This window comes from Vibrio gazogenes (assembly GCF_023920225.1).
Lineage (GTDB): Bacteria > Pseudomonadota > Gammaproteobacteria > Enterobacterales > Vibrionaceae > Vibrio > Vibrio gazogenes.
The window spans coordinates 2,306,860-2,364,530 of sequence record NZ_CP092587.1; the positions used below are offsets into that span (position 1 = coordinate 2,306,860).

Annotated in this window: 49 protein-coding genes and 2 tRNA genes (2 of these 51 only partly in view); 27 read left to right on the forward strand and 24 right to left on the reverse strand. The window is 42.8% G+C overall.

Annotated features, from left to right (window positions below; translation table 11 throughout):
• The 6 genes from fabG to yceD all read right to left on the reverse strand — a co-directional run.
• Positions 1–441, reverse strand: the 5' portion of a protein-coding gene (fabG, locus tag MKS89_RS10200; protein WP_072956901.1) for a 3-oxoacyl-ACP reductase FabG. 294 nt of this gene lie to the left of the window's left edge; the window shows 441 of its 735 coding nt (coding positions 1–441); its start codon is at positions 439–441; its stop codon lies off the left edge, out of view.
• A 23-nt stretch (positions 442–464) separates the two neighbouring features.
• Positions 465–1,394, reverse strand: a complete 930-nt coding sequence (fabD, locus tag MKS89_RS10205) for an ACP S-malonyltransferase (RefSeq protein ID WP_072956898.1) — start codon at positions 1,392–1,394, stop codon at positions 465–467.
• Positions 1,395–1,465: 71 nt separating this feature from the next.
• Positions 1,466–2,416: a beta-ketoacyl-ACP synthase III gene (locus MKS89_RS10210; protein WP_072956896.1), complete on the reverse strand. Its 951-nt coding sequence runs from the start codon at positions 2,414–2,416 to the stop codon at positions 1,466–1,468.
• Positions 2,417–2,421: 5 nt separating this feature from the next.
• Positions 2,422–3,447 carry a phosphate acyltransferase PlsX gene (gene plsX, locus MKS89_RS10215; RefSeq protein WP_072956893.1) on the reverse strand — a complete coding sequence of 342 codons (1,026 nt, stop codon included), beginning with the start codon at positions 3,445–3,447 and terminating at the stop codon, positions 2,422–2,424.
• Between the two features lie 9 nt (positions 3,448–3,456).
• Positions 3,457–3,627 carry a 50S ribosomal protein L32 gene (gene rpmF, locus MKS89_RS10220; protein WP_021019534.1) on the reverse strand — a complete coding sequence of 57 codons (171 nt, stop codon included), beginning with the start codon at positions 3,625–3,627 and terminating at the stop codon, positions 3,457–3,459.
• 40 nt (positions 3,628–3,667) lie between these two features.
• Entirely contained in the window at positions 3,668–4,189 is a 522-nt protein-coding gene (yceD, locus tag MKS89_RS10225; protein ID WP_072956890.1) for a 23S rRNA accumulation protein YceD, read from the reverse strand.
• A gap of 151 nt (positions 4,190–4,340) precedes the next feature.
• Between yceD and MKS89_RS10230 the strand changes: the two genes are divergently transcribed.
• Positions 4,341–4,922 (forward strand): Maf family protein, encoded by a 582-nt coding sequence (locus MKS89_RS10230; protein WP_072956889.1) that lies wholly within the window; start codon positions 4,341–4,343, stop codon positions 4,920–4,922.
• Here the strand turns inward: MKS89_RS10230 and rluC are convergent.
• Positions 4,917–5,861 carry a 23S rRNA pseudouridine(955/2504/2580) synthase RluC gene (gene rluC, locus MKS89_RS10235; protein WP_072956887.1) on the reverse strand — a complete coding sequence of 315 codons (945 nt, stop codon included), beginning with the start codon at positions 5,859–5,861 and terminating at the stop codon, positions 4,917–4,919. The two genes, MKS89_RS10230 and rluC, sit on opposite strands and share 6 nt — an antisense overlap.
• Positions 5,862–6,527: 666 nt before the next feature.
• Between rluC and rne the strand changes: the two genes are divergently transcribed.
• Both rne and MKS89_RS10245 read left to right on the forward strand, forming a co-directional pair.
• Positions 6,528–9,707 carry a ribonuclease E gene (rne, locus tag MKS89_RS10240; protein ID WP_072956886.1) on the forward strand — a complete coding sequence of 1,060 codons (3,180 nt, stop codon included), beginning with the start codon at positions 6,528–6,530 and terminating at the stop codon, positions 9,705–9,707.
• 335 nt (positions 9,708–10,042) lie between these two features.
• Positions 10,043–11,602, forward strand: a complete 1,560-nt coding sequence (locus MKS89_RS10245) for a SulP family inorganic anion transporter (protein WP_072956883.1) — start codon at positions 10,043–10,045, stop codon at positions 11,600–11,602.
• A gap of 247 nt (positions 11,603–11,849) precedes the next feature.
• Here the strand turns inward: MKS89_RS10245 and adhE are convergent, their stop codons facing one another.
• Positions 11,850–14,561 carry a bifunctional acetaldehyde-CoA/alcohol dehydrogenase gene (adhE, locus tag MKS89_RS10250; RefSeq protein ID WP_072956881.1) on the reverse strand — a complete coding sequence of 904 codons (2,712 nt, stop codon included), beginning with the start codon at positions 14,559–14,561 and terminating at the stop codon, positions 11,850–11,852.
• Between the two features lie 627 nt (positions 14,562–15,188).
• Here adhE and MKS89_RS10255 point away from each other — a divergent pair.
• Positions 15,189–16,043: an ion transporter gene (locus MKS89_RS10255; RefSeq protein WP_072956875.1), complete on the forward strand. Its 855-nt coding sequence runs from the start codon at positions 15,189–15,191 to the stop codon at positions 16,041–16,043.
• An 80-nt stretch (positions 16,044–16,123) separates the two neighbouring features.
• Here MKS89_RS10255 and asd read toward each other — a convergent pair whose 3' ends face one another.
• The 3 genes from asd to yejK all read right to left on the reverse strand — a co-directional run bounded on the left by asd (position 16,124) and on the right by yejK (position 19,879).
• Entirely contained in the window at positions 16,124–17,236 is a 1,113-nt protein-coding gene (gene asd / locus MKS89_RS10260; RefSeq protein WP_072956872.1) for an aspartate-semialdehyde dehydrogenase, read from the reverse strand.
• Between the two features lie 479 nt (positions 17,237–17,715).
• A complete protein-coding gene (locus tag MKS89_RS10265) occupies positions 17,716–18,510 on the reverse strand; it encodes a nucleoside-specific channel-forming Tsx family protein (RefSeq protein ID WP_072956868.1) in 795 nt (264 codons plus the stop codon).
• Between the two features lie 367 nt (positions 18,511–18,877).
• Positions 18,878–19,879 (reverse strand): nucleoid-associated protein YejK, encoded by a 1,002-nt coding sequence (gene yejK / locus MKS89_RS10270; RefSeq protein ID WP_072956865.1) that lies wholly within the window; start codon positions 19,877–19,879, stop codon positions 18,878–18,880.
• A gap of 84 nt (positions 19,880–19,963) precedes the next feature.
• On the opposite strand from yejK, the gene MKS89_RS10275 reads away from it, so the two are divergent.
• The 13 genes from MKS89_RS10275 to MKS89_RS10335 all read left to right on the forward strand — a co-directional run bounded on the left by MKS89_RS10275 (position 19,964) and on the right by MKS89_RS10335 (position 33,029).
• Complete coding sequence (locus MKS89_RS10275) at positions 19,964–20,188, forward strand: YejL family protein (protein ID WP_021019522.1); 225 nt, start codon at positions 19,964–19,966, stop codon at positions 20,186–20,188.
• 24 nt (positions 20,189–20,212) lie between these two features.
• Entirely contained in the window at positions 20,213–22,012 is a 1,800-nt protein-coding gene (locus MKS89_RS10280) for a DUF3413 domain-containing protein (RefSeq protein WP_072956863.1), read from the forward strand.
• 51 nt (positions 22,013–22,063) lie between these two features.
• Positions 22,064–22,140: transfer RNA gene (locus MKS89_RS10285), tRNA-Pro, on the forward strand.
• A 169-nt stretch (positions 22,141–22,309) separates the two neighbouring features.
• Positions 22,310–22,400: transfer RNA gene (locus MKS89_RS10290), tRNA-Ser, on the forward strand.
• A 76-nt stretch (positions 22,401–22,476) separates the two neighbouring features.
• A complete protein-coding gene (locus tag MKS89_RS10295; RefSeq protein ID WP_072956861.1) occupies positions 22,477–23,700 on the forward strand; it encodes a site-specific integrase in 1,224 nt (407 codons plus the stop codon).
• A gap of 150 nt (positions 23,701–23,850) precedes the next feature.
• Complete coding sequence (locus MKS89_RS10300) at positions 23,851–24,939, forward strand: tyrosine-type recombinase/integrase (protein ID WP_072956858.1); 1,089 nt, start codon at positions 23,851–23,853, stop codon at positions 24,937–24,939.
• Between the two features lie 421 nt (positions 24,940–25,360).
• Entirely contained in the window at positions 25,361–25,987 is a 627-nt protein-coding gene (locus MKS89_RS10305) for a hypothetical protein (RefSeq protein WP_072956856.1), read from the forward strand.
• A gap of 1,051 nt (positions 25,988–27,038) precedes the next feature.
• Positions 27,039–27,497 carry a hypothetical protein gene (locus MKS89_RS10310; protein ID WP_072956853.1) on the forward strand — a complete coding sequence of 153 codons (459 nt, stop codon included), beginning with the start codon at positions 27,039–27,041 and terminating at the stop codon, positions 27,495–27,497.
• A 4-nt stretch (positions 27,498–27,501) separates the two neighbouring features.
• Positions 27,502–28,203: a hypothetical protein gene (locus MKS89_RS10315; RefSeq protein ID WP_072956850.1), complete on the forward strand. Its 702-nt coding sequence runs from the start codon at positions 27,502–27,504 to the stop codon at positions 28,201–28,203.
• A 760-nt stretch (positions 28,204–28,963) separates the two neighbouring features.
• Entirely contained in the window at positions 28,964–29,197 is a 234-nt protein-coding gene (locus tag MKS89_RS10320) for a hypothetical protein (RefSeq protein ID WP_072956847.1), read from the forward strand.
• Positions 29,198–29,248: 51 nt separating this feature from the next.
• Positions 29,249–29,533: a helix-turn-helix domain-containing protein gene (locus tag MKS89_RS10325; RefSeq protein WP_072956845.1), complete on the forward strand. Its 285-nt coding sequence runs from the start codon at positions 29,249–29,251 to the stop codon at positions 29,531–29,533.
• Entirely contained in the window at positions 29,530–30,483 is a 954-nt protein-coding gene (locus tag MKS89_RS10330; protein WP_072956843.1) for a reverse transcriptase family protein, read from the forward strand. The genes MKS89_RS10325 and MKS89_RS10330 overlap by 4 nt, the downstream gene beginning before the upstream one ends.
• Positions 30,484–30,980: 497 nt before the next feature.
• Entirely contained in the window at positions 30,981–33,029 is a 2,049-nt protein-coding gene (locus MKS89_RS10335; protein ID WP_072956840.1) for a C39 family peptidase, read from the forward strand.
• Positions 33,030–33,588: 559 nt separating this feature from the next.
• Here MKS89_RS10335 and MKS89_RS10340 read toward each other — a convergent pair.
• Both MKS89_RS10340 and MKS89_RS10345 read right to left on the reverse strand, forming a co-directional pair.
• Positions 33,589–33,927, reverse strand: a complete 339-nt coding sequence (locus MKS89_RS10340; RefSeq protein WP_072956838.1) for a DUF2956 family protein — start codon at positions 33,925–33,927, stop codon at positions 33,589–33,591.
• 144 nt (positions 33,928–34,071) lie between these two features.
• A complete protein-coding gene (locus MKS89_RS10345) occupies positions 34,072–34,698 on the reverse strand; it encodes a TetR/AcrR family transcriptional regulator (RefSeq protein ID WP_072956836.1) in 627 nt (208 codons plus the stop codon).
• A 277-nt stretch (positions 34,699–34,975) separates the two neighbouring features.
• Here MKS89_RS10345 and MKS89_RS10350 point away from each other — a divergent pair, with 277 nt between their 5' ends.
• A complete protein-coding gene (locus tag MKS89_RS10350; protein ID WP_072956833.1) occupies positions 34,976–36,529 on the forward strand; it encodes an MFS transporter in 1,554 nt (517 codons plus the stop codon).
• 273 nt (positions 36,530–36,802) lie between these two features.
• Here MKS89_RS10350 and MKS89_RS10355 read toward each other — a convergent pair whose 3' ends face one another.
• The gene (locus MKS89_RS10355; protein ID WP_077316545.1) at positions 36,803–37,519 is read right to left on the reverse strand and encodes a class I SAM-dependent methyltransferase; all 717 of its coding nucleotides are present in this window, start codon (positions 37,517–37,519) and stop codon (positions 36,803–36,805) included.
• Positions 37,520–38,080: 561 nt separating this feature from the next.
• On the opposite strand from MKS89_RS10355, the gene MKS89_RS10360 reads away from it, so the two are divergent.
• Entirely contained in the window at positions 38,081–38,851 is a 771-nt protein-coding gene (locus tag MKS89_RS10360) for a substrate-binding periplasmic protein (RefSeq protein ID WP_072956830.1), read from the forward strand.
• Between the two features lie 188 nt (positions 38,852–39,039).
• On the opposite strand, the gene MKS89_RS10365 is transcribed toward MKS89_RS10360, so the two are convergent.
• Positions 39,040–40,536 carry a hypothetical protein gene (locus tag MKS89_RS10365; RefSeq protein ID WP_072956827.1) on the reverse strand — a complete coding sequence of 499 codons (1,497 nt, stop codon included), beginning with the start codon at positions 40,534–40,536 and terminating at the stop codon, positions 39,040–39,042.
• A 784-nt stretch (positions 40,537–41,320) separates the two neighbouring features.
• On the opposite strand from MKS89_RS10365, the gene MKS89_RS10370 reads away from it, so the two are divergent.
• Both MKS89_RS10370 and MKS89_RS10375 read left to right on the forward strand, forming a co-directional pair.
• Positions 41,321–41,665 carry a hypothetical protein gene (locus tag MKS89_RS10370; protein ID WP_072956824.1) on the forward strand — a complete coding sequence of 115 codons (345 nt, stop codon included), beginning with the start codon at positions 41,321–41,323 and terminating at the stop codon, positions 41,663–41,665.
• Positions 41,666–42,115, forward strand: a complete 450-nt coding sequence (locus MKS89_RS10375) for a DUF4234 domain-containing protein (RefSeq protein ID WP_072956821.1) — start codon at positions 41,666–41,668, stop codon at positions 42,113–42,115.
• A 125-nt stretch (positions 42,116–42,240) separates the two neighbouring features.
• On the opposite strand, the gene MKS89_RS10380 is transcribed toward MKS89_RS10375, so the two are convergent.
• Both MKS89_RS10380 and MKS89_RS10385 read right to left on the reverse strand, forming a co-directional pair.
• Positions 42,241–42,426, reverse strand: a complete 186-nt coding sequence (locus tag MKS89_RS10380) for a hypothetical protein (RefSeq protein ID WP_072956818.1) — start codon at positions 42,424–42,426, stop codon at positions 42,241–42,243.
• A 490-nt stretch (positions 42,427–42,916) separates the two neighbouring features.
• Positions 42,917–43,816 carry a LysR family transcriptional regulator gene (locus MKS89_RS10385; protein ID WP_072956815.1) on the reverse strand — a complete coding sequence of 300 codons (900 nt, stop codon included), beginning with the start codon at positions 43,814–43,816 and terminating at the stop codon, positions 42,917–42,919.
• Between the two features lie 165 nt (positions 43,817–43,981).
• On the opposite strand from MKS89_RS10385, the gene MKS89_RS10390 reads away from it, so the two are divergent.
• The 5 genes from MKS89_RS10390 (at position 43,982) to MKS89_RS10410 (ending at position 49,005) form a co-directional block, all read left to right on the forward strand.
• Positions 43,982–45,004 (forward strand): amino acid ABC transporter substrate-binding protein, encoded by a 1,023-nt coding sequence (locus MKS89_RS10390; RefSeq protein WP_072956812.1) that lies wholly within the window; start codon positions 43,982–43,984, stop codon positions 45,002–45,004.
• Between the two features lie 64 nt (positions 45,005–45,068).
• Positions 45,069–46,220, forward strand: coding sequence for an amino acid ABC transporter permease (locus tag MKS89_RS10395; protein ID WP_072956809.1), 1,152 nt, complete (start codon positions 45,069–45,071; stop codon positions 46,218–46,220).
• Positions 46,221–46,222: 2 nt separating this feature from the next.
• The gene (locus MKS89_RS10400) at positions 46,223–47,308 is read left to right on the forward strand and encodes an amino acid ABC transporter permease (protein ID WP_072956808.1); all 1,086 of its coding nucleotides are present in this window, start codon (positions 46,223–46,225) and stop codon (positions 47,306–47,308) included.
• Between the two features lie 24 nt (positions 47,309–47,332).
• Positions 47,333–48,067 (forward strand): amino acid ABC transporter ATP-binding protein, encoded by a 735-nt coding sequence (locus MKS89_RS10405; protein ID WP_021018834.1) that lies wholly within the window; start codon positions 47,333–47,335, stop codon positions 48,065–48,067.
• Positions 48,068–48,075: 8 nt separating this feature from the next.
• Positions 48,076–49,005 carry an isoaspartyl peptidase/L-asparaginase family protein gene (locus MKS89_RS10410; RefSeq protein ID WP_083571250.1) on the forward strand — a complete coding sequence of 310 codons (930 nt, stop codon included), beginning with the start codon at positions 48,076–48,078 and terminating at the stop codon, positions 49,003–49,005.
• Positions 49,006–49,118: 113 nt separating this feature from the next.
• On the opposite strand, the gene MKS89_RS10415 is transcribed toward MKS89_RS10410, so the two are convergent.
• The gene (locus MKS89_RS10415) at positions 49,119–50,258 is read right to left on the reverse strand and encodes an alanine/ornithine racemase family PLP-dependent enzyme (protein WP_072956803.1); all 1,140 of its coding nucleotides are present in this window, start codon (positions 50,256–50,258) and stop codon (positions 49,119–49,121) included.
• Positions 50,255–51,460, reverse strand: a complete 1,206-nt coding sequence (locus tag MKS89_RS10420) for an N-acetyltransferase DgcN family protein (RefSeq protein ID WP_072956801.1) — start codon at positions 51,458–51,460, stop codon at positions 50,255–50,257. The genes MKS89_RS10415 and MKS89_RS10420 overlap by 4 nt, the downstream gene beginning before the upstream one ends.
• 888 nt (positions 51,461–52,348) lie before the next feature.
• On the opposite strand from MKS89_RS10420, the gene MKS89_RS10425 reads away from it, so the two are divergent.
• Positions 52,349–53,380, forward strand: a complete 1,032-nt coding sequence (locus MKS89_RS10425) for an asparaginase (protein ID WP_021018828.1) — start codon at positions 52,349–52,351, stop codon at positions 53,378–53,380.
• Positions 53,381–53,567: 187 nt separating this feature from the next.
• Here MKS89_RS10425 and MKS89_RS10430 read toward each other — a convergent pair whose 3' ends face one another.
• From MKS89_RS10430 to rbsK, 5 genes are all read right to left on the reverse strand, one after another.
• Positions 53,568–55,055 carry a tripartite tricarboxylate transporter permease gene (locus tag MKS89_RS10430; protein WP_072956799.1) on the reverse strand — a complete coding sequence of 496 codons (1,488 nt, stop codon included), beginning with the start codon at positions 55,053–55,055 and terminating at the stop codon, positions 53,568–53,570.
• Positions 55,056–55,063: 8 nt separating this feature from the next.
• Entirely contained in the window at positions 55,064–55,501 is a 438-nt protein-coding gene (locus MKS89_RS10435; protein WP_072956796.1) for a tripartite tricarboxylate transporter TctB family protein, read from the reverse strand.
• Positions 55,502–55,622: 121 nt separating this feature from the next.
• The gene (locus tag MKS89_RS10440) at positions 55,623–56,576 is read right to left on the reverse strand and encodes a tripartite tricarboxylate transporter substrate binding protein (RefSeq protein ID WP_072956794.1); all 954 of its coding nucleotides are present in this window, start codon (positions 56,574–56,576) and stop codon (positions 55,623–55,625) included.
• 68 nt (positions 56,577–56,644) lie between these two features.
• The gene (locus MKS89_RS10445) at positions 56,645–57,574 is read right to left on the reverse strand and encodes a dihydrodipicolinate synthase family protein (RefSeq protein ID WP_072956791.1); all 930 of its coding nucleotides are present in this window, start codon (positions 57,572–57,574) and stop codon (positions 56,645–56,647) included.
• 49 nt (positions 57,575–57,623) lie between these two features.
• On the reverse strand, positions 57,624–57,671 hold the end of the coding sequence (gene rbsK / locus MKS89_RS10450) for a ribokinase (protein ID WP_072956789.1). 1,182 nt of this gene lie beyond the right edge of the window; the window shows 48 of its 1,230 coding nt (coding positions 1,183–1,230); the start codon falls outside the window, past its right edge; the stop codon is at positions 57,624–57,626.

The following is a 57,671-nucleotide window of genomic DNA, read 5'->3' on the forward strand; positions in this document are numbered from 1 at the left end:
CCCTGCATTCCCCATGGTTCCCACAACAGAGCCCACATTGACAATACGGCCACAACGTTTCTTCATCATGCCACGTAAAACAGCCTTTGAAAGACGATAGATAGAAGTCAGGTTAGTGTCCATGATTTCTAGCCATTCTTCATCTTTCATGCGCATCAGTAAGTTATCACGAGTAATACCGGCATTGTTCACGAGGATGTCGATCACCCCGAATTCTTCACCAATAGCCTTCAGAACTGACTCGATAGAATCAGGATCTGTGACATTCAGTTTGAAGCCTTTACCCTTTTCACCTAAATACTCACTGATTGCAACAGCACCATTGTCACTGGTTGCAGTCCCGATAACCGTTGCACCACGTTCTACAAGCAATTCAGCAATAGAACGACCAATACCTCGGCTGGCACCTGTAACCAATGCAATCTTACCGTCTAGACTCATGAAATTACTCATGTTTCTTTTCCCTATGATGACTGAACTGAATTCAATGAAGCAGTATCATTTACTGCCTCTGCAGCCAGTGTTTTAACAATTCGTTTTGTCAGGCCCGTCAGAACTTTTCCCGGCCCCACTTCAAATAATTTTTCAATACCTTGATCATGCATTTTTTGTACAGTTTCAGTCCACCGAACTGGATTATACAATTGACGAACAAGCGCATCTTTGATCTTTTCCGGATCGCTTTCAGCAATCACATCAACATTATTAATCACTGGGATTTCAGGTGAATTGAATGTCATCGCTTTCAATGTCTCAGCAAGCTTGTCCGCTGCTGGCTTCATCAATGCACAGTGAGACGGTACTGAGACTGGTAATGGCAGAGCACGCTTCGCACCCGCTTCTTTACAAAGTTCACCTGCCCGTTGCACGGCATCTTTTTCACCGGCAATCACGACTTGTCCCGGAGAGTTAAAGTTTACCGGAGATACAATCTGTCCATTTGCAGCCTCGATACATGCATTCGCAATAGCATTATCGTCGAGACCAATGATAGCAAACATCGCACCACTGCCGGCAGGAACAGCTTCCTGCATCAGCTGACCACGTAATTCAACTAATTTGATTGCTTGGTTAAAATCAATCACACCAGCACAAACCAAAGCAGAATATTCACCAAGACTATGTCCGGCCAATATTGTTGGCATCTCTAATCCCAAAGATTGCCACACCCGCCAGATTGCAACCGAAGCAGCAAGCAATGCAGGTTGAGTCCGAAAAGTTTGATTCAGGTCTTCGGCCGGTCCATTTCGCACCAGTGACCATAGGTCATATCCCAAGGCATCAGATGCTTCAGCAAATGTCTGTTGAACCACATCATATTGCTCACCCAGTTCGGCAAGCATCCCAACCGTTTGTGAACCTTGACCGGGAAACACAATAGCAAATTTGCTCATTTTTCATTCCTTTTGCCAAACAATCCCCGCCACGGAGCATAATCACGCCATGCTATGGATTGTTTTCAGTATTAAAATACGACGAGTGCAGAACCCCACGCAAAACCACCGCCAAAAGCTTCCAACAATAGTGTCTGACCACGTTGGATGCGACCATCCCGAACAGCTTCATCTAAAGCAGTGGGTACTGAGGCCGCTGATGTGTTGCCATGCCGGTCTAAAGTCACAACAACCTGGTCCATCGACATGGAAAGCTTTCGTGCCGTTGCAGAGATAATTCTCAGATTGGCTTGATGAGGAACCAACCAATCCAGTTCCGCTTTATCCATTTGATTTGCTGCCAATGTATCTTTAACAAGCTGCGACAATTGATTCACTGCCACTTTAAAGACTTCATTTCCAGCCATATAGACCCATTTATCAGAATCACCGCCAGATTGTGGCGTTTCCAAAGACAACAGCGAGCCATACTCACCATCGGAATAAATGTGAGTTGATAGAATTCCGGGCGTTTCACTGCGACCAAGCACAACAGCACCAGCCCCATCACCAAAAAGAATAATGGTTGAACGATCAGTCGGATCACAGGTTTTTGATAATACATCAGAACCAATGACAAGAATGTTTTTACACATCCCTGACTTGATATGTTGATCGGCCACTGACAGAGCAAACATAAACCCTGAACAGGCTGCCGCTATATCAAAAGCCGGGCATCCTTTGATACCAAGCTGTGCCTGAACCTGACAAGCTGATGAAGGAAATGAATGACTACCACTGGTGGTCGCAACGATAATCATATCGATATCATCTTTAGAAACAGCTGACATCTCCAACGCCTTTACCGACGCCAAATAAGCCATGTCGGCTACCGTTTCATCTTCTGCAGCAACACGCCGTTCTTTGATTCCTGTGCGTGTAACAATCCACTCATCACTCGTTTCTACCATTTTCTCTAAATCTGCGTTAGTTCGCACCTGAGATGGCAGGTAGCTGCCTGTACCTAATATTTTGCTATACATGAAGACTAATAATGCCTCTCGAGTAAAACTGCTTCTAATCGTTCGCTAATACGACTGGGTACTTGCTCTTTAATTTCGTGTACCGCTTCTCCTATCGCATTGGCGAAAGCGGATATATCAGCACTACCGTGACTTTTCACCACAATGCCACGCAATCCTAACAAACTTGCTCCGTTATAGTGGTCGGGGTTCAGGTTTTTTAATCCAATAAATAGCTCAGAAAATAATTTTCTTGCGATCCAACCCTTTATTGATGAACCAAACATTTTATTTCTTAGCTGATCAATAAATAGCTGGGCCGTCCCCTCACAGCTTTTCAAACAGACATTGCCAACAAAACCATCACAAACCACAACATCGGTCAGATCGTTGAATATTTGATTGCCTTCAACATTACCAATAAAATGGATTGACTGTGTTTGTCTTAGCATATCAGCGCATCGTCTGACAAAATCATTACCTTTAATGTCTTCTTCACCAACATTCAAGACAGCAACTCGCGCCTTATGTCCCAAATGCACTTCTGCCAAAGCACTTCCCATAACAGCAAACTGAAATAGAGAATCAGCATCACAGGAAACATTTGCGCCTAAGTCCAACATCCACAAACGCTTTCCTGACACTGTCGGAAGCGCGGAAATCAACGCAGGTCGATCAATCCCGGGAAGCAACTTCAAACGAAAGCGTGAAAGTGCCATCAGCGCGCCAGTGTTCCCTGCACTGACACATGCATCAGCAACTTGCTCTGTCACCAAGTCTATCGCCATTCCCATAGAGCTATGCATAAAACGTCGCAGAGCAAGAGAAGGTTTTTCTGAATTCGAAATGACTTGATCACTATGAACAATGCTCACGCGTGAGCTGTCAGAGTAACCTAACTGAGACAATTGAAAGGTGATTGCGTTCCGATCACCGACCAAAATCACTTTTAGCGCTGGGAAACGCGACAGTGCCTGCACGGCGGCAGGCACTGTTACGCGAGGTCCGAAGTCCCCGCCCATTGCATCAAGTGCAACGGTATAATATTGCAAAGGTCAACCTTACTTGTTGATTACCTTTTTGCCACGGTAGTAACCATCTGCGGTTACATTGTGACGTAGGTGAGTTTCACCTGAAGTTGCATCTACAGACAAAGCAGCTGTAGTCAACGCATCATGTGAACGACGCATACCACGCTTAGAACGTGTTTTACGGTTTTGTTGTACGGCCATGGACCCTACTCCTATGTTAATGAATGCTCAGCGATAAAAACTAGCGCTTCAAGCTCTTTAATACGTCAAATGGATTCGGTTTATCTTCCGGAACTTCATCAGGAATATCACCAAATACCATATTGTCTGAATCAACACGACAGTCTGATTGATCATGCATCGCGACTTGGGGTAAACCAATGATGAACTCGTCTTCAACCAATTGAATCAGGTCTACTTCACCGAACTCATTCCGATCTACCAAATCGTATGATTCCGGTGCATCTTCACTTTTCTTCCCTAAATTTGGGGTATAAGTGAAATCCACATCACAATGGTGTGGAAAAACCTCATTACAACGTTGACACTGCAAATCAACTTCGATGCTAGCTTTACCAGAGATAACAACGAGTCGCTGCTCATCAAACCCAAATGACAATGAGACGTCAGCGTCACATTTTACGCCTTCGACTGCTTCCTCTAAGCGCTTAAAAAGACCGACTTGAATGATACCATCATAGTCGAGTCGTTTCTGAGCCGCTTTTATCGGATCAACCGTTCGCGGGATTTTTACCTTTTGCATAGGGTGCGAATATTATCTTCCAAATTAAATTTAGTCAAAGAAAAAGGGAAAAAAGTTAGCTTTTTTTCGCCATTCCGATCCACTTACGGTGATCTCCATAGCATTATCATATATTCTCGGCACAACACCAAAGAATTCATTAAATATCTATATGAGCCATTACCAACTTATTTTAGCTTCTACCTCCAAATATCGGCGCCAGTTGTTGGAAAAAATAGCCATCCCCTTTCTTTCTATCGCCCCGGAGTGTGATGAAACACCATTGACTGATGAATCACCACAAGCACTGGTTCAACGTTTAGCACGACAAAAAGCACAAAGCTGTCCTCAAAAACAACCGAGTCTGGTCATCGGCTCAGACCAAGTGTGTGTTGTGCAAGGGCAAATCGTCGGGAAACCACAGACTAAAGAACACGCGATTCAGCAATTGATGGCACAATCTGGGGATAAAATCACCTTTTATACGGGGCTTGCGGTATACAACAATGTCACCGGGACAACCCAATGTATTGTTGATCAATTCCATGTCCACTTCCGGCAATTAACGCACAGTCAGATTGAACGTTATGTTGAAATGGAACAACCGCTTGACTGTGCCGGTAGTTTCAAAAGCGAAGGTCTGGGTATTGCTTTATTTAAGCGCTTGGAAGGCGACGATCCCAACGCACTGGTGGGATTACCTCTGATCAAACTCATCGACTTACTTGAAGCGGAAGGCATGACGGTGCTATGAACGTAGCTGTGCCAACACTCTCTCAAGCTTCTTCTCCATCGGTGCCACAATTTCCATCGTTTCACCGCTCGTTGGATGAATAAAACGTATCTGTGCCGCGTGTAAAAAGAGCCGATTCAGTCCTAATTTCCCGGTATAGGCATCAAAGCGGGGATCGCCATAGCGGTCATCCCAAGCAATCGGATGGCCTGCATATTGCGTATGCACTCGAATCTGGTGAGTCCGGCCAGTCACGGGACTCGCCTGAATTAATGTTGCCTGAGAAAATACTTCGATAACTTTAAAACGAGTTTCTGAAGCCTTCCCTTGCGGATTCACTCGAACAATACTATTGACTTCGTTTTTTAACAGAGGTGCATTGATTTTCCGGCATTTAGCTTCCCACCGCCCCATCACAAGAGCGTTGTAGTACTTCTGAACTGACTTATCCCGAAACTGAGCTTGTAAATGACGAAGAGCTGAGCGCTTTTTCGCGACCAACAGGATGCCCGAAGTATCTCGGTCAATTCGATGAACCAATTCCAGAAAACGGGCTTGCGGCCGAAGTGCCCGTAATGCTTCTATCACGCCAAACTTTAACCCACTTCCACCGTGAACGGCAGTACCCGAGGGCTTGTTCAGCACGAGTAACGCATCATCTTCAAATAAAATACACTGCTCTAATTCCGATACTTTTTCCAGTTTGGTACTCAATGGTTCTTGTGGCGTATCGCTCTGCGGTAATGTCACAGGTGGGATCCGGATAACATCACCGGGTTGTAATTTATATTCAGGCTTGATCCGTTTCTTGTTCACACGCACTTCACCTTTACGCAGAATACGGTAAACGACACTCTTCGGAACATCTTTCAATTTATTACGCAGGAAGTTATCAATTCGCTGGCCGGCTATATCTTCATCAATATTGACAAACTGGACTTGGGTTCTGATTTCGCTCATTTGTTCATTGTTTATAAAAATTTGCTTATTGTTTATAAAAAGAAGTTGCTGATACAGGCGATCCGATCAACCTAGCGCTTCATCACTGAGCATAGTAGTTTACTGGGATAGCAATATTGGCTTAAAAGCGCGCATCATACTATCTTGATGTTCGATATCATAGTGATAAATATTTTGCTATTCCTGCCTTCTCGTGCCTTAATCTCGAACAAACGCATGTCAAAACTGCAATTTATCAATGATCTCAGCTTCCATAGCCCATTTTTTTGGGTTTATTTTTTATAAAGCAGATTGCTGAAATACGTTGCCACTGCTATAGTCCATAGCTGCAATAGACAAACTGGCAACGTTTTAACTCACAGCGCCATGTTTTGAGCAATTTTGGGTAGAAACTTACGGTTCTTTGTATGCTGCAAATGGCGTAAGACAGACATGACCGTAACTTCTTATTGTTCTACTCATCGTCATTCATGTTGAGTATCTACCGCACACTGCGGCTTATCACTGGTGAAACAATCAGCGGGTGAGGACTGAAGTGCCTTTTTGAGCGTCCCTTCCAGCCGAGAGGCTGCAAGCAAAGCCATGGGATCAGGCACCATGAAGACGAAATACAAGCAATAAGAACAACAAATAATCAAAACAAAAGAAATACAACGAGATTTTTAAATGAAAAGAATGTTAATTAACGCAACTCAAAAAGAAGAGTTGCGTGTCGCGCTGGTCGATGGTCAGCGACTTTTCGATCTGGATATAGAAAGTCCTGGACACGAATCAAAAAAAGCTAATATTTACAAAGGAAAAATCACCAGAGTTGAGCCAAGTTTGGAAGCAGCATTTGTTGATTATGGTGCTGAAAGACACGGTTTCCTTCCTCTCAAAGAAGTGGCGAAAGAATATTTCCCAGCCGGATACACTTATCAAGGACGTCCTAGTATTAAGGAAGTTCTGAAAGAAGGTCAGGAAGTCATCGTTCAAATCGAGAAGGAAGAACGCGGTAGTAAAGGTGCTGCACTGACAACATTTGTCTCTCTGGCTGGTAGTTATTTGGTTCTGATGCCGAATAATCCTCGTGCCGGTGGGATTTCCCGTCGTATCGAAGGCACAGAAAGAACTGAGTTGAAAGAAGCACTCAGTACACTCGAACTTCCTCAAGGTATGGGCCTGATTGTCCGTACCGCAGGTGTGGGCAAAAGTGCTGAAGAGTTAGAATGGGATTTAAATGTTCTGCTCAATCACTGGGGTGCGATTAAACAGGCTTCCGACTCTAATCCTGCACCCTTTCTGATCCATCAGGAAAGTAATGTTATTGCACGTGCAATTCGCGATTATCTACGTCGTGATATAGGCGAAATCTTGATCGATAGCAATACCATTTACGAACGTGCACTAGAACATATTCGCCTCGTACGTCCCGACTTTGTTAATCGGGTGAAGAAGTATGAAGGTGAAGTGCCGCTATTCAGTCATTATCAAATCGAAAGCCAAATCGAATCCGCATTCCAGCGTGAAGTCCGTTTACCTTCCGGTGGCTCGATAGTTATCGATCCGACAGAAGCACTCACATCTATCGATATCAACTCTGCTCGTGCAACTAAGGGTGGCGATATCGAAGAGACAGCGCTGAATACCAATCTGGAAGCTGCTGAAGAAATCGCCCGTCAACTTCGATTACGAGATTTAGGTGGCCTTGTGGTCATCGACTTCATTGATATGACGCCGGTTCGTCATCAACGTGAAGTTGAGAATAAACTTCGAGAAGCCGTTCGTGTAGACCGTGCCCGAGTTCAGATTGGTCGCATCTCCAGATTCGGACTACTTGAAATGTCCAGACAACGCCTGAGTCCTTCTCTGGCAGAGGCAAGTCACCATATTTGTCCTCGTTGTTCTGGGACAGGCGTTGTTCGGGATAACGAATCTCTTGCACTCTCTGTGCTGCGATTGATTGAAGAAGAAGCACTGAAAGATAATACCTCACAGGTACTTGCAGTTGTTCCTGTACCGATTGCATCTTATTTATTGAATGAGAAACGTCGCTCGATCAATCACATCGAGCGAATTCAAGATGCCAAAATCACCATCGTGCCGAATTCTGATATGGAAACACCTCATTTTGAGGTCATCCGAGTCAGAGAAGGTGAAGAACAGGAAATGCTGTCTTACCTCGTACCAAAACGAATGGACAGCATTCGTGAGGCTGAAAATAAAGATGTTGTCGAACCTGAAGTGAAACAGCGACGAGTCGAAGAGCCTGTATTAAAAGGATTTGCTGCGCCAACGACATCAGCGCCTCAACCTAAAGCGCCTCAGGCTCCAGCCCAAGATCAAGACACACAGAAGAAAAGTGAACCGAAAGAACCAACACAACCGGGGCTGTTCAGTCGCTTTATGAAAGGCTTGACGAACCTGTTCTCCGGTTCGGAGTCGGCCCAGCCAGAAAAATCGGTCACTGAGACAGAAAAACCAGAACAGGAACAACGTACAGAGAACAGAAAACCTCGTCGTTCCCGTGAACGCAATTCTGAGCAACGTAGACGTCCACGTCAGCAATCTCAGGATAGCAACAAGTCCAAATCAGATAATGCGGACTCAGCAGAAGTAAAACAGCAAACTTCTGATGAGAAGAAACCGACGAAGTCTCAGCCTCGTAAACCAAAACAGGAAAAGCAGGATAAGCGCGGGAATAAAGATAAAAATTCTGCGACCAAGTTAGCCGAGGAAGGACAAAAAATTGCTCAGGATGCACAATCCGAAGCGAAGAAAGACCCGCGGGATACTCAAGAAAAAGCAGTGGTCGAGAAAGAGCGTCGCCAACGCCGCAAACTAACCAAACAGGTTCGTCTTCAGTCTCAATCGGCTGACGAAACGTTGGTAAGTCATGAGCGTGTGTCTGAACAGGATGCGTTGAACCAAGACGTTACCCCGGTGACTGTTAACGAACAGCCATCAGCATCACCTGTGCAGCCATCATCGGAAGAGATGCAACAGCATCAGACCTCGAATAATAATGATGCGAATGAAAACGCGAATACCGAAGAGCCTAAACAGCGCCGGAGTCGCCGTTCACCTCGCCATTTACGTGCAAATGGACAACGCCGTCGCAGAGGAAGAGAACGCAGACCAAACCCATTCCGCTTACGGAAAGGCGGTGTTGCATCTCCGGAAATGGCGATGGGCAAAGTGATGCCAAGCTACGGTTTGATGAAGAAATCCACACCACAGACGCAAACGGTTAAACCCGAGCAATCACTGGCTCAGCCGGAAGCACCGGAACAACTCAGCGGCGTTGCATTCCCAGAAATGGCAATGGGTAAAGTGATCATTCGTTCCGCGACTGAATCCACAACACCGGAAATTGCTACATCAGAGAATGCACCGAAAGTGACAACAGAGAACACCGCTTCTGAAACTGTCAGTGTTCCTGAAGTCGCGAATGTTGTGACTCAAGATGCGGATCAAACTTCAAGCGAAACCGTAACCATAACGGCAACAAGCACAGGCGATACACAACCATCCCCTGCGCCAGTTGAAACGGAAATCACCAGTGAAATCACTGCTGAACCAGCAGAACAGCAAGAAGTTCCGGAGAATAATAGCTCTCGTGAAATGCCAGAACAAACTCAGGAAAGCGTAGAGCAACCTGTACAGCCAGTACCAGCAAGCGTCATAGCAGTGAAAGGCCATGCATTTTCACCAATGACAAAAGCTCCCGGAAGCGGCGAACTCATACAGGTTCTTCTTGAAGCAGCACCTTTGCGAGAACAACGCTATCCATTAAAAGGCGCTGGTAGTCATGCTGCAACCGACCATGCAAGTTCGGCAATGGCAAAACCACTACCGTTATCCTGAATCGCGTTACGTAAACATTCATCTTCAAAGAGCTGCACTTAGCAGCTCTTTTTTTATCGAATAACCATGATAGCTGACAGATAAACCCATTCAGTCATGGGACACCAACCAATCACCAATATACAGAATTGTTGACCTCTATCACGTTTTTCTGTAGCATTCGCCAACTTATGCCCAAGTAAAACTCAGACCGAAATACCTTTCCAGTTATGAGAGCACTTGCGGTACATGAACCCGACATACTTAGTTCATATTGCTTGGTTAGAATACTTAGATCAAACCTATAAGAGCTATATCGGTTTTTGTTCAGCCACTAACAGAAAACAATCATACTCATGCTTGAATTCCCAAATCAATCAACATATTCAATTAAAAATGATGTCCTTTCCGGACTCACCGTCGCACTGGCATTGGTCCCTGAGGCCGTTGCTTTTGCATTTGTTGCAGGTGTTGACCCGATGGTCGGTCTTTATGCCGCATTCATTGTCGGTTTAATCACTGCTATTTTTGGCGGCCGTCCAGGGATGATTTCAGGTGCGACTGGTGCAATGGCTGTCGTCATGGTTAGTCTGGTCTCAGAACACGGCATCTCTTATTTGTTTGCCGCCATTCTATTGGCAGGCATTCTCCAAATCAGTGCTGGTATATTCAAACTCGGAAAATTTATCCGAATTGTGCCCCATCCTGTCATGATCGGTTTCGTCAACGGACTTGCTATCGTTATCTTCCTCGCTCAGCTAGGACAGTTCAAAGTCCCATCGTTGAATGGCGTGATGACTTGGCTACCTTATGATCAGATGTTACTCATGTTAGGCCTTGTCGCTTTAACCATGGCAATTATCTTTTTCCTACCGAAGATAACAACTGCGATCCCCTCCTCTCTGGCGGCTATCATTGTCGTCACTTTACTGGTTCAGGGACTCGGTCTAGAAACTCGTACCGTCGTTGACTTTCTACGCACCATGTCCGGGAATGATTCGGCAACGCTTGCAGGGACTCTCCCTTCATTCTCCGTACCGGATGTACCTTTTACATTTGAAACACTAAAAATTATTCTGCCCTATTCTATCATCTTAGCGGCCGTCGGATTGATTGAGTCTTTGCTGACACTGACCGTACTGGATGAAATGACCAATAGCCGCGGTCAGTCAAACCGTGAATGTATGGGCCAAGGTCTGGCAAACATCACCTGTTCATTCTTTGGTGCTATGGGCGGCTGTGCAATGATTGGTCAATCGATGATTAACGTAAACTCCGGTGGCAGAGGACGTTTGTCCGGTGTTGTGGCTGCGGTCATGCTACTATGCTTCATTTTGTTTACGTCTTCACTCATTGAGATGATTCCATTGGCTGCGCTGGTCGGTGTTATGTTTATGGTCGTGATAGGAACATTTGAATGGGCAACCTTTAAACTTGCCAGAAGAGTACCAAAGAAAGATTTCTTCGTGATTGTACTCGTGACCATTGTTACCGTATTTACCGATTTAGCGATTGCTGTTGCTGTGGGAGTCATTACATCGGCACTGATGTTTGCGTGGGATCATGCAAAACACATTTATGCAACCAGTCATACCAACGAAGACGGTTCCAAAGAGTATAAAATCCATGGCCCTATTTTCTTTGGGTCTGTGGCGAACTTTCTCGAGCTATTTGATGCGCACAAGGACCCAAAACACGTGATCGTTGATTTCGGTCAATCACGCGTCACTGATCACTCTGCCATTGATGCAATTGAAACGCTTGCCGAGCGTTATGCAGCGGTTGGGAAAACCCTTCACTTACGTCACCTGAGTCAGGATTGTCGTAAGTTGCTTCATAAAGCCAGCAGCTTGATAGAAACGAATGTGAAGGAAGACCCAACTTACAAAGTTGCAACCGACGTTCTCGCAGGGTAGAGCAAATACTATTGTCTCAATACTAACGCGATTGAAAAGCCGTTGTTTCATTCCAGAAACAACGGCTTTTTCTTATCTATCACTGCCTTATCATCACATTCTTATTTATAAATGAGTTGTATTGAACCGTCATTGTCTCGCATGAGCGTCCAACTTCCGCCTTAGAACCGATGACATTAGAAATATCTGCACATAAAAAAATGCCCCGACCAAAGGTCGGGGCATCGTTTATATAGAATGAATGCAATTAAGCTTCAGACTTCTCTTTTTTCGCTGTCCGTTTTTTTGGAGTTTCTGCAGCAGCTTCTTGATCCGCTTTCTTCTTGATAACGGTTGTGCCTTCAACAGTCTCACCTTCAACATAAGCGTGACCATAATAAGAGGCCAATAATACCTCTTTCAGCTCGCTGATTAACGGGTAACGAGGGTTTGCACCTGTACACTGGTCATCAAAAGCCTGAACAGACAAATCATCCAGTTTAGCAAGGAAATCAGCTTCGTTAATCCCTGCAGACTGAATAGACAGTGGGATATCAAGGTTATGTTTCAGTTCTTCCAACCAACCCAATAAACGTTCAATCTTCTGCGCGGTACGGTCGCCGGCTTGAGACAGACCCAAATGGTCGGCAATCTCAGCATAACGACGACGAGCCTGAGGGCGGTCATATTGAGAGAATGCAGTTTGCTTGGTTGGATTGTCATTCGCGTTATAACGCACAACGTTCGCAATTAATAAGGCATTCGCCAAACCGTGAGGTACGTGGAATTCTGCACCGAGTTTATGCGCCATTGAGTGACATACACCTAAGAAAGCGTTGGCAAATGCAATCCCAGCAATTGTTGCTGCATTGTGCACTTTTTCACGAGCAATCGGATCATTCGCCCCATTGGCATAGCTTGATGGCAGATACTCTTTCAACATCTTCAGCGCTTGTAAAGCCTGACCATCTGAGTATTCGTTAGCAAGGACAGAAACATAAGCTTCCAATGCGTGAGTCACTGCATCATAACCACCAAACGCAGTAAGAGACTTCGGCATGTTCATCACCAGATTCGCATCAACGATTGCCATATTTGGCGTCAGTTCGTAGTCAGCAAGTGGGTATTTAGCGCCGGTCTTGTCATCTGTTACAACCGCAAACGGTGTCACTTCAGAACCAGTACCAGATGTGGTAGTGATACATACCAATTCAGCTTTTTGACCCATTTTAGGGAATTTGTAGATACGTTTACGGATATCCATAAAGCGCATCGCCAACTCTGCAAAATGAGTTTCCGGATGTTCATACATCACCCACATGATCTTCGCAGCATCCATTGGAGAACCGCCACCCAGCGCCAAAATCACATCAGGTTGATAGCTCGCCATTTGTGCGGCGCCTTTTTCTACAACAGAGAGTGTCGGATCTGCTTCAACATCAAAGAATGTCTGAACTTCCATGCCTTGAGCTTTCAGTAGGCTCACAACATCGTCAGCATAACCATTGTTGAATAAGAAACGGTCTGTCACTAGGAATGCACGTTTTTTACCTTCAAGGTCGCCCAGTGCGATAGGCAGACTACCACGACGGAAATAGATAGACTTAGGTAATTTATGCCACAACATGTTTTCAGCTCGCTTAGCAACAATTTTCTTGTTGATCAAGTGTTTAGGTCCAACGTTTTCTGAGATGGAGTTACCACCCCAAGAACCACAACCCAGTGTTAAAGATGGTGCCACATTAAAGTTGTACAGGTCACCGATACCACCATGAGTTGTTGGAATGTTTACCAGAATACGAGCTGTTTTTAACCGGTCACCGAAGTAACGGATACGATCTTTATTCACATCCTGATTGGTATACAAACCAGATGTATGACCGATACCACCGATTTCTACCATTTTCACCGCTTGGTCTACTGCATTTTCAAAAGAACTTGCACGGAACATACCCAACGTTGGCGATAATTTTTCATGAGCAAACTCATCATCGTAAGACACCTCACCGATACCTTCACCGACAAGAATCTTTGTATCTGCGGGAACACTCACGCCTGCCATTTCGGCAATCGCTGTTGCTGGTTGACCAACGATTTTAGCATTCAGCGCACCATCGATAAGCAGCACTTTACGAACTTTGTCTGCATCAGACTTGCTCAATACATGGGCTTTATGCGTTGCAAAACGCTCTTTAACTTCGTCATAAACTTCATCCATAACAATGACAGCTTGCTCAGAAGCACACACAACACCATTGTCAAATGTTTTTGACATCAGAACAGAAGCGACTGCACGCTTGATATCAGCAGTTTCATCAATCACAACAGGTACGTTACCGGCACCAACACCGATTGCTGGTTTACCAGAAGAGTAAGCAGCCTTAACCATGCCCGGTCCACCCGTTGCAAGAATCAGTGCAATTCCTTCATGCTTCATCAGTGCATTCGATAACTCAACAGATGGCTGATCAATCCAGCCGATGATGTCTTTCGGTGCACCCGCAGCAACCGCTGCATCAAGTACAAGTTTCGCTGCATCATTGGTTGAATTCTTAGCACGAGGGTGAGGCGAAAAGATAATACCGTTACGAGTTTTTAGAGAAATCAGAGATTTAAAGATCGCTGTAGAAGTCGGGTTTGTTGTTGGGACAATACCGCAGATAATGCCGACAGGCTCTGCAATTGTCATTGTTCCCATGTTTTCGTCTTCTTCCAATACCCCGCAGGTTTTGTCATCTTTGTACTTGTTATAAATGTATTCTGATGCAAAGTGGTTTTTGATCACTTTATCTTCAACAATCCCCATACCAGACTCATCCACGGCTTGTTGGGCCAGAGGGATACGAGCTTGGTTTGCGGCTAGTGATGCTGCACGGAAAATTTTGTCAACTTGCTCCTGAGAGTAAGTTGCAAATTCTGCTTGGGCAGCTTGCACACGCGCAACAAGAGCATTTAGTTCCGCCATATTTGTTACAGGCATAGTGAATCTCCTAAAATTAAAAAAATGTTAAAAACTTTTTATTAAGACTGTCACCCGGTCTAAACGGTCAAAATCCAGATTTTCCTCAGAAACACACTTAGTAAATAGCTTTCATCTCTGAGTATAATCTTTCAGTATTTGAAAACATTGACCCAGATCAGTTCTAAAAAACAATTCCTTCACTTGTCGAAATATTACCCTAAAAACATATAACTCAATGAAATTAATACAAAAATAAATAAAGAGACCGGTTTCATAAAGAAATACTATCGAAGCATAAAATAAAAAAACTACAATTTTATGTAATAAATTTTCATGGCAATACCACATAGAAAGAACTAATCCGTCATTTTCGTGCTACTGGTAATTATATAGGCCATGGTTGAGAACACCATTTTTAAACTCTCTTTTTTACAATATCCCTACATGTGAGACACAAAACAGCCCACAGTTCTAAACACTTGTTCTGATTATATCCAATGTAAAAGGTTCCATTCCGATGCTATCCCATGACACCAACGCAAAAATCATTGAATAGATGACATCTCATTCATATCACGGGATAATCATTACTCGTATGTCGAATTGACGAACGATATTGCAGGATTTTCAACGGACGGGAAAGCGATGACTGAACCTTCAATAAAAACAAATCTTTATGTCATTATTTTCGGGACACATACTCGGGCAGGAAAAGTGTTTGATCTCTGTCTGATTGCGATAATAGTGAGTTCCCTATTGGTTTTAATTCTGGAGTCAATTCCGGAAGTGAATGCCCAATGGCACCAACAACTCCGTTACTTTGAGTATGGCTTCACCATACTATTTACAGCGGAATATCTCGTCCGACTCTATTGCTCTCCTCATCCCAAAGCCTATGCGAAAAGTTTTTACGGAATTGTTGATTTACTCGCAATTCTACCCACGTATATCTCGCTACTCTTTCCGACCATTTCATTTATGGCTGTGATCAGGCTGATCCGAGTGATGAGAATTTTCAGGATTCTCAAGCTGGTTCGTTATCTACAAGATTCCAATCTCCTGATGCGTTCGCTCTTCATGGCACGTCGGAAAATTTTCATCTTCTTTAGCTCCGTTTCAATCCTAGTTACGATTTTCGGCGTGTTGATTTATGTTATTGAGGGGCCAGAGCATGGATTCTCAAGTATTCCGAAATGTATCTACTGGGCAATCGTCACCATTACAACGGTCGGGTATGGGGATCTGGTACCTCAAACACCGCTTGGTCAAGGACTTGCTTCACTTACGATGCTATTAGGTTACTCAATTATCGCAGTCCCGACAGGCATTATTACCGCGGAGCTAAGTAAAGAGATGAACATTCATCGTCAATTGGTCAAATGCCCGAACTGTTCCCAAACCGGGCATGATAGTGATGCGCTGTTCTGTAAACACTGTGGCAGCCAGTTAGCCGATCCGGATAAACGCGTCGTATCCGGAAAGTCCTCGTCACACGGATAAAAAAAGAGTGCACCCTGTGCACTCTTTTTTTTGACCAAAACAACCACAAAATATCACATTGTGATCATTGATTGACGCCTTTACTTTTCGTTCAGAATGATTCGTAAAGTACGACGCAATGGTTCTGCCGCGCCCCACAATAGCTGGTCACCGACAGTAAATGCATTGAGGAAATCATCCCCCATTGACATTTTACGTAAACGTCCCACAGGAACAGATAATGTTCCAGTCACTTTGGTCGGTGTCAGTTCCTGAGCGGTAATATCACGCTCATTCGGAATCACTTTCACCCAGTCATTGTGAGAGGCGATAATCTCTTCGATTTCGTCCATTGGCACGTTCTGCTTTAATTTAATCGTCAGCGCCTGAGAATGACAACGCATAGCACCGATACGCACGCAAGTACCATCAATCGGAATCGGAGAACCTTGCAGATCGAGAATCTTGTTCGCTTCAGCACCGGCTTTCCATTCTTCTTTACTTTGTCCGTTGTCACGTTTCACATCAATCCATGGAATCAATGAGCCAGCCAACGGCGCACCAAAGTTATCACTTGGGAAAGAGCTTGAACGCATCGTTTCGACAACCTTGCGGTCAATATCAAGAATAGAACTGGCAGGATTCGCCAGCTCAGAGCTGACACAATCGTTAATCACACCCATCTGTGAAATCAGCTCACGCATGTTCTGCGCTCCGGCACCGGATGCAGCCTGATATGTCATGGCACTCATCCATTCCACCAGACCTTTCTCAAACAATCCGCCTAAGCCCATAAGCATAAGACTCACGGTACAGTTTCCACCGACGTAGGTCTTGGTTCCTGCATGAATGGCTTGTTGAATATGCTTCAGATTGACCGGATCAAGTGTAATGATCGCCTCATCAGCCATCCGTAATGTTGAAGCTGCATCAATCCAGTAACCCTTCCAACCGGCATTTCTGAGTTGCGGGTACACTTTTTCAGTATATCCACCACCCTGGCATGTAATAACAGCGTCCAACTGTTTCAAGCTTTCAACATCAAAAGCATCTTGCAGTAACCCGGCCTCTTTGCCGTAATCAGGTGCGGCAATACCAACCTGTGAAGTACTGTAAAATACAGGCTCGATATCATTGAAGTCACCTTCTTCGACCATCCGCTGCATCAGTACAGAACCGACCATACCACGCCACCCGACTAAACCTACTCTCATTGCACAAACTCTCCATGTGTTTCTGATTCAAATCTAATCCACCATCTATAAGCGGTTCAGAACGAAATCTCAAGATCAATTTGGATTTTCTCGACAATTTTTCCTATTTATACCCAAATGACCTCAAGATGCAGTTTCAGCGAGAATCACTGGGCTCAGAGGCAAGGCAGAGATTTGAGTCATAGCCATTCTATGGCGAGAATCTCTAACACAGTCTCTGAGTTCAGTGAACTCGCCCTTCGGGAGTGCTTCAATCGGCGCCTTTCTGCGTCAAATGCCATTGAAATGGGAAGGCCATTCCTGCCGACATTTTCCTTGAATGACGCCGATTGAAGACACTCTGAATCCTGCATCTTGAGGTTACTTGGGTATATTACTGAAATCTGCATATTTAGTCGGATAACTGACAAAAACCATCATTTCATTTCAAAAAAATGGCGCTCCTAAGAGCGCCATATCAATCCATTGCTTTGTCACAATCAGAATTTATAAGTGACATCAAAATAGTGACCGATACCGGTAGAACGGAGACTGTCCGAGTTCTCGATACCGTAGATGTCTTTATATAGTTTCATGCCATAACCGACTGCATAACGGTCTGAATGCCAGTAGATACCGTTGAACATTGCACCACCGGTTCCTGAAGTAGCGTACTCTCCCTGCATTCCGAATTGCCAGTCGATGTAACCCTGGTAAGAGATAAATGAACCGTTGTCGAATGTATAAAACGGCTTAAACCAGTTAGTCGCCAGATGATAGCCATTCCAGTCTTTTTCATTTCCGCGATAAGTGGCATACAGGTTCAGCCCAATTTTACCGAGCCAAGGAACTTCAACATCAGAACCCAGACCGATTTTCTGGTTGTTTACATCATATGTGCTACCGTTCGCACCATCCCATTCAATCAGAGATGCAATATACAGTTCCTTCACCGGACCAAAAGAAAGATCTTTCCCGGTTAATGCATCAAGAGACATACGCGGGGCAAATTTCATGAACATTTTGCTTCTTTTATCTGCTTTATCACTATCTGGATCACTGGTCAGGTTAAATACATCAACATAACCATACAGGTCAAACAGACCGGAACGGCCACCGAACTCCATTTCCATATAGTCGTGATTAGACTTACCAGGCAGTTCATTGACTGCTCCCATCAGATTGAATTGCAACCATTTATAATCATTTTTATGAATTCCATCTGAATAATTTTCAGCAAGTGCAGGTGTTGAAATTGCTGCTAATAAGCTAAGCGCCAGAAGTAATTTACGCATATTGAAATCTCTATTTTCTGTGTTGATAACAATTCATCAGTGCAATCCATGCACTAATGACATTTGAATTATTTATTGAAATAATATCGATTTATATCTCAAATAAAAGTGCAATTGTTGAAATATAGAAAAAATATAAGTGATCTTGATCTTATTTTAATTTGAAATATGGAACTTTTATTACAAGTAAGAACTGCATTTTATATGCACCAACATACAACCCATCATCTCAAAATCACCTTCTAACAGGTCTATTTCCTAAATATAACTAAGTCGATGAGATGTTCGGCAGAAGAGGGCAAGGGCAAGGTGAATTAAAACTCAAAAGGCTCCTGAGTAAGGAGCCTTCATTCTATATGACATTGTACTAACGGTTTCTCGTCAGTTGATCACGCAAGTTGGGAGGTGTCCCTTTGATGGTCAGTGTATCTGACTCCGGATCATAAAAAACGCGCTCACCAAGTAACAAACTATCGAAGCTCAGATTTAACCCACCACCGGAGCCAACATATTTTGTCAGTTTGCGAACTGTAGAGCGATCTGCCGGAAAACTCTCTTCCAACTCATAGCCATGACTTTGAGTGTAATCCCATAACGTCGTCCCGTTGGTATCATCCGGCAGCTCTTGCGATAAATCCTTCAACTGAACTTCATCGCCCGATTTAATCTGTTCATTACAGTAATCATAGACCTGCTTTTTGTAAGTAATCGTTTCATCTTTTTCAAACTGAGCATCACTACAAAAATCTTCCACAGCTTGCATCAATACTAAATTCTGCTGTTTTGAATCCAGACCGACATCGGCTTGAAGAAAATCGAGAAAAAAGTCGGCAACTTTGCGACCAACCCGCCCTTTAATATAAGTCAGATAACGATTGGAATCCGGGTCTGACTGGTAAAGCGAAAGATCGATACGGGCAGCAATATCCATTTGTCGGATATCCAGATAATCCGTAGCACTGATATCCAACCCTTCGGTGATTTTCAGGCTCTGATTCATCGGTAAAAGACCGATGAATAGGTATTGTGTCGCCAGTGATTGATACTCAGCCATGACCAAAATCCCTTCGTCAGCAAAAGGATACTTGATCAGTTCATCTTTGAGTTTTCTGGCACCGGACTGTGAGAAATCATAAAAACTTAAGTCCCCACTTTTGAGCTCACGCAACCAGTTTTGAAATTCACTGTCTGATTGGAAACAGCCAAATCCTTTCGAAGGCTTGGCATTAAAAACTCGGTGCAATTCAGCGACCAGATTTTCCGTCGAAGCATTGTTTTCTAAAGACTGAGAGCGATAGTTGACAACCAGTTCATCCGATTCATTTTTCAGTAACTGGTGTAGTATTACATTGGAGAGATCAAGACTCATAGCGAATTTATCATCGTTGTGGTTTCAGTTGACAGGTATAGTAGGTTATCATAAGCCGTTTTTACTATCATCGTTAGAGTCTATATGCCCATTACATCAAAATATAGTGATCAACAAATTGAAACGATCCTGACTGAAATTGCTGCCGTTTTTGATAAACATGATGCGTCTCCGGATCTAGTTCTGATGATCGCCGGAAATATCGCAACGAATGTCTTAAATCAAAACGTTGCAGAGAGCCAGAGAAAAGCCATTGCAGAGAAATTCGCTCAAGCGTTGATATCTTCAATCGACAGTACGATTCACTAACAGAACGGATAAAACGAAAAGAACATGGTAGAGAGTGAAAACACCTACGGAGAGCGGGTATCCCGCCTAGTTGGCTGGGGACACTGGTTTGCGTTTTTTAATATCATCGCAGCCATGCTGATCGGTACACGTTATATATCCCAGTCCCCATGGCCAGAAACATTGTTGGGACAATTTTATTTGGCTGTTTCATGGGTCGGGCATTTTGGTTTTCTTGTTTTTGCCCTCTACCTGTTGGTGCTGTTCCCGCTGACGTTTCTTATCCCCTCACGTAAGCTATTCAGGTTTTTTGCGGTCTGTTTTGCAACGATTGGACTCACCGTCCTGCTCATCGATACGCAGTTGTATTTCAAACTCAATCTCCATTTAACCCCCGTCGTTTGGGAGGTACTGTTTAGCGATAACTCCAAAACAACGACCAACGATCTTCAGCATCTGTTCGTCTTGTTACCACTGATTTTTGCCATGGAAATCGGTTTATCCGAATGGGTATGGCGAAAACAGAGACGCTTGTCGCATAAGCACATTGGCCGACCACTGGCGACCATTTTCTTTATTAGCTTTATTACGAGTCACCTAATTTACGTCTGGTCTGATGCCTCTTTGTACACACCGGTCACCAGCCAAAAATCAAATTTCCCACTGTCTTATCCGATGACGGCAAAATCGTTTATGGAAAGACATGGTCTGTTTAATCGAGACGATTATCTCAAGCGTCTGCACGAGAAACAGACCCACAAATCCGTACTGGTTAACTATCCGTTAGATCCGATCAAATTTGATCGCCGGATTAACCCGCTCAATATTCTGGTCGTGAGTGTCAACAACCTACGTGCCGATATGCTCAACAAGAAATATATGCCGATGGCGACAATTTTCGCCAAAGATAATTTGAACTTCAGCAATCATTACAGCTCCAGTAATGACATGTTTGGTATTTTCGGACTATTTTATGGCCTTCCCAGCAGCTATGCATCGAGCATTAAAATCCAAGGCACATTGCCAGTTCTGCTCGATACTCTGGAAGATCAGAAATACAACTTTGGGCTTTTCAGTGGCAATAACTTCAGCGATCCACTCTATGCTGAGACCGTATTCAGAGGATTAACATTAAACCACACCCCATTTACGAAAGACGCCAGCAGAGATGAACAGACGATTGATGCCTGGTCAAAATGGGTGTCAAATCAATCAGGGCGCTGGTTCAGCTATTTAGAGCTGACGACGGTTCAGGAGTTTGATGCACCGGATAATTCATTCGGAAAATCCCAAGACAAACTCAAAAATAACTATGAACTGTCGGTTGAAGCCGCGGACCATGAGATTGGCCAACTGATTAAGAAAGCATATGAGATGGGAATCATGGACTCTACCATTGTTGTCATTACATCCAACCATGGCACTGAGTTTAATGAAACCAACACCAACAGTTGGGGCTCTAATACCAACTACAGTCAGTATCAGTTGAAAGTACCGATGATTATCCACTGGCCGGGCAAAGTCGCTGCTGACTATACCCAGCGCACCAGCCACCTCGATTTTTCAGTGACACTGTTGCAAGATTTACTCGGTGTTTCTTCAAATCCACATGACTACAGTAGCGGTCAGAACTTGTTTGACGAAAACAAAAGACGTTGGATTTTAGCCGGAGACGCCCGAGAATTGGCCCTAGTGACTAAGAATCAAACAACAGTCATTGATAAGTTTGGTAATTTCAAAGTCTTCGATAACAATTACCATCGATTACCCGATACCAATCCAACGCTACCAGTTCTCATGCAAGGGTTGACCGAACTGAAACGGTTCTACAGTAAAGACAATTAAATCAACCTATTGCTTGACTCGTTTCGTTAAAGGCGTTAGATTACAAACCATCGGACTGTAGCGCAGCTTGGTAGCGCACCGTCATGGGGTGTCGGGGGTCGGAGGTTCAAATCCTCTCAGTCCGACCATACACCTAAAAGGGAAGTTTTCTTATGAAAACTTCCCTTTTTTCATTCAGCTAAGCATAGAAAAAATACATTCACTGATAAAAGTCTAATCAAACTCGCATAATACTGATAAAAATCAATTTGAAGACTTTACAAGCAAACGAATCATGGTTATGATTTTTGCACTAAAGGAGAGATGGCTGAGTGGTTGAAAGCACCGGTCTTGAAAACCGGCGTACGTTAGTAGCGTACCTAGGGTTCAAATCCCTATCTCTCCGCCACATTCAAACCCTTGATTTATCAAGGGTTTTTCGTTTTTAAGGTGCTTTAATCGGTCATATAGGATTGACTGAGACAATGTATCTTTTAAAAACAGCCTCTAGTACATACTACACTCGAATTTGCCTACCAAAACTTTTAAAAGACAAAGGGTTCCCTTTTGACGTAAAAGTTTCTCTGTTCACCAAAAATCGCTCAAACGCTGTGCAACGTCATATCATGGTGCTTTCAGAGTTACATCCCTTTATCCATGATTTCGACCCTAGTCAGGGACTTACTCTTTTTCAAAAGTTACTATCTGAAAAAATTGAGAAAATCCGAGCAACTTTTCAGGACAAAGATGTCATCTCTATTCCAGCCAAAAAAACGAGCAAATCTCATCAAAAAGATAAATCAATAAATCACTATTTGGAGAGATTCATCGAGGTTAAAGCACTAGAAAAATTAACGGCACTCTCCGTTCATCAACTAAAAACTCGATGCCAACATTTCATCAAAACAATGTCGGTAAAAGTGGTATCCGATATGACCCCATCAACAGCAATACAATACCGAGAGCAACTATTAAAGCAGCAACGTTCTGACAAAACGAATCGCGATTATATTGCCGCCATCAGCCAATTTTGTTCATGGTGCATCGCACATGAACTACTCATCGTACACCCCTTTCAACACGTCAAATTACCCAGAAAAAATGGCCAATCAGCACGGGCACGTTGGACACCATCAGAATTAAAAAGAGTCTTTCGAAGTGGTGCTTTTAAAGATGCTACAGAGCAATTTCAGTTTACATGTCTTCTCATGTTGTATCATGGTTGTCGACCTGGCGAAGCGTGTCAGCTCTCAATAAATGATGTTTGTTTAAAGTCTAAAATTCTTAGATTTTCTGATCAACTGCCTGAACAACATTTAAAGAACCCTGCTTCTAAACGTGAAATTCCTCTTCATCAAGCAGTACTGCGAGAAGAATTCATTTCTTACATTTCAAAGCGTCGTGCGCAAGGCCATCGAATGCTTTTCGACTATAGACCTCTAGGAGACAGCCTTAACTGGAGTAAACAATTTACGACGCACTTTGGCCGTTTACTTAGCCAGCTCGGTTTCCCTTCGGGAAGTCGCCCAACCGCCTATTCCTTTCGACATACGTTTATTGATGAGATGAAACAAAAAAACATCTCGGAGCATATCACTGCACAAATCGTCGGTCATACCTATGACCGAATCACATATGGTCACTATGGAAAAACTCTGGATATAGAAACTCTTAGAGAATATATAAACCAAATATCCTACGACATATAAAGGTTTATAATATACAAACAATGATATAAGTATCTGTTTTTGTTAATAATTATAGAGAAAATAAGGATTTACAAGGCATAAAACTTCCGATAGATTTGCTCACAGATAACAAATACACAACCACAATTTTGTGGCAAAGGAAGAACATTTATGAAAGTAAAAAACATCGCCAAACAAGTTTTAAAGCTCATGCAAACAGAACTGGCTTATGCAACATTCAAGTCTGATAAAACAAAAATGAACAGAATAATAAGAGATCTCGGTGAACACGATATCCAAAACCTCAAATATTCTGATATACGTACGTATATTAACGGTCTTCACCAAAAATATTCTGCTAGCACAGTGAATGCGCATAAAAGCTTATTGAATAAAATCTATATACACGCGATTGCTGATGGTATTGTCAATACAAATCCTATTAATCAGATTTCATGTTTCAAACGAGATATTGAAGAACCACAGCCGTTTACTCTTGAAGAAATTGATGCAATTTTAAACTATCAATCAGTATCATTATCAGAAAAATTACTTTTCAAATTAGGTATATACACAGGTTTACGTATTAGTGAACTTTTAGCACTTTGTTGGGAAGATATAGATCTTAAAAAACGTATATTATTAGTGCGAAGATCTGTCATAGATTCTAAGTATCGTGTACCTAAAACAGCGAAATCAGCACGCTCGGTGGAATTGTCTGAAGATGCATGTGACGTATTAAAACAGTTAGAGCAACACACGGCATATCTCCGAGCAAGATTTATCTCTATCGTTCAATCAGATAATCACACAGTCAAAAAAGAAAAAGTCCGTTTTGTCTTTATGAATTCTAAAACGAAAAAGCCTTTCACTGGCTCAAAGCAATATGCTTACTCGTTCTTTACGCCATTGTTGAATAGGTTGAATATTAAACATAGAGGCCCTGGTCATTTACGGCATACATATGCAAGCCAAAGCCTCACCTGTGGGGCTCCAATCGGCTGGATTTCGACGCAAATGGGGCACACTAGCAGTCAGCTAACAGAAAGAAGATATGCACGCTGGATTACTCAAAATAATCGCGCAAATTATGCCGATCAGCTAGCCGCACACATTGGCACTGCAAACAACACTAAGCAAATAGTGTTACCTAATCGTTCTCAGTTTGAACAAGAGCACGATAGTGGTATTACAGACTTGTTGAATCTCTTGATTTCTAAGCCAGTCTTAGCCGAAGCACTACTTGGAAGCAGGAAGTAATAGCGGGAATTGACTAAATGGCCAGTAAACTTAATCCGCTGGCCTTACTGTTTGATATTTATGCTAAAAATTTTTAAAAATGTCAAAAATGCCTTTATTGATTTCAAACAAATTCTTTTTGTCCTTGTCATGCATGACAAGAGTTGCCCAGTAAGTCTGTGTCATACGGTAGTGAAAACGGTACAAGGAGTAAATTGCTCAAAAAGCAAGCAGGATAGCTAACAAATCAGTAGCTATTTATATAGAGAGAGAACTAAGAAAATGACGCATTTTGGCTTGATTCTCAGTTTATTATTTTTAGACTCAGCGTGTCAAGCTGACACTTATCTCGATTATTCATATAGTTAGTAAAAAACAATACATTTACATAGTGTTATCTAATTTGAATTTTTTTCATTATTTTTCCGAGGGGTTGATAGTCATGAACTCAAAGTCAGCTACATCAGTCATTCATTTTGATGCATTTCCAAAATATCCGACTCAGAACAAGTTAAGTGCAAGACAAGTCATCAAAAAAGATATGCGTCAGTTTGGTTACCCGGCCCGCATTTTGTTTCCTAAGCCGCCTACGCACTTGACTGGACTGACTCTTGATGAAGTTCTTGTCAAGGCTGAAAAACAAGCTGAATTAGCTCGTGATACCGTGGGGAGGAAGCTCAGAAAAGATGGTTTAATCTTACTGCGTGGATACGTTACTTATCCTACGCCAATCAAAAAATTGACACAAACTGATCCCAATTTTCGCCCTTGGGTTAAGTTAACTCATTCTTTTCTGCGAAAGCAATTTAATAAGCAGTTTGTTTCTTCTTTCGCGGCTTTGGACGAGGATTTTTATACTATCCGCTTTTATGTTTTGCCTACTCTTGACGATCAAAATCATCTTGATATTACTTCAATTCACCCTGCCCTGCGAGCAAGACAACTCGTTAGTAATATATCCAAGGCCAAAAAAGAAGAGGCGTATAACGTCGCGATGCGACAATTTCAAGAAAACTATTATCAAGAAGTCTCACGTAAGATAGGCTGTCACCGACCGGAGGTTGAGTAGCATTCATAGTATTAACGCCCTATGCCGAATGGCCGACTGTCGGGTACTTCGCACTACTTAAAGTCTCCAGAAAAGTTTTACCAAATTTTACTTTGTACGAGTTAAGTTAGTCGTTGTGTTGACAGTGAAAAAAAATTCCGATATGAACTCGAACACATCATAACTCCATCGTTAGATGAAAAATTAAAATCAGAAATATATTCCAATTGACTCGCAAAAATATGACTAATATTCTCATTAAAAATATGAATATTTTATAAATTAATTTTCATATTAAATAGTACATAATAACGGTGCAATGTGTGAATATATTAATAATTCTTATTATGCCAATTTATATATAGCAGAAATTTCATCCCTTTAAAGCCCCAGTAAAAAAGCAGTTATTTACATTGAGTTATAATTTAAAAGATAGTTTAAGGTTACTACTGCATCAAAAGCAATAAAATATTTTATATTATTGCTAATATAAGTAAATACAATTAATTATATAAAACAAACAAAACAATTATATAAATATTCATATAATCAATTAAATATATAAATATGTGTATTTGTTTTTATTTTTTAAGATGGTAATATTAATAAAATAAAGTTAATAGAGAAATAAGAATGAAAAATATACAAGGCTATCAATTTATTCATCTGGAATTATTTTCCAGAATTTCAAGTCGTACTCATAAACGACAGTCAGCAAAAAACATGGCAAAAGAATTATGTCGTAGTCCCTGACGCGTGCCCGCATGTTGCTTCCCCAAAAAAGCCAGTATTAATTTTTGGTCAAAGTCCATGAGATGCGATCAAGATAGCGGAGCAAAGAGCATCAACAGCAAAGGATGCGATCGGGCGTAAACTAAGGAAGGATGCTCTTGTTGTAGCAGCTGGTGTAGCTTCGTATCCGGGCAGAACGTCAGAGATACCTTGGGAATCACCTGAATTACAGAAATGGATTCAACTCAATCATAAGTATTTACAAAACAAATATGGTGACAAGTATGTATCTCTTATAGCGCACTGCGACGAAGAATTTTGGCATGTTCACTACATTCTCTTGCCTGAAATCAATGCTGAGGGTGTACTTGATGTAAGTTCAGTTCACCAAGGTGTTAAAGCGAGAAATACAGTTAAATACGGAAGCGCAAAAGAGAAAATGCGAGCATATAAAGCTGCCATGCGAGACTTTCAAACCGAATATTATGAACAAGTTTCAGTTCAGTGCGGATTGACCCGGGACGGCCCCAAACGACGACGACTATCTCGACGACACTGGATGATAGAGAAAGATGCAGCAAAACGACTAGCATCTGTGAACGATAAAAATCAGCGTATTGAATCCGCATTATCTTTTGCTAGCAATATAAGCGATAAGTTACAACAGCGTGATATTAATCTTCGTAAAAGAGAAAGAAAACTTGCTCTTATTATAAAGAATCTGTCTAAACGATTTGGCGGTTTAAAACAATTAAAAAAATATCTTAATCAAAAAAACAATAATGTAGGAATGAGATAAAATTATGAATATGAATCCTAGAGAATACCTCCCAATCCTTTCAGAAAGAGAACCTTTTTTTGATCAGCTGGACGATATTGAGATTAAGCACCAACACTACAAATTACTTCATGAAGAATTTAAGTTTTTGACAAATGATTTATTTACGATAATGAGCAAAAACAGAACGTTATCTAAATGTAATTTGGTAATTGAAAAATTAACTGAACTGCGTGTATGGCTAATATCAGTTATGTCAAATCATGACGAAGCAAAAATGCTTTCTCAGCAAATGCTATTCTCATTAAATCTAACTGTAGTAAGTGATTCAGATTCAATTAGTACTAAAAACGCTATGTCTGCGCGTTTATCACTTTTAACTCAACTAAACCGTGTTGATAGCAGACATCAGTATTTTCAAGCAATTCATGCAGAGTTTTGCTGTTTTGTTGATGATTTGTACATTATCATGAAAAATAACAATACATTGCTTATGTATAAACTCATAACAGAAAAGTTAGCTCAGGTTCGCAAATGGCTAGTATTAGTAATGTCGAACAAAGAGCAAGCTGCGGCTTCAATACAACCAATACCTGAAATAGCAAAAAAAGTAGTTCATAAATCAGAAACGGCTGACAGTGAAGATTCTGCTTCATCTGACACTACTGAACAAGAGCAGACTATTGATGAATTCTTAGAAGAGTTTGCTAATTTGATGAAATCCTAAACATGATAAAAGGCCAGAGCTAACTAACTTCGTGGTTGCCATACAACTGGCCTACTTCTCTGGAACAGAGGGCAAAGAATAAAAGTTAAAAAGGAGAAGATACTTGCAGGCTATAGCAATTATATTAAGCATAGGTGTAATCATTTTGCAGATTAAAATGTATCCCATTTTAGTTATCACATACTGTGTACCAATTGCTAAAGCCCCTGCGCCACGATGTCATTCTAATAGTGATATTTCCCTCTGATACGCGAATACTCAACAAATGAAGCAGCCATAAATAAGTAGGCTGTTAGTATCCCTAGCCTTTAAGCATTAGCCCCCTGAAATACTTAAAGTCTACATGCCCTATGATAATTTAGTTACTCTTTTAGAGTTATGACCCCATTGCCTCTTATTGTTTACAATATAATAGAAAATTTGACTGTCAGTAAAAAAATGTTGCGTTTAGTTTAAAAGTAGGTATTATTGTAAAGGTACAGAGTGAACCACTCTGATGCTCTTTAAAAGATATGACCTAAATCTGAACAAGATCGTGACTCATCAGAGTCGATTGTCTCTATTGGCAATCAACTACCCAGCAAATGTGTAACGTCACTGACCGATGACAGTGAGAAACGGAACCAAATATTCGACTGGAGGGGCTACAAAGTAGCCCCAAGAATGAGTGACCTGTGTTGTCCATAACATTTCTATTCAGTTCAGTATTGTTTTGTCGACTGGTGCAATATTGCACTGAATGACGAAAAGGTCTTTGATTATGAAGCATAAATCTAATCCCCATCTTTTAAAGAACTCCATCGAATCACTAAAACTGATGCGAGAGGAGATGCATGATGTTATGGACAGCAGTAAACGAGCCAAGCTAGACAAAATCATTAGCGACCTCGAACAACATGGAACAGAGAAGTCTTGTTCTCAACTACTTGAGATTATCGGGGCTGCGATTAAATTGATTCCTGCTGTAGAGGCACTTTTGAGAATGTGGTCCTAGCTATAAGGTTGTTATTTACAGCAGGTCACTTCTTTTCTTTGGAGATAACTGATGAATATTGGAAAAGCGTTGTCACTTTGTAGAACTCAAAAAGGGATGACGAAAACTCAACTTTCAAAAGCTGCTGACGTTTCTATTTCTTACTTAACTCTATTGGAACAAGGGAAAAGAGATCCTAACTTGTCTACGATTAACCAAATCTGTAAGGCAATGAGTGTTCCAACTAGTATATTTATGTTTCTTGCTTCTGATACAGAAGATAGGGACGGCATAAGTAATGAACTGTCAGAAAAATTAGCCCATACGGCACTTTCTTTAATGGAACAAGATTGTTGAACCTGCCTGTATACCCACATGCTTCAATAGCTAACTTGTCATCACTAGCTTTAGCGCTTGGTATGTCTTTAAACGAACTACATGAACTTGCCGCTAAATCTGATGACTATTATTTTCTCACGAAAAAGATTGAAAAACCTGATGGCTCACTTCGTCTAACTTATGACGTTCGGCCTATCCTCAAAACAGTACATAGTAAAATATCAGAAGTCTTTCTAAAAAAAGTTGATTACCCTCGATTTCTTCAAGGGAGTATCAAAAAACGAGACTACATCTCTGATGCTAAACAACATGTATCGTCAAAAATGCTTATTAGTGAAGATATCTCTAACTTCTTCCCAAGCATATCTAAGAAAGTTGTTCATGAAGTGTGGGTCGGAGTTTTTGGTTTCTCTAATGAAGTCGCTGATTTGTTAGCTGAGCTAGTGACGTATCAAGGATATGTTGTGCAGGGTTCAAAAACGAGTAGCTATATATGCAATCTAATTCTTTGGAAACGAGAAGCTGAACTTGTAAGTAAACTCGAAGCAAAAGGGTTCACCTACACACGTTATGTTGATGATGTTACAGTATCAACTAAACGCATTGTATCAAAAGCTGAAAAATCCGAGATTATCAATTCTATCTATTCACTATTTCGTAGCGTTGGCGCTAAACCTAACCGTAAAAAACACAAAGTAATGCCTAGGAATAATAGGCAAGAAGTTCATGGTGTAAACGTCAATAAGACCACCCCAACAATGCCCAAAAAAGCTAGAGATCAGATTCGAGCTGCTGTCCATCAATGTGAACTAGCGTTTGGTGATGACCCGACGACAAGCGAGTACCAATCCGCCTATAACAGTGCTATGGGAAGAATAAATACAATGGGGCGAATGCATGCAAAAGAAGCTAAAGACTTAAAAGCTAGGCTAACTGCGGTAAACCCCATAACTAGGGACTGTAACTGAATCTGTATAATTTCATATCAATTGTATATAAATCGATACACATAGTGACCGACTATGCTTATTCGTCCCTCATAAGTCGACGGTATAAGGCGCTAACGCCCTTATAAATCCAGTTTGAAAAGCCTTACTATTAATCAAATTAACGTGATAGAATGCAATAGATTTAAGCGCTCTTTGTTTCTCCAGATTGAGAGCACAGTATATATTTTGACACGTTAAACTTGTCTAAAGCATTGTCGATATCATATAATGACTACATTGTTTTAAAGGTACAGGTGAATTTATGAGCATTAAAGAACTGATCGCGGCAGCTAAAAGTACGCCGGTAACGTCAGAACAGGTTAAAAGTCTTCGTGTTCGCCTACAGCAACAAGATAATGAGCAATCATCAAAACGCTCATCTAGCTCGAAGCAGTTCCTAGCACGAACATACAGCCTTTAATTCAGATCCTCTTTCATATAGCAGCCAATGGCTGCTATTTTTTTGCGGAAAACTTATGAACTCCTATCTTGTCTCCAGATTTGCTAAAGGTGAACTGAGTAATCTTGTTAAAGAATGCTTTGGTACTGACTTTCCTGATATTTTTAGAAAATCACAGGTTGATTATATATACCGTTATCTTAAGGACTTAGACGCTAAGTCAGTACTACTCGAGCCAAAATATGTGGACAAAGATTATCTAGAAGACTTTAACCATTATTATGTAAAATGTTTTGGAAACAATGGCTTCATGACCGCTCGGTTGCACTTTTTCTCCGAAGAATTAGACCATCAAAAAATGACGGAGTACTTAGCTTTCGGAGATCAGAATGGGATTCAAACCTTGCAGAATTCGTATCTTGGTTTTGTTGTTATTAAACCGCTAGCTAAAACATTTATAGGTAAAACATGCTTAAAACCTTATCCAACCGTTAATCAATCTGATGACCGCAAGCGCTGTCTTGTAAGAGACTACTCGGTTGACTTGTTCGGTATCCCATTAAAAGTAACGTCTGTAGCCTTTCAGGAACAAGATAAAGTTGTTTCAGCATGTGCCACCACTGCTATCTGGTCATCATTACATGCGATGCACTGGAAAGATGTACGACAAATACCAGCATGCAGCGAAATAACTACAAATGCACTTAATCATATCAGTGGATCAAGTAATAGCTTTCCTAATCGTGATTTGTCAAATAAACAAATTCTTCGTGCGTTAGATTTTGAAAAGATCAAGCATCACACCGCTGACATTTCTGCATATTCAGCAGATACTTTTTTTACTACAGTCAAAACATACATTGACAGTAAGATACCCCTAATTCTCGGAGTTGATGTCTATTGTAAAAGCGATCAAGAACTAACCCGTTTGGATGGACACGCTATTACCATTGTTGGTTATAAATCTACAAATGAACCTGAAAATCAAGCGATATATGTACATGATGACCGTTTGGGACCTTTTGCAAGAGCTGGATTTGTCGAGATAGATAAGGAAAAAGTAGAGACTGAAGTGAGTTGGGGATTAGCGCTTCAAGAAAAAGACGATGATGGAAAATGGAAAGATCCACACGAAATCTTAGTTTTAAATAGTTTAATTATACCTGCACCACACAAAGTACGTTTACCATCAAGCTTTGCTCGCAATACATGTTCACATATAAAGTCCATTTATGACGATATATTGAATAACATAGCAGATACTCAAGGTGAGGCGGCAGTTAGGGATTACCGTAATAATCTAACTTTTGATGTATCATTGTCTGAGATTTCAGATATTCGGCAACAATTATTTAATGAAACATATACTGGTGAACATGCTGAATCTTTACAAAAAGAAAAAGTGAAATTTCTTACGGGTAGCTATGCCCGTTACCAGTGGGTTGCAAACTTTAAATCAAACTCCAAATGTATATTTAAAATATTGTTTGATGCTACAGATATCCCTCAAGGAAATGCAGTGTCTGCATTATTTGTACATGATAAGGATCTCACCGATCTTGTCCTCGAATGTCAAAAACAAGTACTTAAACAAGATAACAATTTAACCGATGTCGATATCAATAGCTTTTATGGTTCTTTCCTTAAATACCTTGAACCTGAACCTGATAGTTTGGCATCTTATCTTGATAGAACCTTTGGTGAATTGCGAGCACCAAAGTATATAAAAAATACTGAGATGAATGCAGGTGACATACTTAACTCAAAAGTTGATAAATACTATGCATCCACAGAAAAAACTTTAGAAGAACTGTATACCGACATTGTCAAAGATGACCAGAGCTCTTACTTGCTCTGGACGATATCTAGTGAAGGAGTTCTTTTAATTGGAAAAGAAGAAAATGGTAAAGGTCATCCCACACTAACCGGATTTAAACCTTCACGAATTGCTGGTGAGCTAAGAAGGTCTCAAAGCGGTTGGTTTATTAACTCAAAGTCTGGCCGATATAGTACTGATTACAGCAATACTGACGAATTACTCACCAATGCTCTTGAAAAGTTCAAGGACATTTTCCGCGAATCGAGAAAAACTATAACGGCTGATTTTTACAAACCAGAGAAGTAATTAGCTTTACTTTTTAAAATACATAATGATTCATATTAATTATTAGATATAGTCTAGCATTGTTATACTGAACATTTGAAACTTATCTAACCCATTGATTTGATATATAACATACTACAGTTGCGTACTTGCTTCCCTTTCGTTATAGTCTTTCCAATTGGTTCCATTTATTGCAACAAGACGGTTAAAGCACCAGAGTTAACTAGCTGATAAATATAGATTAATTTTAGGGTTTATTCGGAGTGGATAGCGTTCAAATCCCTATCTCTCCGCCACATTCAAGCCCTTGATTTATCAAGGGTTTTTCTTGTTTTAGACCCCGTCAAATATCACCGAGTTAAATCGACAGCCTACATGCTTCTATGCTTGCATGATTGACTATAGGTCGTTTCTCCCAACGAAGTACTGGCTGATTTCCACATCTTTTAAAATGGCAATGATTTGCTGTTCATTGAATCGTTCTCCATGTTCATCAATCTTCTTGGTTGAATGAACATAAAAAAGTGTAGCCGGAACTAAATAAAGGGGAGAGCGAGTCACTTACAACACTAAAGCGAAACTATCTCAAAAAATAGAACAATAAGAAACCGATCCATGACGCAATTAATAACACCCAAGGCAGTGGTGATACCTTTGTTTCAATCTTGGTTTCGACTAATGTCACTGGCTCATCGTCTTGGCGCCTCGCCTTTGATTTCGCTTCTTGCTTTTTGGCTTTGTCGGCAGCCCTTGCTTTGGCTTTCTGTTGTTTCTTGTAAAGCGCAATACCTTTTTCAATACCTTGAGCAATACGTTGTGTCTCCGCTTTCTTTTGACCCGGGAGCTGTGTCGCTCTAGCGATATCCATCGCCTCTTCCTTTGTTTTTTGTGAAGGTTCTACTGCTTGTTTTTTATGCATAACTTAATCTTTTCATATCGGAAAATTAACGCTTTAACAGCACACACATCCATTCGCTATATTTGGCATATTATGGCCTGTTTAGGTCACTGATATTTTAATAAAACAAACACAATACCAGTCTCGATTGTCTTTCGAAAGTCTTCATCGCTCCGAGACCCCGACCATCCGCAGGCAATCCGCAAGGACCACGCGGATAAAATGCTCCCGATCGGTTTCCGGAGAAGCAATAATGTCGTCGGTCACACCGTGTACACCGGCATAAATCAGGAGCGAGGTAATACGTGGCTCAGCAATCTGCCACACGCCAACACGGGTGCCGTTTTCGAGAATGAGCTGCAACTGCGCGAGAATCGCATTCTTCTCCCGGTTCGAGCGGTTATGGTGATGATGATTGGTGTAAACAATATCATGCAGGCGGTACGTGTCTGCGTAAGCCTTAATGCTTTCCTGAATCCAGACGCAAAGTCGGCCCAGCCAGTCATCTGCTTGACAAGTCTCGATTTTCTCTTCAAGCCGCTGTAAAAACTGGGCGGTATAGCGCTCCCCCATGGCGGCAAGCAACTCATTCTTAGAAGCGAAATAATGGTAAAAAGTACCTTTGGCAACCTGTGCCAACTCGACAATCTCGTTAATGGTCGTCGAATCGACCCCTTTGGCAAGAAACAGTTGTTCGGCGGCTGACATCAACTCACCCAGGCGAACTTCCGCAGGTTTGACACGCCTGACTTTCGAAGGAGCAGACGCCGTATGGTTCGTTTTATATCTCATCGTAAGCAGTGTTTTCCATTTCAAACTGTGCCGCTTGCACATTCGTGGCGCGTGAACTTGAGGTTATCGCGAATATCAAGCAACGGATTCAAAGTGATACGACCAAAGTTACCTTAGATTCATTCACCGGAAAGTTTTCGTAAGCATATCAAAAACGACAGGCCAAATCCTGCGATTATGGAGCTTTCCCATCCAAGTTACGACGTTATCTACATATTGACCGACCGACGGTCAATATGTAGTATTGAGATTCATTCTCACTTAATGGAAAGCGTTCATGCAACGATATCGAACTCATGCTCTGGTCATCGCGGCCTATCTGGGGACCTTTCTGTCGACACTGGACATCAGTATTGTCAACGTCGCGTTGCCGACACTTCAGGAGGCCCTCCATGCAGATATGTCAGGACTTCAGTGGATTATTAACATTTATGCTATCGCACTCTCTGCAGTGATGCTGTCCGCAGGCCCTCTGGGCGATAAATATGGGCACAAGCGGGTGTGGCTGAGCAGTGTTGCCCTATTTGTTATAGGCTCTGTGATTTGCGCCTTTTCCACCGATCTGAACACCTTGCTGTGGGGCCGTGGAGTACAAGGGGTTGCCGGTGCACTGCTGATCCCCGGCGCCATGCCTATCCTGACCCACGCATTTCCCGATCCCCGCCAACGTGCACGAGCCATCGGTGGATGGTCGGCTTGTAATGCCTTGTCATTGGTTTCGGGGCCTTTAATCGGTGGCTTGCTGATTGAGCATATTGGCTGGTCAAGCATCTTTCTGGTCAATGTTCCCATTGGTCTCATTGCGGCTTTACTTGGGGTCTGGGGAATTGTCGAGCGCAAATATCCTGAACATGCAGCGTTTGATCCGGTTGGCCAGATATTAAGTATGATTTGGCTTGGGATACTCAGTTATGCACTCATTGAAATTGGCGAACATGGCGCTTCTACGGAGAAAGTCCTGCTTCCGCTCTTCTGTGCCGTGGTGGCTTTTGCGGCTTTTGTCCGGACAGAATTGACCATCAAACGGCCACTGTTCCCCATTCAGCTTTTTCGCAATATCTCTTTGGCCGTGGCAAACCTAGCCTCTTTTGCTCTGGGCTTTTCGGCCTATGCCAGCCTCTTTTTCCTATCACTCTACCTACAGCAGGCTCGGGGCGACACACCATCGGTAGCCGGGTGGCACCTAATGCCTCAGTTCATGGTTATGGGGGTGTCATCGCTTCTATTTGGCCGAATGGCCCAATATATTGCGCTGAAAAAACTAATGGTCGGCGGATACGCGCTGATCGGTGTGTCTCTGTGTGCAATGTCGCTGTTTAGCACCGATACCTCCTACATTTTCGTCGCCGTTCCTCTGGTGTTCCTTGGTTTGGGAATGGGTATCACCGTCCCTGCGACTGGGATGATGGTTATGGGATATGCACCCGTCGAACGTGCAGGGATCGCATCTGCAACCATGAATGCCCTGCGGCAGGTAGGCATGACGCTGGCAATTGCCGTGCTTGGCAGCATCATGAGCCTCTATGCGATCCAAAACATGGCCGGGATCATCAACACCGATAACATGCCTGATGCCATTGAAGTTGCCCGCCGCGCAGTCGTCAGCAATGATTTCCCCGCAGGCCGTAAAGAACTCGTCTCGGCCTACCGAGCCTCTATAGCGGCGGGATTTGGTATGGTTATGTTCTGTGCGGGCTTACTCAGCCTGCTCGCCGCAGTCTTACTGGCAATTTTCACCAATGACAGACAAACCTCGTCTAGTCATGCTGGTGGTAAAGCTGGCAGCCACAAAGAAGTACATCAACACGCCCACGACAAGACAGCATCCTAGTGTAAACATCACCGAGCTTAGCAGTATGGTAGGAACGGGATTTAGATACGGCTCGATGCTGTTCATTATAAAGTAAAGGGTGGCTGCCAATGAAACCTGCTTGTTTAGATTGCTATCCGGGTACGTAGAAAGCCAGTGACAAGTGGACGCATTAGGTATAACACAGGAATCTGATATTGTCTCAGTTGAGCATCCGCTTCGAAGAAAGTACTTGGATTTATAAAAAAATAAGCCTGACACAGAATAATGAACAGCCTCTGATCGTGAAATGATCTAATAAGCTTTACACTTAATTTCATAGCTAAATATCTGTGGTGATGGTTTATGATAGGGACTATTAGTTACTTTATTCCAGAAAATTTTCTTACATATATATATTTTCAACAAGAATTTTACTATCAATTTTTTTAACTTTGAGCGAATCCCTAAAGTACAATCTATATCTAAAAATTCTACATTGTTAAAACCCGCTGCTTTCAAAACATAATAAATTGACCCAGAGGTAAACAGTGTCGTATGAGTCCAGTCCTCATAAGCCCAATATGCATCAGTATTTGCCTGTGCATTTGGAACAGCGATTAAAAACTTACCATTTTCAGATAAAAATGTATTTTTGATAAATTCTAATTTCTTAATTATTTTTTCTTTCGGCATATGTTCAATGACATGAGAAAAAATAATTACATCAAATTTAATATTGAATGGATTATGCAATTCATTTAAATCTAACTCCATGACATTTAAATTTTTACTATGACAGTGTGATATTGCACTTTTTTCTATATCCAAACCAAACACATTCATGTATTTTTCATTTAATAGAGCTTGCATCAGTTGTCCAAATCCACATCCATAATCCAATATATTAGCATTATGATCATCGATTTCTGATTTTATCCAGGCTGGCAGTACAACATTATCATATAGCGTAGGTTCTACATTTCTATAATTAAAATATCTGTTCTGTTCGATATATTTCTCATTGGTCATTCATCTCTCCGTTAGTATCGCATTAGTTTAAATTTTGATAGAAAGGGAGACATCTTTGACAATACTAGCGTTCAACACCCTTAAGTTTTCCAGTATAGTGTATAAACTGGACACTCGCCTTTATCAGTGTTTTGTCATCATAAAATGTCTATATCACCGACAAGAATAAATTTGAACTCACTCGAAATGATTGATTACACCTCTTCTCATCCCCCCTCCAAGCCAACGCATTCGACACGATAGTACAATCTTTTAAGAGTACGATTCCAGCCACAGACAACTACCCGAGCACCGCAAAGCTGTCCCGAAATGGCGCTTTATTATCACTGCGTTTCCCCGTGGTGTCCGTTGCCCATTTTTATGTGGATACGACCACTATAGGCTACCATTATAGCGGTCATATCCTATGGACATCACTGAATTGGGTTGAATCACCTCTCTTGCAATAAGCTGTATGCCCCGGTTATTCGTTTCCCTTTCGTCTTCTTACTCTTGGTTGATTTCAAGCTACACTGTACTAAATAGTCACTCGTTTTGTGCAGTTTCGAGGGAGGATGGAAGATGAAACGTAATGGTCATAAGATAAGCTTTTTCCTTCTTGTACTAGCGGTCGTGCTATCCAATAGCTCTGTTGCCGAAACAACCGATTTTTTGACCCACAGTACCCTCGGGAAAGTGTATGTTGACGAAAATGGTGAATTGCGCGGTCTAAAGCATGGTGGCAGACGAGCGTTTAATGTGGAACTTGTCCGTGAAATGATGCTTCTTGTCGGGCATCCGGTTCAATTTCATGTCATACCATTCAAACGTGGACAAATTGAACTCAAGAAGAAAAGAAAGGCTCTATTTAACATCGCAAGAACTAAGCTAAGAGAAAAATTGTATAAGTGGGTTGGCCCGCTGCAGGTTGATAATGTCTATTTTTATGAATCGGTGCATCAAACACCCCCTATCACCAACTTTGAGCAAGCTAAAGAGGTTCCGCGGATCTGCGTTCTTCGGGGAACGTCACAGCACGAAAACCTGATCGCTCAAGGATTCAATAACGTTTATGACGTCAATACCTGGAGTGCTTGCCTAAAAATGCTGGCAATTGATCGGATAGACTTAGTGCCTGTCAGTGACTCCTTAATCAAAGCGATGATGAGTCAGGCAGAAGTCACCTATAAACAAATTCGGAAAACGCCGATTTTGGTTCAAAAGAACGCTGGATATATCGCTTTTTCAAAAGACCACTCAGATGATGAGATTGATAAATGGCAACAAGCCTTAGATGAATTGAAGCGCTCTGGTAAGTATGATGAACTCGTTCACACCTATCTACACGAATAGCGTTTTTATCCACTTGCCGAACTTTAGTCAACTAGGTTTATTTACGCTATCTTGAGTGTCATTGTATGGTGCGCATTGGGTTCATCGATTTCTCCACGATTCGATGCTTGCGCCCCAGACACTTTTGCCTTGACCGCAAAAGTGTCCAAAAAGACCTGTTGATTCAAGCGTGTTATCGGGATGGTTCATCAATTCTTTTTGGGGTAGAGATAAGATGGCACGCCTATACTCAGTTTCAGTTCCTCAGTTTTTTGCTTATTCTCCAGAAAATCCCGATCCGATTTATCCAGATCAATAAATTGGGTATAGGCCCGATAGGAGGAATCCTGATGAACATCCTTGATAATTTGCTTCTCATTTTCTGAGTTCTCATCAACAAACAATTCAGCTGCAAGAAAGCACGCTAAACTGCTGGTTGGCCCAAATTGATTATCACTGGTCGTCGTGGCTAAGCGCCGATGACGGAAGGACTCATCCACCATCTTCCAGAGCTTATCGTCCGTCCTCTTGTTGGCGTATGTCTTATCCATCTCCAGTTTGTAGATCTGGAGATCTTTTCGGGGGGTTCCTGATGGCAGCGCATTCTCTTTTCGCTTAGCAATCAATTTTTTCTTATCAAGATATTGCCAGAATGAATTTGAGAATACCTGCGAGTGACTCAAAACATTTGGGGAATTCTCAAGCAGAGTCTCTGCCAGTATGAGTGTCGACAAACGCCTTTTATTCACGCGGGGAATATAGCTGCGGGCAATGTCGTTCAGATAGGTGATATAACCATGAATATTCAGCCGGACCATGCGCTGTTTCGCATTTCTCACCCCTGTTTTCAAGTCATTCAAATTGGGTTTATAGTTCGCATCATGCGCTGTCTTCTGCTTGGTCACCTCAGCAATTTCTTCAAATACCACAGCATTAATTAACTGTTCGACAATGGTCATCCGCCAACTTAATATTTCCAGAGGCATCAACAGCCTTTCAAGCGCCGATTCATGTGTTAATGTCTGAAACTTCAACCCGTTGCGGGTTCGATCACGCCAAGAGAAAAACGTACTCATTTTGTCTTTAATTTGTCCCAGTAGCGACTTGCTGACCTCACGTTCTATATCAGCATAAGCCGTATCGCCTATATCACTCAGAAGCTGACGGTAAAAAACATCAAAATTAATATCATTCACGGCTGTCCAAGGTTGGGCATGCCTTGTTTGTACATTACCCGAGCTGCCATCGGAAAAATGGACCTCTTTCATCTGTTTATTGAGTTCAAATGGTGAAGAACCATGCGTGTTCAAAACCTCATGTAAAGAGTCAAGAATGATGCCACCAATTGACTGAGAGGCCATATTCAACGCTACCTTCAATAAGGTTTCAGTGACATACCAGCCTAATTTAGCGCCAACAGATGCATTAGTCAGACGAATCTCTCCGACTTCACTATCAACAATATCGATAATGCATTCAGCTATATACTGTATAAATTCTTTCCGGAGCTGAATGACCTGACTGGTCGTCAGTGATTCAAGAATTTCCGGAATTTCCTGATATAACAGAACCCGAACTTTCTTCTGGAGCAATATCTGACTGCTGATTTCATCCATTTCCAGTTCATTTAAAGCAGAAGGAAGCGGCGCTTCTTGATTGGAAATTTCGCCACGTGGCTTGCCTTTTGTCATAGGATTACTTCGCATTTCTGTATCCTCATCCTCACTGATTGATGGTTACTAATATATGAGGGAGTCAAAAACAAAACGCTGGATATTTCATGAGAAAAACGGGTAAATCTCTTCAAGGCTTAATGACACAGATTGGATTATACTCTCTTCGTATCATCCAATCTGGAAAGATATTCGGGATGGTAGCTCAATTATTCTGATGATACTGCTCAGGGTATCATTCAGGGTCGAATTAACTCCCCCTACAGTTTTGCAAACTATGGGCCCGATTGGAATTCCCGAAATTCCGACAAACAGAGGGCTATCTTAACAACCGCCCCAAGTATTTGAAAGAATGTCCGTAGCATCCTCTAGATGGTGGCAGGTACGCCATCTTTATCTATATGAACAATATTGAATTACAACTAGATTTTTAATATGCAACATTATTTTAATAAACAAAATTCTTATTCTGTAACCTTATTTGTAGTGAATTGAAATTGATTACCTCAACAGATCGACTGGTTGAAATACAACATTTACTTGAGCTATTTATCTCAGTCCTCTGTATTTTCCTCTTATCAAAGATAGCTTTTCTAAGTCATTTAAAGACACTTTTGAAAAAATGGAGTGTCAGGAATTATCAATATCTCTATTGAAAATAATGCACCTTATTTCATATATTCTTACTTGACTGTTTAAAAGAAACATCGATTTTATATATAAAATTATCAAAATTATGATATTCAACACTACCCTAAGCTATTGAGTTAGTATAGTATAAAGTACTGATTATTAGGATGTAATAAGGTGTCTATATATGAGAAGAATATTATTGTGTCTGCCGTTAATAGTTTTTTTAGGCGGATGCTCGCCATCCGTTCCAAAGTGTGGGGATACTGAAACAACAGATTTGGTGAAAGAAATTGCAAATGATGAAATGGTTAAACAGGTAGGTGCAGAAGTAGCAAAATTATTTTCATATTCTGTGAGTGCTATTAGAACAACGGATGAAGATGATAAAACAGGTATGTTTGAATGTGCGGCACAACTCGAGATCCATGCGAGTAAAACGGGTGAATCTAATGAGATCCCAATTACTTATACAGTGGAAGTGACCGACAGTGGTGAAGAATTTTATGTAAGCGTATATGGGTTAAACTAAATGAAAGCGAATCTATTAAAAAATAAAGTAAATACTAAAACATCAAACTTTGTTCTACTATCAATTGCAACTTTAGGTATTTACAATGTAATGTGGTTATTTAAAAACAATAGTGTAATGGAAGAAATATTAGAAGATAAGTTTTTTGATTATCGAATTCTGATTGTTTTAGCTGCTTTTATTGGTTGGTCTTCGGCTTTATCTGCTGATCCTGAAGTATCTGCAATCGGTGGTTTGTTAAGTATTTTATCTTGTATATTCTATGTCGCTTGGGCATTTAAAGCTAAAAAAGCCATACAGAAGATGATGTTGAATAATTATAAGATAGATTATTCAATGAACTCATTTTACACTTTATTTTTTAATGTTTATTACATCAATTTTTGTATAAATGAGCTTGAAGACGAAGTAGAAAAATCAAATGTCCTTTCTGAAAAATCGACAGCTTAAAATTAATAAATGGTTTCAAAAGGCTACTCATTGGGTAGCCTTTTAATTTTTTAGTACAATCTAAAATTGTTTGCAATTAACTTTTATGTGGATTTGCAAGATCAAGACTCACCAACCCCACTCTTTTAATCCTCCTGCAAATATTCGGCTTCTGAAGCGGTAATCAAATTATGCAGAAAAGTCAGTACATGCCAGAGTTCACAGTAGTTGGTGCTCGGATCGGTACATGAGCCTTGCAGGAGCATCAGGTATTCGCGGGCGATAAGGTGTAAAGGCTTGTTAGTTTGTTGCTCAAGATCTGAATTTGTCATTGGAGACTCCACATGGCTTTACCATTCTGGTGATTAAATACATACATCAGCAATCGCTGACTCTTTTGTGCCACATGTAAATTGTCGGAAGTCCTAAATCCCGGCACCGGTTTTGTCGGTGCTTGTAAAGCATAATCGCTGTGGGGGTTTATGGCGATTGGCTGATTGCTGAATTTTGTGGTGTATCGGAAGGATTGATACTTTGGGTGACATAGTGGTTACTCACTTTTGCGTGTGAGTTCGCTTTTTAGTTCTGATCAAATGGTTTGAGTAGCTATGCTGGAGAGGAATGATATCGTGCGTATTGGGCTTATCGATTTCTCCACGATTCGATGCTTGCGCCCCAGACACTTTTGCCTTGGCCGCAAAGGTGTCCAAAAAGGCCTGTTGATTTTCGGGCACTACTCGGGGCAGCTTTTATGCGCAGTCCCTTGCTCAGAAAAGCTTCAAAAATCGTCCTGATTTTTGCCCTTGGTTAATCACATTCCCCTCATTTCCCACCTTGCCCGGCAATCGTTCTGGCATGTTCAAATAACTCGTTGATATAAGGATGCGGGCTTTTAGAATCGGCCAGTCGGACGAGCACAATTTCCAGCGGTGCACTATATTCCGGCCAAATGTGTATCAGTCGGCCGTCATCGATGTATTCCCGGGCCACAGAATACGGAATGCAAGCCACGCCGTTGCCGTGTATCGCCATCGGCAACAGAGATTCGGAAATGGTCGATTGGAAAACAACCGAGAGTTTTTTCGCTTGAGGGGTGGCGTTAAAGAGCGGCAAAGACAACTCTAAAAGCTGAGAAGACGGTGCATAAGTCAAATGTGGAATCGATGCTTCTTCTAACGAGTCGAGGGAAAACAAAGCCCCACAAACCCAGACCAACGCATCATCCGCCAGTTTTAAAACTTCAAACTCATCAGACTCAAAATAGCGTGCCGCTTGGCCACTTTGATAAAACAATAAACAATCCGCTCTTTGAGATTGCAATGCTGCTTGGTACCCCGTCACCGAACGCACACCGGAATCGATGCTACTGACCAGCGGTGTCGTCATGTGGCTCAATATTTGCGTAAACCACTGCGGAAAAAAGTTACAAGCCAAAGTATGCAGAGATGCAAATACCATCGGGTTCGGCTTATTCGCAACCATCTCTTCACAACGCTCTGCCATTTGAACCATTTCTGCGGCAATGGGATAAAGCCGCTTTCCTTCGGGCGTTAACTTGACCGGCGTTCGGCTTCGATCAAACAGCTCAACACGAAGATGTTGTTCTAGTTGCTGAATTCTGCGACTGAACGCGGCTTGAGAAGATGCATTTAGCTGAGCTGCCAGTGAAAATTTTTGGCAATCTGCCAACGTAATAAAGTCTTTCAGCCAGCGAACATTCATCCTTCAAACCCTCTATCCTTACATTATCGAAATTTTGCATAAGTCATGCAAAATACAAGACATCAAATGCTTCCCATCAACATAGATAAACGCATAAATTGTCATCAAAGGAAAGGGGTTTTTGATTAAAAACCCATAAAAATGTAATAAATAAAAGGATTTATTATGAGACTAAGGTCAATAGCAGTCATTGCATACGGGTTATTATCAGTTGGTTTTTCAGCGAGTAGTTATGCAAATCTTAAAGACGATATTATTCACCGTGGCACACTAAAGTGTGGTGTTTCAAGCGACAAAATGGGCTTTTCATACATCAATGACCAAGGTAAATGGTCAGGCATGGATGTGGATTACTGCCGTGCGGTCGCTGCGGCTGTACTCGGTGACCCGGAAAAAGTTGAATACATTACCACAACGTCGAAAAACCGCTTCACATCGCTGGCTTCCGGCGAAATTGATATCCTTTCTCGTTCGACAACCTGGACCGTTTCTCGTGATGCCAAACTGGGCGCTGACTTCACCACTGTCTGGTTTTACGACGGTCAAGGTTTCATGACTCGTAAATCCCTCGGTATCAAATCAGCGGCGGAGCTGAATGGCGCAACGTTTTGTCTGTCCCCCGGGACCACGTCTGAGCATAATCTTGCAGACTACTTCAGCGCTCGAGGGCTGACTTATCGTTCCGTTGTATTTGAGAAGACCGAAGAGCTTTACGCGGCATACCAAAAAGGCCGTTGTGATGCACTCACCAACGATATCACCGGTCTGGCAGCACGCCGTACCCTATTTAAAGATCCAAACAAACATGTCATTCTCCCTGAAGTTATTTCCAAAGAACCACTGGGGCCTTACGTCAAACAAGGCGATGACGAATGGCGCGACATCGTCACCATGGTCGGTAACGCGCTTATCGAAGCAGAAGAGTTAAATGTCACGCAACAAAATGCTGCCAAGCTGGCGAAGTCATCGCCAAAATCTGTGGTTAAACGCCTGCTCGGTACGGAAGGTAGCCTTGGTACAGATTTAGGCCTCAAACAAGATTGGGCACTGAAAGCGATTCAAGCAACAGGAAATTACGGTGAAATTTTTGCACGCCATGTCGGTGTCAATTCACCCCTGAAATTTGAACGTGGTGCGAATGCGCTGTACACAAATGGCGGCTTAATGTACTCCCCTCCTTTCCGTTAATTCTCTTTAACAGCCAGCCTGCGGTTTCGTGGGCTGACACGTCATGGACAGGTTGGAATTACACATGAAATTGACCAAAGGAACCCTGATAGATTGGGGCCAGCAAGCCCTGCTCTTAATCACGGTAACGCTCTTATTTTGGTACTTAGGTACCAATGCTGCTGAAAATATTGCCAAACTCGGCATTACCACTGGCTTCGACTTTCTCGATGAGCGTGCAGGTTACGACATCTCGTTTAGCCTGATTGATTACAGCCAAAATGATACTTACTTAACGGCCTACTATGTCGGGGTCGCCAACACACTGCTTGTGTCATTTTTAAGCATCATTCTGGCGACGGTGATTGGCTTTATTATCGGGGTTGGTCGCGTATCGAATAACTGGGTGGTCAATCGCCTATGCCGTTCATACGTAGAATTGATCCGTAACGTGCCTCTCGTGGTTCAGCTCGTTTGGTGGTATGCCATATTTCTAAGCTTGCCGGCGGTTCGTAACAGTATTCAGCTCGGCGATAATATCTACCTTTCTAACCGTGGCTTGGCGATTCCTCACTTATCATTCTCTGGCTGGGGAGGATATGTGTTTCTCGCGCTGCTGGTCTCATGTTGTGTCGCCTTTTGTTATCGCAAAATGGTGATCAAAAAAGTTCAGTGGGTCGGATTTACCCCAGTGTTGTGGCCTCGGCTACTCGCTATCATCGTGTCATTACCCTTGTTGGTGGTGCTCGTGACTTTGCTCTCGGGCAACTTCGATTACAGCACACCCAAGCTGACCGGATTTAATTTCCAAGGCGGCATGATCGTGATTCCAGAGCTGGTCGCGTTGTGGATTGCGCTCTCTGTTTACAGTGCGAGTTACATTGCGGAAATTGTCCGCGGTTGTATTCAGTCAGTCGCCAAAGGTCAGCATGAAGCAGGCAAAGCACTTGGATTTAATGATTCAGCCATTATGTGGCAGTTGATTGTTCCACAGGCCATTTATCCGATGGTGCCTCAAATCACCAGTGTCTACCTGAACATCATTAAGAACTCATCATTGGGGGTCGTCATCGGCTTCATGGAACTGGTGTCTTCTACCGGCGGTACCACCTTAAACAATACCGGTCAGGCCATTGAGTGCATTCTCATTGTCATGGGAACATATTGTGTATTCAGTCTGGTAACCAGCTTATTGATGAACTGGTACAACTCACACGTTGCGGTAGGGAGGAAATAAACATGCAAAGTAAAACGACCATGGCATATATTGAACCTCGCCCGGCCATTGAGATGAAAGCCGGATGGAAAGCATGGTGTCATCAAAACTTGTTCTCTTCAGTATTCAATACTTGTCTAACCGTTATCGGCTTACTGTTTGTGGTGTGGCTGGTCCCGACCCTGCTGAATTGGTTTATTTTTGATGCCACGTTTGTCGGAACATCCCAAGCGGACTGTGTCTCTGGCGGTGCCTGCTGGCTCCCCGTGGTAAACCGGATCGAGCTATTCACCTACGGCATGTATCCCGAGGCTCAACAATGGCGCGTCGATGTTGCCTTTGGTTTGGCGGCAATCGCAATACCGATGCTGTACATCAAGCGTTTCAATAAACTCGTGATGCTTTGTTATATCGCGGTGCTGCCGTTTGCCATGTGGATGTTGCTTAAAGGCGGAATGTTCGGTTTAGAGACAATCTCGACCACCAAGTTCGCCGGTATGATGCTGACACTGTTTTTGGCTATTTTCGGCATGGTGTTCGCCCTTCCGCTTGGCATCTTACTCGCTTTGGGACGTCGCTCGAAACGTCCGGTGATCCATTGGCTCAGTGTGGCTTATATCGAATTGGTACGCTCTGTTCCTGTCATCACCTTGCTGTTTATGGCTTCGCTCATGATTCAGTTGTTCTTGCCACCGGGTCAACAGTTCGATGTGTTGCTGCGGGTTGTCGCTGTTCTGGTGCTGTTCACTGCGGCATATATGGCAGAGACGATTCGCGGCGGGCTTCAGTCGATTCCTCAAGGGCAGTTTGAAGCAGCTCAGGCACTTGGTTTCAGTTACTGGAGAATGATGGGGCAAATCATTCTGCCGCAAGTGTTGAAAAACTCGATTCCATCGTTGCTCAATCAATTCGTCGGTATTTTAAAAGAGACCACGCTGGTGATGATCGTCGGTGTGTTAGACATTGTCGGCGTGGCATCCAGTACCCTCTCCAATGCGAAATGGGTCGGATTAGAAAATGAAATGTACGCATTTCTGGCTGTCTTTTTCTTTATCTGCTGTTTTTCACTGTCTCAATACGCGACTCATTTAGAACGCCGCTTAAAATAATGCCCCTTTAGGAGAAGTCCCTACATGGAAGTCATCAGCACCAAAAATTTAAATAAGTGGTACGACTCATATCATGCGCTACGCGATATTAATCTCAGCGTGAAAAAAGGTGAGCGTATCGTTATCTGCGGCCCTTCTGGTTCAGGGAAATCAACGCTGATCCGTTGTATCAACCAGTTGGAAAAACACCAATCCGGTGCGCTCAATGTTTTCGGTCAGGTCGTCAGTGACACCCCCAAAGACCTGATCGAACTGCGCAAGCAAGTCGGAATGTGTTTTCAATCGTTCAACCTGTTTCCTCACCTGACCGTTCTGGAAAACTGTGTATTACCGCAGACTGCAAACTTAGGTACGAAAGAGTCGGTTGCGATTGATAAAGCATTAAGTTTGCTGAAAAAAGTCAAAATCGTCGAGCAAGCGAACAAATATCCAAGCCAACTCTCCGGAGGACAGCAGCAACGTGTCGCGATTGCCCGCGCACTTTGTATGAATCCTGAAATCATGCTGTTTGATGAACCAACCTCCGCGCTCGACCCGGAAATGATCGCTGAAGTGCTTGATGTCATGACCGATCTTGCCAGCGAAGGAATGACCATGCTGTGCGTGACACATGAAATGGGCTTTGCGCGCAAAGTCGCTGACCGGGTCATCTTTATGGACCAGGGGCAGATCGTTGAAGAAAACAACCCTGAAGCATTCTTCTCTGCGCCCAAATCACCTCGTACGCGCGAGTTTCTTAATCAGTTGATCCACCACTAAGGATGTCTATGTTAAACGAATATTCTATCGCCATTCACGGCGGCGCAGGTGCAATGTCTAAGGGGAAGCTAACCCCTGAACAAGAATTAGAAATTACAACTGTATTAAAAAACATCATCGAAGACGGTTTAGCAAGCCTGAAAGACGGTGCAAATGCACTGGATGTCGTGCAAATTGCAGTCAATATGCTGGAAGATTGCGAGTGGTTTAACGCCGGCAAAGGTGCGGTATTCAATCACGCCGGTAAACATGAACTCGATGCGTCGATCATGTGCGGCAAAACACTTGATGCCGGCGCGGTATCAGGCATACGTTACAGCCCGAATCCGATTAATGTCGCCCGTGCGGTGATGGATAACTCCCCTCATGTCTATTTGGGCGGTGAAGGCGCAGAGCAGTTTGTTCGCGATATTGGTTTAGTCGAAGTAAACAATACTTACTTCTCTACCGAGATGCGCTATCAACAACTTCAGTCGGCACTGAAAGCGCAAGAAGTCATTCTCGAACCAACGCAGAACGACTACAAATTCGGTACTGTCGGTGCGGTTGCGCTTGATAAACACGGCAATCTGGCTGCTGCAACGTCAACCGGCGGTATCACGAACAAGCAATATGGTCGAATTGGCGATTCACCCGTCATTGGTGCTGGGACTTATGCCAACAACCAAACTTGCGCAGTATCAGCGACAGGCCATGGCGAGCATTTCCTGAAACATGTGGTCGCCCACAATATTTCATCTCGTATGGCACTGGCACACGAAAGCTTAGAGCAAGCAACCAACCATGTTGTGTTTAAAGACCTGCTCAGCACTGGCGGCACCGGGGGCGTGATTGCGGTCGATAACCAAGGGAACATTGCCCTCCCATTCAACACCGAAGGTATGTACCGGGGCTGGGGAGGCTCGAACCAACCTGCACAGTCGAAGATTTACCAATAGCAATCAACTACAGTACAACGTCCAAATCAAAACCATGTAATCGACGTCAGAGGTCCCTCATCTGACGTCGATTGATTCGAGAAATGCCCATTCCCCAGAGCTTCGCTTTGCGGTTAGTGCTGCGCCAACGGACCAATGTCCTGTGATGCTGAGCCCAGAGCAATCGTTCCTCTTGACCCATTTATTTTGTAGTCATGATGAAACGCTTTATGCACTGAGCTTGAAGACATCGCTGACAAAACCGCACTGTAATCGAGTCCGAATTGGACGTTCTTTCCGACGATTAAAGATGTTTTAGACGTTTCAAGAATCAAATGATCGCTGCTCGACGAGACGATGTTCATATCATCGGGAGGGTGAAGCCCGGTGATACAAACGTCCTGACGCCCCAACGCGAGAATTGCCTGTGAAACGATGCCCCGGTCGTGAAGGTTTTCTTTTTCGCCAAACGCATTCGCACCTCGATGCCCCCATGGCAACGACGGTTTAATTTTGGCTTCGATGACCTCGGCAGTTAATGTGATGGCATCTGTGTATAACCCGACGATCTGATTTTGTTCGACAGGCACACAACCGAGAAAAATGGCTTCCCCGACTCGTAAGTTATTTACACGGGTGCCACCTTGATGATCCAGCACCCAATTAATTGAAGAGGAATTTCCGGCTGAAATAATGTCAAGGGTGATGCCGAATGTCGCTTCGATTCCATCAGCGAGATCAGAAAGAAGCTGCATGTTTTTATCATCAGGAGCGACACCATAGCGACACGAAAAATTCGCGCCGATACCTTTGATAATAATATTGGGTAAAAGAATGACCTTTCGTATAAAGCCGATGACGTCATTCGGCATAATACCTTCTCTCAAATCCCCAAGTTCAACCATGATAATGACACCATGCTTGATATTTAACTGCTTTGCCACACGAGAAAGCTGCTGAATCACTTGGAATTCAGTATTCAGAGTGATATCACAATACGCGACAACATCTGCAATTTGGCTCAACATTGGCGTACGGATTAACATTTTCGGCACTGTAATTCCGCCTTGTACCATTCTTTGTATGTTTTCGACTCTGGAATCGGCCAGCATACTTGCACCAGCATCAATAAGAACGCGAGCAATGATCGGGTGACCCAAACAAGACTTTGTGACTGGGGTAACTGAAACATTTTTTAAAGCGAGTTGTTCAATAATAAGCTGGGCATTGTGATGAATTTTAAAACAATCAATGTCTAGCTTGGGGTAACTCACCTTTGCTCTGCCATTTTCTTTTCCAGCCAAGGATAGGTCGATAATACCATTTGCAACAGCTGTTCTTTCGGTTGAGATAAGGGATCAGTCACAGGTAGGCCAAGCTCAGCCGAGTAGGCACTTATTTCGGAAATAATTTCATCCGCAGACATGTCTTCATGATTTAGTGTTAACCCGATCACGGTGGTATTTGAGAACGACTCTATCAGGTTAATTTCAACGGCAGCAGAAGAGATTGGCATATCTGGGAAATCCACATGATACCTCCGTTTAGGAGCATGCTGTAAAATAACACTGGTTGGGCAACTGCCGCGCAAGATAAAAGAACTGGTAGAAAATGCAGGATGACTCAATGCTCCCTGTCCTTCAATGATGATGATGTCAGGGTTCTCGACTTCATAGGCTTTCACAATGACCGCTTCTAATTCACCGGCACAGAACTGGGAAGGCACCGCGTCTAATGCCACACAATAAGGTGCGCCTTGTATAATGCCCGTTTGCCCCGTGGCTATCATCACGACATTGAGGCCTTTATTGCTTAACTCATTGGCCAATATGGTCGCGGTCGTTCGTTTCCCCAATGCGCAGTCTGTCCCCATGACTGCAATTCTTGGGCACTTCACACTATGTATTTTTCCGCTAAATAATTGCAGGTCTTTTTTGTTTTTGGGTTTGCGAATATCAAGAATATGCACATTATTTTTTAGGCTGGCTTCACGAAAGATAGGATCGTCATTTAAAAATTCATGTACGCCATTCACAATATTCATGTTGAGCGAGATGGCGTTGAGAATAATTTGCTTTTCTCCATCGGAAAATAAACCCTGTGATGGCGCTATTCCAAAAATAAAGTAATCAGGAACAGTTTCCGCATGAATAAGGGCTTCTTCCATATTCGCTACAAGCGGAATATTATTTTTCTGACCATCAAGGACCTCACCGGTATCTAAACTGGCCAACTCACTATCGATAACCGATAAAATACGATAGTTGTGAGAATATCTGACCAAGCCATTGGCGGTCTTTCCGTCAACTTTGCCAAAGTTACCTTCACAATAAATAATTGCAGTGGGCGTCATCGAACGGACTTGGTGACAAAGTGGTGTCCAAGGTGTCGAGAATATTGAATGATGGTCGATATCTGTTTCTTCAGTTCTGTTTAATTCAAAGACATTTGTTAATTTTTTAGTTGAAATTGACATAATTAAAGCCTGACTAATGAGGCTTAGGGGGCAACTAAGGAATGCCGAGACATGCGTCTGGAAAAGAAAAGTGGTCCCTACTAAGCAGAAGGGAGGGCTAGCACAGTATCACACCTAGCTGATTCATGTTGGATATTTTTGCAATAATCCTTGCATGACTTTTCTGCCTCGATGCGGGAGCGTGTCATGTTCCTCAACATGAAGGCACACACGCTAGGGGCTGTTGACCTTTCGTGATGGTTTTTGCAGCAATTTGTCGTGCATTTAGTCAAGGCAGGTCATGTGAAGTGTAGCGATCTACATGAACCATGACCTAACGCTGGATAAATGAGCGACAAATGCTGCCCAGAGGGTTCATCTGAACGTGTCTTGCTCTTTGTTACGGGTCATTTGCTTAGGATAGTAAGCGGCATGCCCCGCGCCGCGATCAATACCCGTTCAGATTGAACAAAATTCAACCACGAAAGGTCAACAGCCCCTAAGAATTCATTTTCAAGCCATTGCTGAAACTGCTGCTCTTGGGTGCCCAAGCCCTGTGAATCAAATCACAGGGCATTTCTTTATCAGCCCAGTGGTTTGAGTCATTATATCAAGCAGGATTCAGCGCAAAAAGATCATCATATACAGCATTCATATGATGAAATACAAATTCCACTAATTTCATATAAATAAGTCAGCCAGATCTGGCACAGGTGGATTCATATCATTTGACATGGAATATATACAATACATTGAAATAAATAAACTTGTTATCATTTGGTGCAAAATGTAACCGATTGCACCGAAGTAACCCAAAAAAGCCCTTTTAGTTGCGAAAAACACTGGATTTTAACGGCATGAATTATGCTGTATTGATCGTGCAGTATTTTCTATTAAAAGGACTTTGTAATGAAAAAAAGATATTTGGTTTCGGCAATCATGTTACTGACCAGCATCTCTAGTTATGCTGACAATTTACCTCATGTAACAATCTACGCCACAGGCGGAACCATTGCAGGAGCATCCGCTTCGAATGTGGACAGTACCGACTATAAAGCAGGGAGTTTAGGGGTAGATAAACTGATCCACGCAGTACCAGAGTTAAAAGGGTTTGCAGATGTGAGTGGCGTCCAAATCGCTAACGTTGGGTCTCCTGACATTGATAAAAAGACGCTCTTGAATATGGCGAAAACGATCAATGCAGATTTAGCCAAAGATACAACGCATGGCGTTGTTGTGACTCATGGTACCGATACATTAGAAGAAACGGCTTTCTTCTTAGATCTGACGGTGAACAGTAAAAAACCAGTCGTCGTCGTTGGCGCGATGAGACCGGCAACAGCCATTAGTGCTGATGGCGCGATGAATTTATATGATGCTGTCAAACTTGCCAGTGTTGATGAAGCAAATGGTCGCGGCACCATGGTTGCCATGAATGACCGGATTAGCCCGGCCTACTATGTCACAAAAACCAATACTCACGCCGTAGAAACATTCCAAGCACCGGAAGCGGGTTATCTCGGTGGCTTTATCAGTGGGCAGCCATACTTTTATTACAAAAACACGCAACCGATGGAAAAACCACATTTTGACATCTCCAATGTAAAAGAACTGCCAAAGGTCGATATTTTGTATAGCTATCAGGATCAGGATGATTCACTGATGAAAGCCGCGATTAAAAATGGGGCGAAAGGAATTGTCATCGCAGGTACGGGGGATGGTTCAACACCAAGCTGGATTCAAGATGCGATTAAGGATGCAATGAAAAAAGGGATTCCTGTTGTCGTGGCAAGTCGTGTTTATACCGGTTATGTCTCAACACATGAGAATGCGATCGGTTCGGGGTTTTATAACCCACAGAAATCAAAAGTTATTTTAGAATTAGCTTTAGCAAAAGGTGAATCTGTCGATGAGATTCGCAAATACTTTGCAAAACTCTAAAAATCACAGCAAGCCTTTGATTGATATAGTATAAAAATTTGGGTAAACGGATGAGTTTCATTTACCCTTTTTGTCACACAAAAAATGCCACTGGGTCAATCAGTGGCATTTTTCTTTGTTCGAAAGGCCTATCAATCGCAGCAATCAGCCCACAGGCTGATAACTACGATTAATTCATTTCATCTTGCTATTGCCTGAAAGATTTCAGGATCGAGCGAATTTGAATTAATACCACTACAGCAAAGCAAGTCGCGAGTACCATTGAAACCGGGCGCTCAACGAAAGCCAGCGGATTCCCATCTGATTTAATCAGTGACGAAAGCAAATTTTTCTCTAGCATCGGCCCCAGAATCATCCCCAAGATAATTGGAGAAATTGGATACTGTGCACGTTGAAGCAAATACCCGACAACACCCATACCTAGCATCACGACAATTGAAGATAACGAGTTATTAATCGCAAAAGAACCGACGGTGCTGAAAATAATAATAATCGGATACAAAATCGCTTTATCAATAAATATCACACGCTTGATAAAGTTAACCACAATGGTCGCTAATGGGAGCAGCATCAAATTCGCAATGAAAAACAGTATAAATACCGCATAAAGTTTCTCCGGATGGAACAAAAACAGTGTCGGCCCGGGGTTCATATCCTTCATATACAAGACACCGATAATAATCGCGGCTGCGGAATCACCCGGAATACCAAATACCAGCGATGGAATCCAGCTACCGGCTAAGCTCGCATTATTACTCGATGACGCATCAATAATGGCTTCTTCAGAGCCTTTACCGTACTTCTCCGGGTTTTTGGAAAACTTCTGTGACAGTGCATAAGCGATCCATGCCGCAATATCAGCGCCGGCTCCCGGCAACGCGCCAATCAGCGTTCCCAAGATGCTGCTACGACCAATATTCAACTTATAGCGCCACATCGTTTTCGGAATGCCCTTAAACAGATTAAAACTCGACTGAGTCGGGATCACATCTTGTTTTTTACTGACAATCCGATCAGCGTAGTATTCAATCGCTCCGGAAATGGCAAACAGGCCGATCATCGCAGGAATGAAGCTAATCCCCTGCAACATACTCACCTGCCCGAACGTAAAGCGTGGCACACCAGTAATCTGATCGTAACCGACACAGGCAAGGAGCAAACCAAAACATAACGTCATCATGCCTTTGACAGGTTGATTGCCCACCACTAATGTGGCACAGGTCAGCCCCAGCAGCGAGAGCCACGTATATTCATAAGAGCTAAATTTTAATGCGAACCGTGCCAAAGCCGGTGCTGCGAACATCAGGATAAGAGCACCGATGACACCACCAATAACCGAACTGGTGAGACCAATACCGAGCACTCGATTTAATTTACCCTGTTTCACCAGCTCATTTGAGTCTGCAACATAAGCGGCTGAAGCTGGCGTCCCGGGGATTCTCAGCAATGCTCCCGGAATATCACCGGCATAAATGGATGATGCTCCGATAGAAATCATCAGCGCCAGTGCCGGAATCGGATCCATGAAGAAAGTAAATGGCACCATCAGCGCCACTGCCATGGTAGCGGTCAGTCCCGGAATTGATCCAACGATAAGGCCGAACAACCCGGCAGCTATCACCGCCAGAATCGCGCTCATATCGATATACTGAAATGCTTCGACTAAAACAGACATATTCACTCCTATGACCAGAAACCTTCAGGCAATGCGACCATCAGGATATGCCCAAAAACATAATAAATAACCCCTGCTGACAAAACCGAAAAGACCATATTCATGAATATTTTCTGAGGGTTACGTAAACTCATCAGGCCAAACAACAACCCTGTCGCACAAATCAGAAAACCCAGATAAGAAATTAAAAAGGTAAATAATCCAATTGATACGATAATCAGCAGTAACGCGCGAACTTCAACAGCCGTCAGCTGTAATTTTTCCGGTCGCTGGCGCAGGTGAATTACGGCATCCAGTACGGTAAACAGTAACAAAAAAGCACTGAGAATGGTTGGCATATATCCCGCGCCGTAAGCACCGATACCACCATATTGATGGATACTGGTAATGAGTATAAGCAGTGAAAAAACCCCAAGAATAAATTGGGAAAGAGGTAATGAACGCATAAGATACCTACGTTTTTCTGAGAGCCTATATTGATTACACATCACAACAGGCTAAATGTCCGGGCGGAAACCGCAGCCTCCGCCCCTATGGTTACTTCAACTATGATTACTTCAACTATAGTTACTTCAGCTTATTAATGAGTTTTCCGTATTTCTCATCTTCTGATTTCATAAACTTCCCTAAATCATCACCGTACAATGGGTACACTTCAAACCCTTGCTTAGTCGCAAAGTTCTGGAGTTTTCCTTCTTTAAATACGGCTTTCATCGTGGCAATGAGTTTTTCCTGAACCTCGTGAGGAATGCCGGCCGGTGTCACTAAAGCATTCCACGTTGAGAAACTATATTTATACGGTGTAGCCTGCTGGAAGACCGGAATATCTTTGTACAGCCCGGTATTTGTTTCAGCCATTGTGGCTAAGTTTTTGACCATACCGGCTTCGACCATACTTTTCGCTTCTCCCGGAGAAGAGGTCGTAAAGTCGATCCCACCGGATACCAGTTCCATCAACGCAGAACTTGAACCTTCAGAAGGCACATAGGTAACGGAGTCAGTCGGAACGCCCATCGCATCGAGCATCCCAATCAGATTCAAATGCCAACCTGAATTCAGCCCGCTGCCGGAGGCTTTCAATTTACCCGGATGTTGCTTGATGTAATCCGTCAATTGATTCACATCTTTAAATTGGGAACTGGTTGCAACCTGAATCCCCCCCAAGTTCACGGCTAATCGGGTGATCGGTGTATAGTTCTGATAGTTCAGATCGGTCATCCCTTGATGGTGCATCATGGCGATTTCAACCGTTGCAACACCCAGTGTGTAACCGTCAGGTTTCGCCTTGGCCATCGCATCATGCCCGACAACACCAGCACCACCCGTGCGGTTCACGACGTTGACATTGACACCGAGTTGCTCTTGCAACCCTTCTGCAACTAAACGGGCGACGGTATCGGTGTTACCACCGGCCCCCCATGGAACGATAATTTTAATGGGTTTCTCCGGCCACGCTGCCATGGCACTGGTTGAAGCCAATAGCGCTGCGGTAATCAGACTGAGTTGTAGGGGATGTTTCATGTTGGCGCTCCTGTCATATTATTTATTGGTTCAGGTAAGGTTCAGGTAAAAGTCGCTCTATAGGCGACTTAATCGAATGTTTTTATCGTCGTCCGATATGCTTGCGCTGATGCCGCGATTTGATCGAGGATGACACTTAAGCCCCAATATTTCTCTAACACATCGTCATCGGTCACACGGCTGTGCACTGAACTGAATGTGCCGAGGCGCTGATGAAAAACTTTGGCATTTTTCGGATAACCCAGTGTTTCAGTCACGGCGCTCAATGAAAGGAACCACGAGAGCTGTTGGGCAAATTCAGGAGCCTGAGAGGCATTGTGATAAAGCCAGTGATACAGATCCGGATGGAAATTAGTAAAGACACCACTGAAGCCTTTCGAACCATGCTGCATCGCTTCATAAGCAATCGCTGCATTGGCATTAATAATGGCCAGCGGTGATGTTTTGGTTAACTGAACCCGGCGTTTCACCGTTTCCAGATCACAACTCACATCTTTCAGTACAACAAAGCGGCCGGAATCTGCACAGAATTGAATCTCTTCATCGGTTAACAAGCGTCGATAAGGTGCCGGACATTCGTATAATCCCAATGGCATATCCGCAGGAATGGCATCCATCAACGTATTCAGATGATTCAAGAAAGCCTCTGTGCCTTGGTTGTCCGGGTCGAGACGATTGGTGACTAAAACCAAAGCATCGATCCCCGTTGCAGCCATCGCTGTCAGCTCAGTAATTTGATCATCAATGTCAGGTGAAATGTGACCGGAAGAAATCACCGGAATCCGTCCGTTGGTGTGCTCCACCACAAACCGAGATAACGCCACCCGTTCTTCAAGCGACAAAAATAGCATCTCACTGGACTGACAGACGGCAAAGAGCGCATCGGCACCATTTGCAATGTACCAGTCAATTAACGTCCCTAACCCTTTGTAATCAATTTCGTTTTGGTCGGTAAATGGTGTCAACATTACCGGTACAATGCCTTCAATCTTGTTCATCTTCTGTGTCCTAAAAACATCTATGTCCTAAAAACATTCAGTTGATTCGCTAAATAGCGATAACTGTGACTTGCTGCTGAAGCATTCGCGCCTCAAC

Bases quoted from the DNA above. Each gene is read 5' to 3' on its own strand.
- fabD (WP_072956898.1), bottom strand. From the start codon at position 1,394: ATGAGCAAATTTGCTATTGTGTTTCCCGGTCAAGGTTCACAAACGGTT.
- MKS89_RS10210 (WP_072956896.1), bottom strand. From the start codon at position 2,416: ATGTATAGCAAAATATTAGGTACAGGCAGCTACCTGCCATCTCAGGTG.
- rpmF (WP_021019534.1), bottom strand. From the start codon at position 3,627: ATGGCCGTACAACAAAACCGTAAAACACGTTCTAAGCGTGGTATGCGT.
- yceD (WP_072956890.1), bottom strand. From the start codon at position 4,189: ATGCAAAAGGTAAAAATCCCGCGAACGGTTGATCCGATAAAAGCGGCT.
- MKS89_RS10230 (WP_072956889.1), top strand. From the start codon at position 4,341: ATGAGCCATTACCAACTTATTTTAGCTTCTACCTCCAAATATCGGCGC.
- rluC (WP_072956887.1), bottom strand. From the start codon at position 5,861: ATGAGCGAAATCAGAACCCAAGTCCAGTTTGTCAATATTGATGAAGAT.
- rne (WP_072956886.1), top strand. From the start codon at position 6,528: ATGAAAAGAATGTTAATTAACGCAACTCAAAAAGAAGAGTTGCGTGTC.
- MKS89_RS10245 (WP_072956883.1), top strand. From the start codon at position 10,043: ATGCTTGAATTCCCAAATCAATCAACATATTCAATTAAAAATGATGTC.
- adhE (WP_072956881.1), bottom strand. From the start codon at position 14,561: ATGCCTGTAACAAATATGGCGGAACTAAATGCTCTTGTTGCGCGTGTG.
- MKS89_RS10255 (WP_072956875.1), top strand. From the start codon at position 15,189: ATGACTGAACCTTCAATAAAAACAAATCTTTATGTCATTATTTTCGGG.
- asd (WP_072956872.1), bottom strand. From the start codon at position 17,236: ATGAGAGTAGGTTTAGTCGGGTGGCGTGGTATGGTCGGTTCTGTACTG.
- MKS89_RS10265 (WP_072956868.1), bottom strand. From the start codon at position 18,510: ATGCGTAAATTACTTCTGGCGCTTAGCTTATTAGCAGCAATTTCAACA.
- yejK (WP_072956865.1), bottom strand. From the start codon at position 19,879: ATGAGTCTTGATCTCTCCAATGTAATACTACACCAGTTACTGAAAAAT.
- MKS89_RS10275 (WP_021019522.1), top strand. From the start codon at position 19,964: ATGCCCATTACATCAAAATATAGTGATCAACAAATTGAAACGATCCTG.
- MKS89_RS10280 (WP_072956863.1), top strand. From the start codon at position 20,213: ATGGTAGAGAGTGAAAACACCTACGGAGAGCGGGTATCCCGCCTAGTT.
- MKS89_RS10295 (WP_072956861.1), top strand. From the start codon at position 22,477: ATGTATCTTTTAAAAACAGCCTCTAGTACATACTACACTCGAATTTGC.
- MKS89_RS10300 (WP_072956858.1), top strand. From the start codon at position 23,851: ATGAAAGTAAAAAACATCGCCAAACAAGTTTTAAAGCTCATGCAAACA.
- MKS89_RS10305 (WP_072956856.1), top strand. From the start codon at position 25,361: ATGAACTCAAAGTCAGCTACATCAGTCATTCATTTTGATGCATTTCCA.
- MKS89_RS10315 (WP_072956850.1), top strand. From the start codon at position 27,502: ATGAATATGAATCCTAGAGAATACCTCCCAATCCTTTCAGAAAGAGAA.
- MKS89_RS10320 (WP_072956847.1), top strand. From the start codon at position 28,964: ATGAAGCATAAATCTAATCCCCATCTTTTAAAGAACTCCATCGAATCA.
- MKS89_RS10325 (WP_072956845.1), top strand. From the start codon at position 29,249: ATGAATATTGGAAAAGCGTTGTCACTTTGTAGAACTCAAAAAGGGATG.
- MKS89_RS10335 (WP_072956840.1), top strand. From the start codon at position 30,981: ATGAACTCCTATCTTGTCTCCAGATTTGCTAAAGGTGAACTGAGTAAT.
- MKS89_RS10340 (WP_072956838.1), bottom strand. From the start codon at position 33,927: ATGCATAAAAAACAAGCAGTAGAACCTTCACAAAAAACAAAGGAAGAG.
- MKS89_RS10345 (WP_072956836.1), bottom strand. From the start codon at position 34,698: ATGAGATATAAAACGAACCATACGGCGTCTGCTCCTTCGAAAGTCAGG.
- MKS89_RS10350 (WP_072956833.1), top strand. From the start codon at position 34,976: ATGCAACGATATCGAACTCATGCTCTGGTCATCGCGGCCTATCTGGGG.
- MKS89_RS10355 (WP_077316545.1), bottom strand. From the start codon at position 37,519: ATGACCAATGAGAAATATATCGAACAGAACAGATATTTTAATTATAGA.
- MKS89_RS10360 (WP_072956830.1), top strand. From the start codon at position 38,081: ATGAAACGTAATGGTCATAAGATAAGCTTTTTCCTTCTTGTACTAGCG.
- MKS89_RS10365 (WP_072956827.1), bottom strand. From the start codon at position 40,536: ATGCGAAGTAATCCTATGACAAAAGGCAAGCCACGTGGCGAAATTTCC.
- MKS89_RS10370 (WP_072956824.1), top strand. From the start codon at position 41,321: ATGAGAAGAATATTATTGTGTCTGCCGTTAATAGTTTTTTTAGGCGGA.
- MKS89_RS10375 (WP_072956821.1), top strand. From the start codon at position 41,666: ATGAAAGCGAATCTATTAAAAAATAAAGTAAATACTAAAACATCAAAC.
- MKS89_RS10380 (WP_072956818.1), bottom strand. From the start codon at position 42,426: ATGACAAATTCAGATCTTGAGCAACAAACTAACAAGCCTTTACACCTT.
- MKS89_RS10385 (WP_072956815.1), bottom strand. From the start codon at position 43,816: ATGAATGTTCGCTGGCTGAAAGACTTTATTACGTTGGCAGATTGCCAA.
- MKS89_RS10390 (WP_072956812.1), top strand. From the start codon at position 43,982: ATGAGACTAAGGTCAATAGCAGTCATTGCATACGGGTTATTATCAGTT.
- MKS89_RS10395 (WP_072956809.1), top strand. From the start codon at position 45,069: ATGAAATTGACCAAAGGAACCCTGATAGATTGGGGCCAGCAAGCCCTG.
- MKS89_RS10400 (WP_072956808.1), top strand. From the start codon at position 46,223: ATGCAAAGTAAAACGACCATGGCATATATTGAACCTCGCCCGGCCATT.
- MKS89_RS10405 (WP_021018834.1), top strand. From the start codon at position 47,333: ATGGAAGTCATCAGCACCAAAAATTTAAATAAGTGGTACGACTCATAT.
- MKS89_RS10410 (WP_083571250.1), top strand. From the start codon at position 48,076: ATGTTAAACGAATATTCTATCGCCATTCACGGCGGCGCAGGTGCAATG.
- MKS89_RS10420 (WP_072956801.1), bottom strand. From the start codon at position 51,460: ATGTCAATTTCAACTAAAAAATTAACAAATGTCTTTGAATTAAACAGA.
- MKS89_RS10425 (WP_021018828.1), top strand. From the start codon at position 52,349: ATGAAAAAAAGATATTTGGTTTCGGCAATCATGTTACTGACCAGCATC.
- MKS89_RS10430 (WP_072956799.1), bottom strand. From the start codon at position 55,055: ATGTCTGTTTTAGTCGAAGCATTTCAGTATATCGATATGAGCGCGATT.
- MKS89_RS10435 (WP_072956796.1), bottom strand. From the start codon at position 55,501: ATGCGTTCATTACCTCTTTCCCAATTTATTCTTGGGGTTTTTTCACTG.
- MKS89_RS10440 (WP_072956794.1), bottom strand. From the start codon at position 56,576: ATGAAACATCCCCTACAACTCAGTCTGATTACCGCAGCGCTATTGGCT.
- MKS89_RS10445 (WP_072956791.1), bottom strand. From the start codon at position 57,574: ATGAACAAGATTGAAGGCATTGTACCGGTAATGTTGACACCATTTACC.